At 64.1% G+C, this 56954-nt stretch carries 52 protein-coding genes (1 of these 52 running past the window's edge); 24 read left to right on the top strand and 28 right to left on the bottom strand.

Features of this window, described 5'->3' with window-relative positions:
• The 3 genes in view from AC1DKY_RS17480 to AC1DKY_RS17470 are tightly spaced (each overlapping or abutting the next) and all read left to right on the top strand, a layout consistent with a single transcriptional unit that may run on beyond the window.
• On the top strand, positions 1-510 hold the end of the coding sequence (locus AC1DKY_RS17480) for a hypothetical protein (protein WP_441604912.1). 615 nt of this gene lie to the left of the window's left edge; 510 of the gene's 1125 nt are visible here — the last part of the coding sequence; its start codon lies beyond the left edge, outside the window; the stop codon is at positions 508-510.
• Entirely contained in the window at positions 507-1214 is a 708-nt protein-coding gene (locus AC1DKY_RS17475; RefSeq protein ID WP_441604911.1) for a PIG-L deacetylase family protein, read from the top strand. Before AC1DKY_RS17480 ends, AC1DKY_RS17475 begins: the two co-directional genes overlap by 4 nt.
• Entirely contained in the window at positions 1171-1773 is a 603-nt protein-coding gene (locus AC1DKY_RS17470) for a class I SAM-dependent methyltransferase (RefSeq protein WP_441604910.1), read from the top strand. The genes AC1DKY_RS17475 and AC1DKY_RS17470 overlap by 44 nt, the downstream gene beginning before the upstream one ends.
• Before the next feature lie 31 nt (positions 1774-1804).
• Here AC1DKY_RS17470 and AC1DKY_RS17465 read toward each other — a convergent pair whose 3' ends face one another.
• The gene (locus tag AC1DKY_RS17465) at positions 1805-3739 is read right to left on the bottom strand and encodes a hybrid sensor histidine kinase/response regulator (protein ID WP_441604909.1); all 1935 of its coding nucleotides are present in this window, start codon (positions 3737-3739) and stop codon (positions 1805-1807) included.
• A 139-nt stretch (positions 3740-3878) separates the two neighbouring features.
• On the bottom strand, positions 3879-4589 hold the full coding sequence (locus AC1DKY_RS17460; protein WP_441604908.1) for an rRNA pseudouridine synthase: 711 nt from the start codon (positions 4587-4589) through the stop codon (positions 3879-3881).
• A gap of 133 nt (positions 4590-4722) precedes the next feature.
• Here AC1DKY_RS17460 and AC1DKY_RS17455 point away from each other — a divergent pair, with 133 nt between their 5' ends.
• The 6 genes from AC1DKY_RS17455 to AC1DKY_RS17430 all read left to right on the top strand — a co-directional run bounded on the left by AC1DKY_RS17455 (position 4723) and on the right by AC1DKY_RS17430 (position 10994).
• Positions 4723-5958 carry a DUF418 domain-containing protein gene (locus AC1DKY_RS17455; RefSeq protein ID WP_441604907.1) on the top strand — a complete coding sequence of 412 codons (1236 nt, stop codon included), beginning with the start codon at positions 4723-4725 and terminating at the stop codon, positions 5956-5958.
• Positions 5959-6036: 78 nt separating this feature from the next.
• Positions 6037-6255 carry a hypothetical protein gene (locus AC1DKY_RS17450; protein WP_441604906.1) on the top strand — a complete coding sequence of 73 codons (219 nt, stop codon included), beginning with the start codon at positions 6037-6039 and terminating at the stop codon, positions 6253-6255.
• Between the two features lie 336 nt (positions 6256-6591).
• Entirely contained in the window at positions 6592-8439 is a 1848-nt protein-coding gene (locus tag AC1DKY_RS17445; protein WP_441604905.1) for a S41 family peptidase, read from the top strand.
• 403 nt (positions 8440-8842) lie between these two features.
• Positions 8843-9145, top strand: a complete 303-nt coding sequence (locus AC1DKY_RS17440; protein WP_441604904.1) for a hypothetical protein — start codon at positions 8843-8845, stop codon at positions 9143-9145.
• Between the two features lie 869 nt (positions 9146-10014).
• Entirely contained in the window at positions 10015-10209 is a 195-nt protein-coding gene (locus AC1DKY_RS17435) for a hypothetical protein (RefSeq protein ID WP_477180023.1), read from the top strand.
• Positions 10210-10262: 53 nt separating this feature from the next.
• The gene (locus tag AC1DKY_RS17430) at positions 10263-10994 is read left to right on the top strand and encodes a hypothetical protein (protein WP_477180022.1); all 732 of its coding nucleotides are present in this window, start codon (positions 10263-10265) and stop codon (positions 10992-10994) included.
• Between the two features lie 45 nt (positions 10995-11039).
• On the opposite strand, the gene AC1DKY_RS17425 is transcribed toward AC1DKY_RS17430, so the two are convergent.
• Positions 11040-11723 (bottom strand): toll/interleukin-1 receptor domain-containing protein, encoded by a 684-nt coding sequence (locus tag AC1DKY_RS17425; protein ID WP_441604902.1) that lies wholly within the window; start codon positions 11721-11723, stop codon positions 11040-11042.
• A gap of 2 nt (positions 11724-11725) precedes the next feature.
• Positions 11726-12589, bottom strand: a complete 864-nt coding sequence (locus tag AC1DKY_RS17420) for a Tll0287-like domain-containing protein (RefSeq protein WP_441604901.1) — start codon at positions 12587-12589, stop codon at positions 11726-11728.
• Between the two features lie 289 nt (positions 12590-12878).
• Between AC1DKY_RS17420 and AC1DKY_RS17415 the strand changes: the two genes are divergently transcribed.
• Positions 12879-13232 (top strand): antibiotic biosynthesis monooxygenase family protein, encoded by a 354-nt coding sequence (locus AC1DKY_RS17415; protein WP_441604900.1) that lies wholly within the window; start codon positions 12879-12881, stop codon positions 13230-13232.
• 309 nt (positions 13233-13541) lie between these two features.
• On the top strand, positions 13542-13868 hold the full coding sequence (locus tag AC1DKY_RS17410; RefSeq protein ID WP_441604899.1) for an RcnB family protein: 327 nt from the start codon (positions 13542-13544) through the stop codon (positions 13866-13868).
• A 40-nt stretch (positions 13869-13908) separates the two neighbouring features.
• Here the strand turns inward: AC1DKY_RS17410 and AC1DKY_RS17405 are convergent, their stop codons facing one another.
• From AC1DKY_RS17405 to AC1DKY_RS17365, 9 genes are all read right to left on the bottom strand, one after another.
• On the bottom strand, positions 13909-14667 hold the full coding sequence (locus AC1DKY_RS17405; protein WP_441604898.1) for an AraC family transcriptional regulator: 759 nt from the start codon (positions 14665-14667) through the stop codon (positions 13909-13911).
• On the bottom strand, positions 14664-15041 hold the full coding sequence (locus AC1DKY_RS17400) for a VOC family protein (protein WP_441604897.1): 378 nt from the start codon (positions 15039-15041) through the stop codon (positions 14664-14666). The genes AC1DKY_RS17405 and AC1DKY_RS17400 overlap by 4 nt, the downstream gene beginning before the upstream one ends.
• Positions 15042-15165: 124 nt before the next feature.
• On the bottom strand, positions 15166-15912 hold the full coding sequence (locus AC1DKY_RS17395) for an HvfC/BufC family peptide modification chaperone (protein WP_441604896.1): 747 nt from the start codon (positions 15910-15912) through the stop codon (positions 15166-15168).
• The gene (gene bufB, locus AC1DKY_RS17390) at positions 15909-16754 is read right to left on the bottom strand and encodes an MNIO family bufferin maturase (RefSeq protein ID WP_441604895.1); all 846 of its coding nucleotides are present in this window, start codon (positions 16752-16754) and stop codon (positions 15909-15911) included. The genes AC1DKY_RS17395 and bufB overlap by 4 nt, the downstream gene beginning before the upstream one ends.
• A gap of 58 nt (positions 16755-16812) precedes the next feature.
• A complete protein-coding gene (gene bufA2, locus AC1DKY_RS17385) occupies positions 16813-17094 on the bottom strand; it encodes a BufA2 family periplasmic bufferin-type metallophore (protein ID WP_441604894.1) in 282 nt (93 codons plus the stop codon).
• Between the two features lie 49 nt (positions 17095-17143).
• Complete coding sequence (locus AC1DKY_RS17380) at positions 17144-17926, bottom strand: alpha/beta fold hydrolase (protein ID WP_441604893.1); 783 nt, start codon at positions 17924-17926, stop codon at positions 17144-17146.
• A 54-nt stretch (positions 17927-17980) separates the two neighbouring features.
• A complete protein-coding gene (locus AC1DKY_RS17375) occupies positions 17981-18445 on the bottom strand; it encodes a DoxX family protein (protein ID WP_441604891.1) in 465 nt (154 codons plus the stop codon).
• Positions 18442-18717 (bottom strand): BufA1 family periplasmic bufferin-type metallophore, encoded by a 276-nt coding sequence (locus tag AC1DKY_RS17370; RefSeq protein ID WP_441604889.1) that lies wholly within the window; start codon positions 18715-18717, stop codon positions 18442-18444. The genes AC1DKY_RS17375 and AC1DKY_RS17370 overlap by 4 nt, the downstream gene beginning before the upstream one ends.
• Positions 18718-18752: 35 nt before the next feature.
• Positions 18753-19166 carry an organic hydroperoxide resistance protein gene (locus tag AC1DKY_RS17365; RefSeq protein WP_441604888.1) on the bottom strand — a complete coding sequence of 138 codons (414 nt, stop codon included), beginning with the start codon at positions 19164-19166 and terminating at the stop codon, positions 18753-18755.
• Between the two features lie 307 nt (positions 19167-19473).
• Here AC1DKY_RS17365 and AC1DKY_RS17360 point away from each other — a divergent pair, with 307 nt between their 5' ends.
• The 4 genes from AC1DKY_RS17360 to AC1DKY_RS17345 all read left to right on the top strand — a co-directional run bounded on the left by AC1DKY_RS17360 (position 19474) and on the right by AC1DKY_RS17345 (position 25093).
• Positions 19474-20016, top strand: a complete 543-nt coding sequence (locus AC1DKY_RS17360) for a redoxin domain-containing protein (protein ID WP_441604887.1) — start codon at positions 19474-19476, stop codon at positions 20014-20016.
• Between the two features lie 35 nt (positions 20017-20051).
• The gene (locus tag AC1DKY_RS17355; RefSeq protein WP_441611522.1) at positions 20052-20792 is read left to right on the top strand and encodes a response regulator; all 741 of its coding nucleotides are present in this window, start codon (positions 20052-20054) and stop codon (positions 20790-20792) included.
• Positions 20789-22108: a sensor histidine kinase gene (locus AC1DKY_RS17350; RefSeq protein WP_441604885.1), complete on the top strand. Its 1320-nt coding sequence runs from the start codon at positions 20789-20791 to the stop codon at positions 22106-22108. Before AC1DKY_RS17355 ends, AC1DKY_RS17350 begins: the two co-directional genes overlap by 4 nt.
• 240 nt (positions 22109-22348) lie before the next feature.
• Positions 22349-25093, top strand: a complete 2745-nt coding sequence (locus tag AC1DKY_RS17345) for an ATP-binding protein (RefSeq protein WP_441604884.1) — start codon at positions 22349-22351, stop codon at positions 25091-25093.
• 85 nt (positions 25094-25178) lie between these two features.
• Here the strand turns inward: AC1DKY_RS17345 and AC1DKY_RS17340 are convergent, their stop codons facing one another.
• The 7 genes from AC1DKY_RS17340 to AC1DKY_RS17310 form a co-directional block, all read right to left on the bottom strand.
• Positions 25179-25640: a hypothetical protein gene (locus tag AC1DKY_RS17340; RefSeq protein WP_441604883.1), complete on the bottom strand. Its 462-nt coding sequence runs from the start codon at positions 25638-25640 to the stop codon at positions 25179-25181.
• Positions 25641-25823: 183 nt separating this feature from the next.
• On the bottom strand, positions 25824-27215 hold the full coding sequence (locus AC1DKY_RS17335; RefSeq protein WP_441604882.1) for an ATP-binding protein: 1392 nt from the start codon (positions 27213-27215) through the stop codon (positions 25824-25826).
• On the bottom strand, positions 27212-27877 hold the full coding sequence (locus AC1DKY_RS17330) for a response regulator (protein WP_441604881.1): 666 nt from the start codon (positions 27875-27877) through the stop codon (positions 27212-27214). Before AC1DKY_RS17330 ends, AC1DKY_RS17335 begins: the two co-directional genes overlap by 4 nt.
• Positions 27878-28026: 149 nt before the next feature.
• Positions 28027-28752, bottom strand: coding sequence for a phosphatase PAP2 family protein (locus tag AC1DKY_RS17325; protein WP_441604880.1), 726 nt, complete (start codon positions 28750-28752; stop codon positions 28027-28029).
• A 14-nt stretch (positions 28753-28766) separates the two neighbouring features.
• Positions 28767-31031 carry a TonB-dependent receptor gene (locus tag AC1DKY_RS17320; protein WP_477180021.1) on the bottom strand — a complete coding sequence of 755 codons (2265 nt, stop codon included), beginning with the start codon at positions 31029-31031 and terminating at the stop codon, positions 28767-28769.
• 185 nt (positions 31032-31216) lie between these two features.
• Positions 31217-35812 carry an autotransporter-associated beta strand repeat-containing protein gene (locus tag AC1DKY_RS17315; protein ID WP_441604878.1) on the bottom strand — a complete coding sequence of 1532 codons (4596 nt, stop codon included), beginning with the start codon at positions 35810-35812 and terminating at the stop codon, positions 31217-31219.
• Positions 35813-36134: 322 nt separating this feature from the next.
• On the bottom strand, positions 36135-36554 hold the full coding sequence (locus tag AC1DKY_RS17310; RefSeq protein ID WP_441604877.1) for a cupin domain-containing protein: 420 nt from the start codon (positions 36552-36554) through the stop codon (positions 36135-36137).
• 134 nt (positions 36555-36688) lie between these two features.
• Between AC1DKY_RS17310 and AC1DKY_RS17305 the strand changes: the two genes are divergently transcribed.
• Complete coding sequence (locus AC1DKY_RS17305; protein ID WP_441604876.1) at positions 36689-37771, top strand: oxidoreductase; 1083 nt, start codon at positions 36689-36691, stop codon at positions 37769-37771.
• Positions 37772-38033: 262 nt separating this feature from the next.
• Here the strand turns inward: AC1DKY_RS17305 and AC1DKY_RS17300 are convergent, their stop codons facing one another.
• Positions 38034-39029 carry an aldo/keto reductase gene (locus tag AC1DKY_RS17300; protein WP_441604875.1) on the bottom strand — a complete coding sequence of 332 codons (996 nt, stop codon included), beginning with the start codon at positions 39027-39029 and terminating at the stop codon, positions 38034-38036.
• Positions 39030-39141: 112 nt separating this feature from the next.
• Between AC1DKY_RS17300 and AC1DKY_RS17295 the strand changes: the two genes are divergently transcribed.
• The gene (locus AC1DKY_RS17295) at positions 39142-40041 is read left to right on the top strand and encodes a LysR family transcriptional regulator (protein WP_441604874.1); all 900 of its coding nucleotides are present in this window, start codon (positions 39142-39144) and stop codon (positions 40039-40041) included.
• 3 nt (positions 40042-40044) lie between these two features.
• Here the strand turns inward: AC1DKY_RS17295 and AC1DKY_RS17290 are convergent, their stop codons facing one another.
• Together AC1DKY_RS17290 and AC1DKY_RS17285 are read right to left on the bottom strand one after the other, a co-directional pair.
• Complete coding sequence (locus tag AC1DKY_RS17290) at positions 40045-40806, bottom strand: bestrophin-like domain (protein ID WP_441604873.1); 762 nt, start codon at positions 40804-40806, stop codon at positions 40045-40047.
• A gap of 35 nt (positions 40807-40841) precedes the next feature.
• Positions 40842-42884, bottom strand: a complete 2043-nt coding sequence (locus AC1DKY_RS17285; protein WP_441604872.1) for an amidohydrolase family protein — start codon at positions 42882-42884, stop codon at positions 40842-40844.
• A gap of 190 nt (positions 42885-43074) precedes the next feature.
• Between AC1DKY_RS17285 and AC1DKY_RS17280 the strand changes: the two genes are divergently transcribed.
• Together AC1DKY_RS17280 and AC1DKY_RS17275 are read left to right on the top strand one after the other, a co-directional pair.
• Positions 43075-44202 (top strand): FAD-dependent oxidoreductase, encoded by a 1128-nt coding sequence (locus AC1DKY_RS17280; RefSeq protein ID WP_441604871.1) that lies wholly within the window; start codon positions 43075-43077, stop codon positions 44200-44202.
• A gap of 147 nt (positions 44203-44349) precedes the next feature.
• Positions 44350-44718, top strand: a complete 369-nt coding sequence (locus AC1DKY_RS17275) for a hypothetical protein (protein ID WP_441604870.1) — start codon at positions 44350-44352, stop codon at positions 44716-44718.
• A gap of 27 nt (positions 44719-44745) precedes the next feature.
• On the opposite strand, the gene AC1DKY_RS17270 is transcribed toward AC1DKY_RS17275, so the two are convergent.
• Positions 44746-45156: an acyl-CoA thioesterase gene (locus AC1DKY_RS17270; RefSeq protein ID WP_441604869.1), complete on the bottom strand. Its 411-nt coding sequence runs from the start codon at positions 45154-45156 to the stop codon at positions 44746-44748.
• 59 nt (positions 45157-45215) lie between these two features.
• Here AC1DKY_RS17270 and AC1DKY_RS17265 point away from each other — a divergent pair, with 59 nt between their 5' ends.
• The 3 genes from AC1DKY_RS17265 (at position 45216) to AC1DKY_RS17255 (ending at position 48970) form a co-directional block, all read left to right on the top strand.
• On the top strand, positions 45216-45569 hold the full coding sequence (locus tag AC1DKY_RS17265) for an SMR family transporter (protein WP_441604868.1): 354 nt from the start codon (positions 45216-45218) through the stop codon (positions 45567-45569).
• On the top strand, positions 45559-45891 hold the full coding sequence (mdtI, locus tag AC1DKY_RS17260) for a multidrug/spermidine efflux SMR transporter subunit MdtI (RefSeq protein WP_441604867.1): 333 nt from the start codon (positions 45559-45561) through the stop codon (positions 45889-45891). The genes AC1DKY_RS17265 and mdtI overlap by 11 nt, the downstream gene beginning before the upstream one ends.
• Positions 45892-46633: 742 nt before the next feature.
• A complete protein-coding gene (locus AC1DKY_RS17255; protein ID WP_441604866.1) occupies positions 46634-48970 on the top strand; it encodes a S9 family peptidase in 2337 nt (778 codons plus the stop codon).
• 848 nt (positions 48971-49818) lie between these two features.
• Here AC1DKY_RS17255 and AC1DKY_RS17250 read toward each other — a convergent pair.
• From AC1DKY_RS17250 to AC1DKY_RS17235, 4 genes are all read right to left on the bottom strand, one after another.
• Positions 49819-51030 carry an ABC transporter permease gene (locus AC1DKY_RS17250; protein WP_441604865.1) on the bottom strand — a complete coding sequence of 404 codons (1212 nt, stop codon included), beginning with the start codon at positions 51028-51030 and terminating at the stop codon, positions 49819-49821.
• Positions 51031-51038: 8 nt separating this feature from the next.
• On the bottom strand, positions 51039-52340 hold the full coding sequence (locus tag AC1DKY_RS17245) for an ABC transporter permease (RefSeq protein ID WP_441604864.1): 1302 nt from the start codon (positions 52338-52340) through the stop codon (positions 51039-51041).
• Between the two features lie 131 nt (positions 52341-52471).
• A complete protein-coding gene (locus AC1DKY_RS17240; protein ID WP_441604863.1) occupies positions 52472-54430 on the bottom strand; it encodes a M56 family metallopeptidase in 1959 nt (652 codons plus the stop codon).
• Between the two features lies 1 nt (position 54431).
• Positions 54432-54818 (bottom strand): BlaI/MecI/CopY family transcriptional regulator, encoded by a 387-nt coding sequence (locus tag AC1DKY_RS17235; protein WP_441604862.1) that lies wholly within the window; start codon positions 54816-54818, stop codon positions 54432-54434.
• Between the two features lie 354 nt (positions 54819-55172).
• On the opposite strand from AC1DKY_RS17235, the gene AC1DKY_RS17230 reads away from it, so the two are divergent.
• Together AC1DKY_RS17230 and AC1DKY_RS17225 are read left to right on the top strand one after the other, a co-directional pair.
• On the top strand, positions 55173-55370 hold the full coding sequence (locus tag AC1DKY_RS17230; RefSeq protein ID WP_441604861.1) for a hypothetical protein: 198 nt from the start codon (positions 55173-55175) through the stop codon (positions 55368-55370).
• 5 nt (positions 55371-55375) lie between these two features.
• A complete protein-coding gene (locus tag AC1DKY_RS17225; RefSeq protein ID WP_441604860.1) occupies positions 55376-56242 on the top strand; it encodes an SPFH domain-containing protein in 867 nt (288 codons plus the stop codon).
• Positions 56243-56954: the final 712 nt, after the last annotated feature.

The following is a 56954-nucleotide window of genomic DNA, read 5'->3' as shown; positions in this document are numbered from 1 at the left end:
CCGATTCGCTACCACGCGGCCAGCGTGGCGCCCGATGCCATCATCGGCGCCGACAATGACTACCACCGTGAGCCGATGTTCAGCGCGGGCGCCTGGCGTTTTCTTGCCGCCCAGTTCGGCGCGGGAGAGCGCCTCGGTCGACTCGCGGCGCTCGCGCTCACGCGCGCCGGTCGCGATGGCGATCCGCATCAGCGTGCACGCATGGCCGACGTGGCGATAGCCGTGGAATCGGCGGCGCTTTGGGTGGAGCGCGCACGCTGGGCGGCCGATAGCGATGCGTCTTGTGCGGAGATCATCCATATCGTGCGCATGGCCCGCCTTGCCGTCGAACGCCAGCTGCTCGAGGTTATCCAGTGGGTGCACCGGTCGGTGGGCCTTGCGGCGTTCCGGCGGGATAACCCGATCGAGCGCATCACGCGCGACCTGGAAACCTACCTGCGGCAGCCGGTACCGGATCTGGTCAGGGATCGCATCGGCGAGCACATGCTCAGCTTCGCGGTGCGCCCATGACGTATGCCCAGGCGATGCAGCGTTTGCCGCTGGTGGCGCCAGAAACCCTGCTGGCGCAGCGCGGGCTGATGGTGGTAGCGCCGCATCCGGACGATGAAACGCTGGGTTGCGGTGGCCTGCTCGCGTGGGCGGCGCGCTGCGATCTGTTGCGCCATGTGGTGTTCCTTACCGACGGTGAGTGCTCGCATCCCGATAGCGAGCGCGATATGGGAGCGATCCGCCGTGGCGAGGCGATCATTGCGGCGGCGCATCTGGGCCTGAAGCCATCGCATCTGAGTTTCATGGGCCTGCCCGATACCGGCCTGTTGACCCTGGGCGGCGAGCAGCGCTTGTGGGCGACGCATTGGCTACGCCATCTCGCCGCCGAACGCAGCCCGTGCCTGATCGTGGTCACCGCCGATACCGATCCCCACGGCGATCACCGCGCGGCCTGCACCCTGATCCTGGAAGCCACGCGCGGACTGCACGGCGTGGAGGTGATGACGTATCCGATCTGGAGCTGGCTGCTGCACGACGAGCCGGCGTCGGTCAGCGGCATCCGTGTCGATATCAAAGCACATCGTGCCATCAAGGCATCGGCGATCGAGGCTTACGCCAGTCAGCAAGGCCGCCTCTCGCTCGACGTCGATGGTTTCAAGATACCCGAGGAGTTATTGCGCCATGTCCACGCCGACACCGAAGTTTTCCTCCGCCCCCAGCTATGACCATGAGTTTTTCGAGCACTTGTATACCGGCCAGGTCGATCCCTGGTCGGTACTCACCAGTGCCTACGAGCGCGACAAATACGAGGCAACGCTGCAGGCGCTGAGCAAGCCGCGCTATCGGCATGCACTGGAGCTGGGTTGTTCGATTGGTGGGCTTACACGCTTGCTTGCCACCCGCTGCGATGCCGTGACCGCAGTCGATACCAGCGCCACGGCGCTGCTGCGCGCCAGGCAGTTGTGTGACGCGCCGAACGTGACTTTCGTGCAAGCCCATCTTCCCGATGGCGACTGGGGAGGCTCGTACGACCTGGTGGTGTTGTCCGAAGTCCTCTACTACTTCTCGATACCCGCCCTGGTGCGGCTGGCCGACCGACTGTCCAAAGTGGTCATGCCCGGTACGGAATTCGTGGTGGCGCATTGGACGGGCGAGACCGACTATCCACTCACCGGCGATCGCGCCACCGAGCTGTTTCAAAGCCTGATGCGCGCCGACCTGCGCAGCCGCACGCGCCATCCCAAGTATCGGCTGGAGAGCTGGATGGCGAGCGGGACCTCGTGACTGCGCACCTCACCACGTGCGAGAGCGCACGCTAGACGTGCGCGTTCTTGGCGGCAGGCCGCGCGACAGCGGCCTCGACCACACGCACCAGATCGGCGCGACCGAATGGCTTGGGCAGACGCAGCACGTTCCTGGCCGATCCTTCGGGCAGCTCCGCATAGCCGGACGCCAGGATGATGGGCAGGCCGGGCCAGCGCGACTGGACTTCTTCGATCAACTGCAGCCCGTTCATCACCGGCATCGCGTAGTCGGTGATCATCACGTCGAAAAAGGTTTTCTGCGACAGCTGTTCCAGCGCCTCGCGCGCGGAATGCGCTTCGACGGTGACGTGGCCCAGGTCATTCAACACCGCGGTGATGGTCATGGCGATCAGCGGATCGTCGTCCACCACCAGGATGCTTTGCGCGGTGGCGTTGGCCTCGGGCTCAGGCTCGGGCGCGCGTGCCGGCGCGGCGACTGAGGTCCCGGCCATGGGCAGCCACAGTTCGGCGGTGGTGCCGCGTCCTTCCTGGCTGCGCAGCAGCAGGCGTCCGCCGGATTGCTCGGCCAGGCCGTGCACCATGGACAAACCCAGGCCCGTGCCCTTGCCGATGCCCTTGGTGGTGAAGAACGGCTCGGCTGCGCGCTCGAGCGTGGCGGGATCCATGCCGTGGCCATCGTCGGTCACGGAGAGGCTCACATAGTTGCCCGGCGGCAGGGCGGTGCGATGGCCGCTTTGCTCGATCGTCTCGTTCCTTGAAGTGATGATGATGTGCCCACCCTCGGGCATCGCATCGCGCGCATTCATCACCAGATTGAGCAGGGCCAGTTCCAACTGGTTGCCGTCCACCAGGGTCTGATGCAGCGTGAGCGGAAAGACCGTGTCGATGGTGATGGTGGGGCCGGCTGAGCGCTGCAGCAGGCTGCTGATCTCCTGCACGAGTGCGCGCAGATCGATCGCGGTGGGCTTGAGCTCCTGCTTGCGCGCGAACGCCAGCATGCGTTTGGTCAAGGCGGCACCGCGACGCGCACCGGCCAGGGCATTGCCCAGCAGATTGAGCGCCTGCGGATCATGCGTCAGCCGCGGCTCCATCAACTCCAGGCTGCCGATCACCGCCATCAGCAGGTTGTTGAAATCGTGCGCCACGCCACCGGTGAGCTGGCCGATCGCCTCCAGCTTCTGCGACTGGAACAGCGCCTCGCGTGCGTCGGCGAGCGCGGCGTCGGCATCGCGGCGTGCGGTGATGTCGCGGGTGACCTTGGCAAAACCCACGTGACGTCCGTTGTCATCGGTGATGCGGTCGATGATTACGTGCGCCCAGAACGAGGTGCCGTCCTTGCGCACGCGCCAGCCTTCGGCCTCGAAGCGACCCGTGCTCGCGGCGACACCGAGCGCGCGCTGCGGCTCGCCCGCGGCGCGATCCTCCAGCGTGTAAAACGTCGACAGATGCTTGCCGAGTATTTCCTCGCGCGTATAGCCCTTGATGCGCTGCGCGCCGGTGTTCCAGCTGGTGATGAAGCCGTCCTGGTTGAGCATGTAGATGGCGCAATCGCCGACGCCTTGCAGCAACAGGCGAAATTGCTCTTCGCTGTGGCGCAGGCGGTCTTCCGCCTGCTTGCGTTCGGTGAGGTCGCGCGTGACCGAGGCGTAGCCGATCGGCGTGCCGTCCGAGGTTTTCACCAGGTCGAGCACCATATTGGCCCAGTACTGCGTGCCATCCTTGCGGCAGCGCCAGCCCTCCGCTTCCACGCGACCTTCTTCGTAGGCGGTGACCAGCGCCAGTTCGGGTTCGCCGGCGGCGCGCGCCTCGTCGGTATAGAACATGCTCAGATGTGCACCCAGCACCTCGGACGCGGTGTAACCGGCACTACGCTCCGAACCGATGTTCCAGCTGGCAATGGTTCCATCCAGATTGATCAAACAGATGGCGTAGTCGACAACGGAGTCGACCAGCAGCTCGTACTTGTTTTGTCCCGTGGTGTTCAAGCGCCCCTCTTGGTACCGCGTAGGACTGGGTGGTCATTGTTTGTCGAGGAAACGTGTAGAACGCGTCAAATTCACGGGCTTGTTTGGTTGCTGCGTCCAGGACGCACGTCACGTGACCTGGCGCTGCCTCTTCAAGCCGTCAAAACCGATCGGTGCTCGCCAGATACCGCCATTGACCCGGCTGCAGGCGGGACATCGGGATGCGGCCGATGCGCAGGCGCCTGATCGCCAGCACCTTCAGGCCCACCGCGTTGCACATGCGCTCGACTTTCTCGATCGCAATCCGCTTCAAGGCGAAGCGCAGGTGGTTTTCGTTCTGCCAGCTCACCTTGATCGGCGGCAGCGCGTAGTTGTCGAAGCTGAGCCCATGGTTGAGCAGGGCGAGGCCATTGGGCGCCAGCTTGCCGGTCACTTCCACCACCAGTTCCTGCTCGATGCGGTCGAAGTCTTCTTCCAGGCGACGCTTGACCCGCCAGTCCTGCGTGAATACCAGCAGGCCACTGGCCGCGTCGGGCAGGGCCAGTGGCGACTCCAGTCGGGCGAAGTGACGCTTCAGCAAGCGCACGCCCGAGGCGTCGTCTTCGGCGCGGCTTTCCACGCGGACCAGCGCGCGAGCCTCATCGACCGTGACGCCGGCGGGTTTGTGCAACACCAGGGTGGCCGGTTCGGCGGGCTCGAGCTTGGCGTGCGGATCGATCTCGATGTGCTGTTCCAGCACCTTGAACTGCGGCTCCTCCACGGTCACGCCGTCCACGCGCACCCAGCCGCCTTCGATATACATTTCCGCCTCGCGTCGCGAGCACTGGGTCAGGGCGGCGACACGTTTGGCGAGGCGTTCGGGTTCGGTCATCAGCGTTGCCAGGGAGGGATGTGCGCCATTATAGGCGCTGCGGTGCCGGGTGGAGCCCGTCTTCGCAGCCGGCTGGGGCGTCGCCCTGTGGTGGCATCGTGTCTTCAGGGACGATCAGAGCAGGGGGCAAGCCATGTCGGATCACGAATCGATGAAGGAGGCGCGGCCTGTGGGTCCCGAGCGACGCATCGTCGCCATTGATGTGTTGCGGGGCGCGGCGCTGTTCGGCGTGCTCTGCGTCAATCTCATTAATGAGTTTCGGGTGTCCATTTTCCAGCAGTTTCTTCCCGCATCCACTGACGGTTCCTGGCTGGATCATGCCGTCCAGGCGACGGTGAGCATCGGCATGGAGTTGAAGGCCTTCGCGCTGTTCTCCCTGCTGTTCGGTGTGGGCCTGGCCATTCAATTCGAACGACTGGCAGCGACCTCGCGCCGTCTCCCGCTGCTGAGCCGGCGACTGCTGGTGCTGCTTGGGCTTGGCCTTATCCATCTGTGCTTTATCTGGAACGGCGACATTCTCACCGAGTACGCGCTGGTGGGCTTGCTGGCCTTGCCCTTCCTCTATGCGTCAAACCGCCTTCTTGCCGTGGCAGCCGCGGTCGCCCTCGCGATCTATGCGGCCTTGCCGTTCTGGCTGCCGGATACGTTCTTCTGGCCGAGCGGCGTCTCGCTCCAGCAGTATGTGCAAACGGCTACGGCGGTGTATGCAGGCGGCACATGGGCGGACGTCATCCGCTTCAATCTCGCTGAAATACCGCATTTGATACCGCTGCATGTGCTCGTCGCACCGCGCACGTTCGCGTTGTTCCTGCTGGGTGTGATGGCATGGCGAAGCGGTCTGCTGCGACATCCCGAGCATTATCGTCGCCTGCTTGTCGGCATGGCCGTGGTGGGCGTGGTCTTGGGATTCGCTATGAATTTGCTGGATCCATCCTCGGCTTGGCGCAGCTGGGCGCCGGTCATCTCGGTGCTAAGCACGCTCGGCCCGTTGGTGCTGGCGATAGGCTACGGGGCTGCGATCACGGTGCTTTATATGTTCACCCGGGCCGGCCGTGTGCTTGGTGTGCTGGGTCCACTCGGTCGCATGGCCTTCAGCAACTACCTGGCCCAGTCGTTGATCTTCGGCTGGATCTTCTTCGGCTATGGATTGGGTCGCTTCGGCCAGATGAGTCCATCGCACGCCATGGGCCTTGGCGTAACCGTCTATGTGTTCCAGATCATGGCCAGCCGGTGGTGGCTCGGGCGATACCGTTTTGGCCCGATGGAGTGGCTGTGGCGAACGCTCATGTACGGCGCTCGGCAGCCCTGGCGGCGCTCGACCGACACGTATGGCGAAGAGAGCGCTGGCGCCGCGTCCGAGCTGAAGTAGACTGCCGACCAGTCCATGAGTCACCGACCGCTCCGCTCTCGCTGAAACCACCATCGCACGCACACGAAGGAGTTTGGCATGGCCAGGCAATTGCTCCTGAAAGCGCTCGCCCTGATGTTCACCGGCGCGTGTCTGTACTGCGGCCTCACGGCCACGGATTTCCACGCGCTGACAGTCGGTGCTGCCGACGAGTCCACGAGCTGGCCCAAGGTGATACTCGCGGTTGCCTTCGGCATAGCGGCCGTCACTGCGCTCTACTTGTCCGCTCCGGCGAAAGAAAAAGCGTCGGAGCGTTGAAGAGGGCGGTCGGGTGAAAAAGTGGCCCGCCGGGAAGCAGCTCCCATGGCGAGGCGGGAAAGGATCCAGGGGGCACGGAAAGCCAACCCCGGCGTTATGTGCGCCAGCTGGCACTTCTAGGCTGATCGATCTAATTGTGCACCCATGGATGCCGTGACAGGATTTCCCATTCGATCTCAAGGTTGCCATCGCCCTCGCAAGCTACGGCGTCGTCCTCAAGCAAGGGCAGGTGGTACCGGTGGGCGAAGGTGCGACGTGAGCTGCCGGCTTCCGACCCGGAGCGGACGGTCGTAGTCATCGCGTGGAAGCAGATCTATCCAGGGAGCAGGGGGATCAATGCAGCCTGAAGGTTTGAAAGTCATCATCATTGCCGTCATCGCCATGGCACTCTTCGGTGCGAGCTTTGTTGGTTACATCGCCCATCTGAAGAAGGTCGCTCCCGCAAAAAGCGATCCCGCCTGGCAGGTGACCGGTGTCGACGCGGACAAGCGCTTTGCGAGATTGGGCGGGCACAAGGCATGGACAATCAGGTGCATTCAGGCTCTTTCTTTCGTGTTTTGTATAGCCACTTTTACGGCTGTGGCAGAAGATCTATCCCCGTCCCTGGGCAATCTTCCCGCACGCTACACCGAAGCGTTCAAACTCTACAAAGCTAAGCAATACGCCGAGGCCGCTGCCATCCTGGAGCCATTTCTCAAGGCCGGTTCGGAGGGCATGGATGAGCGCTGGAATCTTGCCATGTACGACCTGGCATGCTTCGAGGCTCTGGCGGGTCGCAAGGAGCTGGCGATAGATGCCTTGATGGCCTGGGAGGCCAAGGGTGGTAGTGGGTCCGCGGAGCATTTGGCCACCGATACGGATCTCTCGTCACTCCATGGAGACCCTCGCTTCGTGCAACTGGTCGAAGCGGCCCGCAACCAGGAGCATCTGTGGGCGCGCGAGCCTGGACAGGGGCTGCCAGCGGTACCGGATCTGAACGATGACGCAAAGGTGGCGGGGCTGTCCGTGGTGTGGTCGGAGACGCGCTTCAACTTTGCCTTCTTCGATCGGCAACCGGGCCTGGACTGGAACCAGGCCTATCTGGACTTCCTGCCCAAGGTGCGTGCCACCTCAACCACCGAGGAGTATTACCGCACGCTGATGCGGTTCGCCGCCATGCTCAAGGACGGCCACACCAACGTGTATCCCCCTGAGGCCCTTCAGGACGCCTTCTACGGCAAGCCTGGGTTGCACACCCAGCTGGTAGAGAGCGCGGTCGTGGTGACGAACGTGGATGACCCGGCATTGCTCACGCAGCGGTGGCGGGTAGGTGACGTGTTGCTGACGATCGACGGGGAAGACATCCGACGCTATGCGGAGCGACAGATTGCGCCTTACCAGAGCTCGTCCACGCTACAGGACTTGCAGGTTCGTACGTTCGACTACGCCTTGCTCAGCGGGCACGCAGGCAGCCAGATCCATGTGAGCGTGAAGACGGCCGCGGGCAAACTAGAGGCGCGGAGCCTGACGCGACTTGCGCTAGCGGACTGGGCGGCGTTCAAGCGAGAACGCGCTTCGTTTCAGCAAAGGCCGGACGGTATCGCCGTGCTCACCATCAACGAGTTCGAGGACACGGAAGGCACCAAGACGTTGCTGGCGAACCTGCCCAGTATCAAGGTGGCCAAGGGGCTGGTGATCGATGTCCGCGCCAATGGCGGCGGCAGCACGCCCGTGGACCTGCTGCAGGTGCTGGCCAAGGAACCGATCCGCGGCCCCCTAATCCGCACCCGCAGTTATCGCGCCGCCGACCGCGCGCGTGGCGCGCTGCCCGGCTGGACGGACCTTCCTGCGTTCCAGGCACCCGTCGACCCGGTCCACCACATCGATGTGCCGGTTGCGGTGCTGACCAGCGCACATACCTTTTCCGCAGCGGAGGATTTCGTGGCGATGTTCAAATCCATGCACCGGGGCATAACGGTGGGTGAGACCACGGCGGGAAGCACCGGGCAGCCATTGTTCTTCCAACTACCCGGTGGCGGCAGCGCGCGCGTTTGCACGCGCAATGATCGTGCGCCTGATGGGACCGTGTTCGAGGGGGAGGGCCTGCGCCCGGACATCGAAGTTTCGCCTACCGTGGAAAGTATCAAGCGAGGCAGGGACATCGCTTTGGAACGCGCGGTAAAGGCGCTGTTGGTCGCCAAGTGACGAGGCGCCCTGGCGTCTGAAACGATACGTGACCAACCGGGGGGCGCTTTCGATCCAAAGCGGACCTCGAAGCGTCAGTGGGTCTCGGAGGCCTCGGAAGGAGCGGCTACAAGTCGACAGCGGCTTTCGAGCAGTACCTGATTGATCGCGAAACAGCAGCCAATGCCGGGACCCCGATCTTGATTCTTGAGATCCAGGGGATCCCTAAGGACTTGGGTATCCGTGACGTAGTTCTGAATTTGAAAGATGGCTCCACCTGCCCTACAGGACTTCAATAATGCACGCGGGCTTCTCGCTCAAAATCGGTTTCTTGACGTTTCTTACGTGTCTTAGTTCGACGAGTTGGGCCTTATGTACGAGGGGTCATCCAACGGTCGATCAGGAGGCTGCAAGGAGCAGCGAAGTGATCATTGGCAAGGTCTTGGGCAGTAAAGATGTTATGTCGGAAGACGCACCCGACATAGTTGGCAAGACGGTTTACCGGGTGAATATAGTCAACACTTTTAAGGGCGAGAAACTGTCAGAGGTCGAAATAACCTCCGACAACACGTCTTCCAGATTCAACATGGAGAAAGGGAAGCAGTATTTACTCTTCGTGCAGACTTTTGACGGCGAGAGCCTAGTTGACTCGTGTGGAAACTCCGGAGAGCTAGGTGAGCGCGCAAGCACTGTGAAGTACCTGATGCATCTCAATTCACCGGAATAGTTCTGTGCCTTATGCACACGAATACGGGGTGCTTGATCGAATCAAACGATGGCGCGCATCAAACAGCTCTAGCGTAAGGATGAAGCTGTCTGCAAATCCCTGATGAATCATCGAAACGTCGAGTTCGCGGACCACAATCCGATGCGCGCACTTACGTGTCTCTCGTCCGCCTTCCAAGCCAAGCATATCTATCAACTTCGCCGCATCGATATAGAGGTTCCCTACGGGACAGGTCTGCGCGGAAGCTCGGTGAGGATCAGGTTTGACCACGATAGAGCCGTGGGCGGACAACTATTGAGCATTACCGCAGAAGGATATTAAGAGCGTGGGCGAGATTGTTACTGCTAATGTCTGATTCCGGACCGTAGCGGACGTGGTCGCTGTAGCAGCATTGGACCGACGTGAGGTGGGGTATGGCTATATCGTCAGCAGGTTCGCGCAACATCATCGTTGACGAGTTCAACTACAAATGGCTCGTCCGCCGTAAAGGGACCTATAGCCAGTCAAATGCCTGGACAGGGCTAAGCTTTGCAGCTGAGCTAACTGATGGTGGTGGGAGCACGTTGCATGTGACGCTGTCAGCCCCTAGGTCTGATAACTACCTTGGCGTTCCCTCAGGCGTGGTTACCCCAGGACTTGTTGCAAAGGCGATTCGAGGGGCGATGGCCGCTGGCTGGGAACCGACCAAGCGCGGGCCGAGCTTTGAGATGCAATTTGACTGCTCGGATGGGGATGACACATCCCTCGTGCCACTGGGCTAATGTCCGCTTCCGACCCGAAACGGACATTTCCACAGAGCCAAGAATGCGAGCGAGACGTGGTCTAGGTCGGGAAGAAAGTTCATGCCCATTTGAGCGTTAAGGAATGCCATGCGTACGGTGACGGTGGATCAGTTGGAGTTTGAAGACCCTCAGACCGAAGAGCACTTGGAGATAGCGATCGCATCCAGCGCTCAATTTCCGTTTCCTGACGTCGAGAGCTTCGTTTTGTCTCGAGTGGACCCCGAGGCCATGCCGAAGCCGGGCGGTTGTCACCATGGGAGGATGGATCATGACGTTGCATGATCGCTTAGGGATATTCGTCGGCTTCTTTGATCGGATGGCTGGCGAGCCCGTTGGTGCTGGCGGCCGACGCAAAGCCCGAACCGCTGATCGATGGCCAGGCCGCCAGCAACATCGCGGTGATGCTGGCGGGCCGCGTGACGGGTAGCCATGACTTTGCCGTGCCGGGCATTAATTTTGACCCGGCGGCTCGCGAGTGGGTGATCCAGATCGACGCGTCGCTCGATTCCCAGACCACGAAGCACTTCGTGGCGCGAGTCAACGAGTCCACCGCTCTTGCATGCCTTGAAGCGCCGCCCGCGACGGATTGCGTTGCCAAGGAAGATCTCCATTCACTGGTGGCCAGCATCCGTCAGAAGACGGATGCATTGGCGCTGGCCAGGAAACATCCCGCGCCTGACTTGAAGCAGTTGGCGGAAGTCATCCTGCGATATCAGGTGAATGCGGATCGTCCCAGGAACACTGCTGCGCCGAAGACGCGTTATTTCGTGAGCATTCCCTCCCCGGACACCGGAGGGCAAGTGGACCTGCCACCAGAAAACCTCGCCGACCTCCGGAAGGACCATATCGAAGCCTTTCCGGGAAGCACCTGGACACAGGGGGCGGCGAACGGTTCCATGGCCATACGCTTTGCCGTCGGCCTTCCGGTTCGTCGTCAGGATGGCAATTACGACGTGGCCTATAGCTACTACTGCGGTCCCCTTTGCGCCGGCTGGTATACGGCGGTGATGGCGCATGACGCGAGCGGATGGCACGTACTGTCTTCGGTGATGAGTGCTGTTTCGTGAGGGCGAATCGGCATGGAGGGCACCCATGCACGATCGACGCGCCTTCTAGTGTCCCTTGCCAATTCGCCAGCACGCTTCAAGAAAGCGCCGACGTTCGACCTCGCCATCGATCTCTGGTGCGAGGCGTCGGGCGAGCGTCTCCAGATCGCAGCCGCCCAGCGTGGCCCGACGTACCAGATGTCCGGCCACGGGGCCGATGTGCCTGGCCAGTTCCATTTCAAGCAGGCGCAGATGCGCCGCGTCGACGCTGGCGGTTGGATGCGTGGTGCCCGTATGCGCAGTGTTCCGACCTGGCTGCTGTTCGGTGATGGAGTCGATGGTGTCGACTCTGCCGAGCGCGTTGTCGAGGTAATCGCATAGACGATCGATATGCGGCTCTAGCGGTGGCGGGAAGGCATCCATCCAGTGCTGGGTGCTGAGGAAGTACTCCAGGCTCTTGGATGGCAGTACGTTCTCCAGCCGAAACGGAAGGATCGGCAATTGCTTGTGCACGGCCCGCTCGACCTCGCGCCGCACCTGACCCGAATCGTTGCTGCTGGCGGAGAAGATCAGCAACATCAGTCGTGCACTGGTGATCGCATCGATGATTTCGGCGGCCCAGTCTGCTGCTGGGGAGATGTCGCGCGGTGCGATCCATACGCGCATGCCGCGCGCCTCCAGGCGCTGCACCAGCGCGAACGCCACTTGTCGATCCGGCTGCGAATAGCTGACGAACACGTCGTGTGCCATGGTCAGCGGCCCAGCAGTTTCATTGCCTTGTCCAGGCTCTTGCGCATGCGGTTGAAGGCCGCCGACAACGCGGCCACTTCAGAACCGCCGCCGCTCGGAAAATCGGGAGCTGAGTCATCGCCCAGGCTCACCTGGTCGGCTATTCGCGCGATGCGCCGCACCGGGCGGATCACCAGCACGTAGAGCGACGCATTGACGACCATGAGCACGATGACCAGCATCGCGGCGATGGCACTGAGCACGTCGCGACGAACGCGCCCGGCGCTGGCTTCGGCGCTGGCGAATGGCACCGAGACGATCTGCGCGCCGACCACTTCGTTCGCTTGCCAGCCAAAGCCGTTGTCGCTGCCGTAGCGCGCGAGCATGGTTGCGGGCGCTGCCGAGGGCAGGCTGTGGCAACCCAGGCAGCCGGCATCGACACGGATCGGGCGCGCCAGGTAAAGCGTCCGCCCCATCGGGGTATCGCGTGTCCCGCTCATCTCCCGGGCGCTGCTGTCGTTGCGGAAGCGCTGCACGATGTCGGCCTCCCAGTCCGTCGCGCGATCGCGTGGATTGGTCGGATTGAGCGTGGCTTCCTTATAGGCGTAGTCGGGGTGTGTTTTGTGCAGCGTGAGGAAGTTCTGCGTCGCCGCATAGAACGGCACGCTCTGCGGGCGAAACGCGCTGGCCATCTTGTCGTCCAGCAGTGGGACGATCTCGGTTTCGGTGTAGTAGCGGATCGCCGCCGCGCTGTCCATCATCAGGCCGGCCTGCGCCAGCACTTCGCGCGTCGCGTTTTGCTGCAGGGTGGAGGTCACCACCAGGGAGATCGCGATCATGCCGAGCGCGAAGGCGACGAGCAGTATCAGGTTGATCCGCAGCAGCACGCTCGGCTCCCTTGCCGGAACGCAGATCTGCCGACCTGGTCCCGACGGAGTTCATGACGGTTGGAACGTCCGTTGCGTCCTGCAGTCACGTTACTCCTGCCACCGGGAAATCATGACACAAAGCGCCGGAGGCGGGGCTCGGCCGCTTGACGTTGGGTTTGGAGCTCATTGGGGGTTTGTCAGCGCGGCAAGGGGCGCGGTAACGTCAGGTGCGCAGGCCCGGCCCGTCCATCGGAACGTTTGCCTCGGCTCGTTGACCATCCCAACCCCGGTTGCCGAAAGGAACGCCATGAGCAGTGCCGCACCTCCGTTTTGCGCCATCTACCGCTGGCGCTTGCATCCCGGCTCCGAAGCGACCTTCGTCGAAGCCTGGTCGAGGATCACCCAGTTGCTGCGTAGCGAACGTGGCTCGCTGGGTTCGCGCCTGCACCGGGGACCGGATCGACTTTGGTACAGCTATACGCAATGGCCATCGGCGGAAGCCAAGGCCGAAGGGTTGGCGCGCGCGTCGGTCGATCCGCAAGCGTGGCAGCGACTGCGGGATTGCATTGCTGAAAGCCTGCCGGAACTCGTGCTTGAGCCGGTGGCGGATTTCCTGGCGCCGCTTGCGCACGACGCCGATGAAGCGACGCCGTCTGCGTGATGACGTCGCGAGCGGGCCGGCCACCTGCGCGGTCGTGCATCCGTTGTGCTGCCTGGGCGTGGTCATCACGCGGAGAAGTGCGCATTGACTGATGATCCAAACGGACCCTGTGCGTCCTCGTGGGTTCGCGAGCATCCCAACTGCAGGATGCATCAGGCCGGTCTCGCCGATGAATGGCAGCGGTAGGCGCTACACCAATGTCACACGTTCGTGACTTGATGAAAGTAAGTGTGTTGCGCGGCGACTCTGCCGTTGGCGCAAGACACTTCGATTCGCAAGAAAATGTGACATTGAATAAGGACGCAACTCATGAAAACGACACTAGCCGCAGCGATGGCCGCCGCGCTTCTCCTCTCCAACGCAGTGATGGCCCAGGAGCACGAGCATCCCCCCGGCGATGAGCATCATCAGGAAAATGCCGTGATGCATGACCGTGGTGCGAAAGAAGGCTGGTACAAGAAGGGCGGCGCCGTTCCGCGCGAGTATCGCGACGACCGCTACGTGGTTTCGGACTGGCGCTCGGAGCATCTGCGCGAGCCGCCACGCGGCTACCACTGGGTTCGTAGCGACAATGGCGAATTCCTGTTGGTAGCAGTTACCTCCGGCGTGATCGCCGACATCTTGATGAGCCACTAGTCGATCCAGCTTCAGTCGCCTCAGGGCTGTCCATGGCGCATCACCGACGTTGCCGCAATCGATAACGCCCCGGTGATGCGCCAAACTGCCTGCGGAACGCGCTGCTGAATGCAGCGAGGCTGAGATAGCCGCAATCGAGCGCGGTTTGCGCCACGCTGGCGCCGGTGGAGAGCATCGTGACGGCGTGGATCATGCGAGCCTTTTGTCGCCAGGCTTCGATGGTCAGTCCGGTCTCCTGTGGAAACAGTCGTTGCAGGGTGCGCAAGCTGGCGCCTGCCTCGTTGGACAGCGCTGGCAGGTCGCGCTCATCGCCAGGCGCACAAAGAAGTATCTCTGCCAACTTCGCTGCGCGTCTGCTCTGCGGCAGGGGCAACATCAGGTCTTCGCTACGCGCCTGGCACAGCAGGTCAACCAGCAGGCCCGCCAGGCGATCGTGTTGCGGCTGCTCCGGCGTGAGCATGCCGATCCCAACGACATGCAGGATCAACTCGCGCAGCAGCGGCACGACTTCAAGCACGGCGGGCTGGCCTGGCAAGGGCGTCGCGCGCGAGGGACGGATGTAGAGCGTGCGCAGGCTGACTTCACCCTGCATCCTGATGCTGTGCCTGATGCCGGCTGGCAGCCAGATGGCCCGCGTGCCGGGGATAAACCACGCCGCCGTATCGGTGATGACCTGCATGACGCCAGAGGCTGCGAACACCAGCTGGCCCCAGCGATGCTGGTGCTCGGCCAGCAACGTGCCCGCGTGAAAGCTCAGCGCGAGCGTGCGGACGTCCTGGTTCTCGCCCTCGTCATTCAATCGAACACGCCCGGCTCGTATTGCATCGCGCCGACAAAGTTGCCTTCCGTGTCTTCGAAATAGATCAGCTCGCCGACGCCGTCGATGCGGTAGGGCTGCATCAGGATCTTGCCGCCGCTGGCTTCGATGGCGGCGATGGTGGCCTTCAGATCCGCCACGCCGAAACTCGCTTCGTAGCCCGCCATGCGTACGCCGGGAACGATGTCGCGCCGTTCCTGCAGTGCGCCGAGCAGTCCTTGTCCGGCGTTTTTGATCTGGTAGAAGCCGGGCGGCCCCCAGGGCGTGAACGACCAGCCAAACACGCGCTCGTAGAAACCCCTGGCGCGTCCCACATCGTCGGCGTTGATCGCGAAGTGACGAAATACGGCGGGCATCGGGCAGCTCCTTGGAGGAAGAACCACGATCAGCTTATCCGCGCCGGCAATGGCGCGCGCCCTAAGATATGCCAGAAACCGACTGTCGTGCGCCACTATGGCTCGCGCTGCCGCCGTCCGCTTTTCAGCTGACGCCGGTGACGATGCCCGCCGCGATCCAGCTGGCCAGCAGTTCGCCGGCCCGGGCGATGCCTGCGTCTTCGCCGAGGCGCGCCACCAGGGCATCGCAGAGCGCGCTGAAACGTGGATCGTCGCGCAGCAAGAGCAGGGCGTCGTGTTCCACCGCGTCGATCTGCTTCAGCTGGCAGGTATAACCCTGCCGCCACGTCACAACTCCGCCAGGCACCGCGAGCATTTCGCTTTCCGGTACTTCGGCGGCCTGTTGCAACGTAGACCACAGGTCCGGCGCATTCGTCGTCACCGATCGCTGGCGCAGGCTCGGCGCGAGTTGGAGGCGTGCCGTATCCCAATCGACGTCGGCCAGCTGATCGCTGCACAGCGGCGTTGCATCCGGCGCCACGAAGGACTCGGACAAGGACCATTCGATCCACGCGAGCTCGTGCACGTCGGGATTGTCCGGCAGCATGCCGCGCAGCGTGTCGTCGAAATCAGCGCCATACGCATCGAGCGTCCAGCCATGCGGCGGTCGGCTGTCGATATGGCGGATGGCCGCTTCAAGAAACAGCGTCGAACCCAGCCAGGCGTGCAGCAGCGGATAGCTCGCTTCCAGCACGCTCACCAGCTGGGCGCGGTAATTGTTCTGGTAGACCGTCATGCCCATCCCCGCGCGGGGATCGACGCGCCGCGCGGCGTCGGGCGAAGCCCGGGTCAGCCAGTCGCGAAAATCGCGCTGCAGCTCTGCGAGCGTCATGCGGCCTCCCGCAGGTCCCGGGCGCGCTCGCTGATGCAACGTGCGATCGCCAGTTCGTCCAGCAGTTCGGCCAGGGGCGGAATGGCATCGTCGCGCTCGATCATGCTGGCGACTGGTCCGAGCAGCGACATGGCCTCGGCATAGAGCGACCACACGTCGTCGCATACGGGTTGGTCGTGCGTGTCGATCAGCAGATCAGTGACTTCGGTGTGGCCTGCCAGATGGATCTGGCGCACGCGCTCGGCAGGCAGGCCGCGCAGGAAGGCGTACGGATCAAGGCCGTGGTTGCGCGAGCTCACATAGACATTGTTCACGTCCAGCAGCAGCCCGCAGCCGGTGCGACGCGACATCGCCGCAAGGAACTCCCACTCGGTCATGTCGCTCTCGGCAAAGGCCACGTAACTGGAGGGGTTCTCGAACAGCATCGAGCACCCCAGTGCCTCCTGAGCCATGTCGATATGTCGGCAGACCAGATCGAGCGCTTCGTTGGTATACGGAAGCGGCAGCAGGTCGTGGGAGTTGAAGCCCGCCACGCGTGACCAGCTCAGGTGATCGGACACGAACAGTGGCTGGATCTCGTCGACGAGCGCACGCAGTCGGCGCAGGTAATCATGGTCGAGACCGTCGGCCGAACCAATCGACATCGACACACCATGCAAGGCCACCGGATGACGCTCGCGCACCTGGCGCAGGATGTGACGCGGCTGGCCGCCATCCACCATGAAGTTCTCGGAGATCACCTCGACGAAATCGACCGGCACCTTGGTCTCGAGAAAGTCGCGGTAATGCTCCTTGCGCAGGCCGAGGCCGAAACCAGCAAAGCTTGGAGGTGGCATGAACATGGCAGGGTCCTTAAGAGGAGAAAGCGGGGCTTGCACCATGCAGAGCCCCGCAAGCGACTTACTTCGGTTCGGTAAGCGTGCCGCCTTCGGCGACGCAGGCGCTCTTGGTCTTCACAACGACGCCCTGGCCCTTGCAGGTGTTGAGGCCCTTGCAATCGTTCTTGGCGGTGGCGCACAGGCTGGTGCCCTTGCAGGTGTTGACGCCGTAGCAACGCACGGGCTCTTCTTTGGCGCCGGACTGATCGGCCGCACGCACGGGCGAGGCGATCGAGGCGACGGCGAGGGCGACGAGCGCGGCGGCGGAGGCGAAGCTGGTGCGCTTGATGGAGGCGGTAGTCATGCTCAGATTCCTTGATGGATGAAGTTCGATGGGACGGGACGGGATGTGCTCAATGCACACTGGTGGCGGCTTCCTCGATCACCTTCGCCACCGCTTCGGGCTGCGAGATGTAGACGAGGTGGCTGGCCTTGATTTCGGTGACCTTGGAGCCGGCACGCTGGTACATCCAGCGCTGCAGGTCGGGGCTGAGTGCATGGTCTTCGGTGGTGAGCACGGCCCAGCTGGGCTTGCTGTGCCACGCGGCCGCAGACACCGTGGCGTTGAACGCGGCTGAGGTGGCCTGTGCCTGCGACACGGCGAAGAAGTTGGTGCGGTTTGGGGTGAGGTCGGCGGCGAAATCGGCAGCGAATTTCGACGGCTCCACATACAGGTGGCCATCCCGAGTGGCGACGATGTCGTTGCTCGGCGACGGCATCGAGCCGACCAACTGGCTCAGGCTCTCGCCTTCGCTCGGCTGCACGCCGGCCACATAGACCAGGGCCTTCACCTTGTCGCGATTGCCGGCCATGGTGATGACGGCGCCGCCATAGCTGTGGCCGACCAGAACAACGGGACCGTCCTGTTGGCGGATCAGCTCGCGGGTCAGGTCGATATCGTCGGCCAGCGTTTCGATGCGCGGCTGCTCGACGGTGACGTGGTAGCCCTTGTGGATCAGGATGTCGTGCACGACGCGCCAGCCGGAGCCGTCGACGAAGGCGCCGGGCACGATCACGATGTTCTTGACGCCAACGGGGACGGAGGTCGGCGTGGGTGCGGCTTTGGGCGCCTCGTCGGCGAGGGCAGGGCCCATCGATGCCATCAAGGCGATGGTGAGGCTCAGCAGGGTACGCATGGGTGTGTCCTTTCGGTAATCAGGGATGAAAAGTCGTGGTTGAGGTCGTCGTGTTCAGTGCGGCGTGCGGCGCTGGCGCAAGAGCTGGTCGAGCGACCACGTGCCACCACCGCACACGGCCAGCGGCAGCAGCAGCGCCGCCCAGCTCAGATGCGTCGGCCATGCGTCCGGGTATACGAAAATCTCGATCACCGTGGTCATGCCCAGCAGCGCCAGTGCGGAGATCCGCGTGGACAAACCCAGCACCAGCAGCAGCGGGAACAGATGTTCCGCACCCGTCGCCAGGCGGGCGGCCCAGTCGGATGGAATCAGCGGCAGGCGGTATTCCGATGCGAACAAGTCGTACGTCGAGGGCTTGATCGAGAGGAAACCTTCGACCTTCGTGCGTCCCGACTGGAAGAACACCGCCGCAATGCCCAGACGCGCCACCAGCAAGAGCAGTGCGTCGGGCAGCAGAGACGAGTGGCGTCGGGCGGTCAGCGTCCTCGGCGACTGCGCGACGATCTGCGTACTGATCACGACTTGGCCTCGAGCGTGCCATGCCCTTTGGGCGTCTTGATGGTGGTGCAGGTGCCTTTGTCGACCAGTACCCAGGCATTGCCCTGAAAGTCCGCCTTGGAGGTGCCGGCGCAGCTGGTGCCGGGACCGGCTGCGCAATCGTTCTTGCCGGCAAGGGCGACGCCGTAGCACTTTTCCATCGGCTTCTTGGCGTCTTCGGCGTGGCCGCTCGCGGCGAATGCGGCGAGGCTGAGGGCGAAGGTGGCGGCGAGCGTGGCACGTGTGCGATTCATCGGAGGATTTCCTTGGGTTCGATGGCTGGGATGGCTCAGACGAGCGTGATCACGACGTCGATGTTTCCGCGCGTCGCCTTGGAGTACGGGCAGGTCTGGTGGGCGGCGTCGATCAGCTGCTGCGTGACGTCGCGGTCGACGCCCGGCAGGGACACGTTGAGACGCGCCTGCAGCGCATAACCGTCGCTGCCCTGCACCAGGTCCACTTCAGTGGACACGCGGGTGTCTGCCGGCAGGGCGATCTTGTTGGCGCGAGCGGCAAGACCCATGGCGCCGATGAAGCAGGCCGACCAGCCTGCGCCAAACAGCTGCTCCGGATTCGTGCCGGCCTTGCCGGAACCCGGGGGCGACAACTTGATGTCGAGCTGGCCGTCGCTGCTGTGCGACTGGCCATCGCGGCCGCCGGTGGTGGTGGTCTTGCCGGTGTAGAGAACGGTGCGGTCTGACATGGGAGGTTTTCCTTGGCTTGGTTTGGTTGGCTTGGCTGTCGATCAGCCGGTGTGGCCATGAAACCGTCGCCGCGTATCCGCGATGTGTCGCGCTCCTGGTCGAACAGCATCGAAATGTGTAACGGCGCCCCGCCGATACATTCGGATACAAACCGGCGCCCGCCAGGCCCCATGCGGGCTGGCAGGGCAGATACAAAGCGATACAAAAAGCCGGTGCGCACGACATCCCCGATACAAACCGGGCTGTTCTCATACACATCACCCTGGCGCGTGCGCCGTCCCTGATGTCCTGAGGAGAACCCCATCCATGAAACTTCTGCGTTATGCCCTTGCTGCCGCGGCTTTCGGCGCAGCCCTGGTCGCCGCCTGGCCCGGTGCGTCGAGCATCGCCAATGCACAGACCCCCACCACCCAGGCGGTGGCCCCCGATTTTGCCGGCGCCAATCAATGGTTCAACTCGCCGCCGCTGACCATGCAGTCGCTGCGCGGCAAGGTGGTGCTGGTGGAGTTCTGGACGCGTGAATGCATCAACTGCGTGCATGTGCTGCCGCATACCAAGGCGCTCTACGACCGTTACGCGGTTGACGGCCTGGTGGTGGTCGGCGTGCATACCCCCGAGTACGACGAGGAGCGCGATGCCCACGCACTCAAGGACGCCATCGGCGCGCTCGACATCAAATATCCGGTGGCGATGGACAACGACTACCGGATCTGGAACGCCTGGGGCAATCGCTACTGGCCGGCGATCTATCTGATCGACCGCGAGGGCCACGTGGTCTATCGCCACGTGGGCGAAGGCGACTACGATCGTACCGAGGAACGTATCCGCCAGCTGCTCGGCAAGGCGTAAGGCAGGCGATACGGCATCAGATCATGGGAGACAGCATGGAACACATCGACCAGGTCCTGGTCGTCGATGACGACCACGGCATCCGCACCGGCATCGTGGATTACCTGCGCAAGAACGGCTTGCGCGCCACCGGCGCCGCCGACGGCCGCGAGATGTTCGCGCAGCTGGATACCTCGGCGTTCGACCTGGTCGTGCTCGACATCATGATGCCCGGCGACGATGGCCTGGTGCTGTGCCGCACCCTGCGCGGCGGCAAGCACAAGCATGTGCCGGTGGTGCTGCTCACGGCGCGTGACGACGAGACCGATCGCATCATCGGTCTGGAAATGGGTGCGGACGATTACGTCACCAAGCCATTCTCGCCGCGTGAGCTACTGGCGCGCATCAAGGCGGTGATACGCCGCACGCGCATGCTGCCACCCAACCTGCGCGTGACCGAGAGCAGCGACAGCATTGCGTTCGGACGTTGGCGCCTGGATACCACGGCGCGCCATCTGCTTGATGAGGACGGCACGGTGGTGTCGCTGAGCGGCGCGGAATTTCGCCTGCTGCGCGTGTTTCTCGATCATCCGCAACGCGTGTTGTCGCGCGACCAGCTGCTCAACCTCACCCAGGGCAGGGACGCGGAGCTGTTCGATCGTTCGATCGATCTGCTGGTGAGCCGCCTGCGCCAACGTCTGCAGGACGGCGCCCGCGACCAGACCTATATCAAGACCGTGCGCAGCGAGGGCTATGTGTTCTCGATGCCGGTGATCCTCAACGGTCAGGAACCATGAACGCCGCAACCGTTATCGAGCCGCGTCGCTGGCTGCCGCGCAGCATGGCGTCGCGGCTCTACCTGATCATCTTCGCGGGCTTGATGCTGGCGCAGGGCCTGTCGTTCGCGCTGCTCTATATGGAGCGGATGCAGAGCGCGACCGCGGTGATGTTCAACACGTTGGAACACGACGTGGGCACCTCGGTGGCGGTGATCGACCGGCTGCCGGCGGCGGAGCGCCCGCGCTGGCTCAACCGCCTGGAGCGCGACAACTACTTCTACATCCTCGGTCCAGGCGAGCCCGGCAATCATCTCTCCAACCAGCGCTCCGCGTACGTGACCAGCATGATCGCCAAGGAGGTCGGGCCCGACTTCCGCGTATACGGCAATACCATTTCGACGGCGCCTGAACGGTATCAGGTCCACTTCACCCTGCACGACGGCTCGCCGCTGACGCTGCAAATCACGCCTTACATGAAGCCGGTCGCCAGCTGGCTGCCGTTCGTTTTCATCCTGCAGGTGATCCTGCTGTTGATCTGCACGTGGCTGGCGGTACGGTTTGCCACGCGTCCGCTGAGCACGCTTGCGGCCGCCGCCGATGCCATGACGCCCACCGCTGACGGCCCGCGCATGTCGCAGGAAGGACCGGTCGAAGTGGCGCGTGCGGCCAAGGCGTTCAACACCATGCAGGACCGCATTGCGCGCCATCTGCAAGAGCGCCTGCACATCCTCGCTGCCATCTCGCACGACCTGCAGACGCCGATCACCCGCATGCGTTTGCGCGTGGAAGCGTTGGACGAGTCGCCAGAACAGCAGCGCATTGTCGAGGATCTGAAGGAGCTCGAGCATCTGGTGCGCGAAGGCGTGGCCTATGCGCGCAGTGCGCACGGCGGCTCGGAAACACCGGTACGAATGGACCTGGGCGCCTTCGTCGAGAGTCTGGTGTTCGACTATCAGGATGTGGGGCGGCCGGTATCGATGACCGGTCAGGTGGCTGCCACCGCCACCGTTCGCCCGCAGGCCTTGCGTCGCGTGCTGGCCAACCTGATCGATAACGCGATCAAGTACGGCGGTGCGGCGGAGGTCGCGGTGCAGGACGACGGATCGGGTGGATTCAGCGTCATCATTGCCGATCACGGCCCCGGCATTCCCGAGCACGAATTGGAGCAGGTGCTGCAGCCGTTCTATCGCCTGGAATCGTCACGCAATCGTGACACCGGCGGCGCGGGGCTGGGGTTGGCCATTGCCGCACAGCTCATCGCTTCGATCGGCGGTCAGCTGCGGTTGTGCAACCGGGAAGGGGGTGGCCTCAAGGCCATCATCAGCCTGCCGTGAGCGGCAGGTGTTGCGTAGAGCAATGGGCTTTTTTGTCAGCGCCTACACGCTCCACGCGATATGAGACTGGGCAAACCCTGAGCTCGGTGGCGGCCATGGGGCTTCACTAAGTTCCAAGCCCGCCGCGGCACGCCAGTTCTTCTACTACAGGCCCGAGTGAAGTGTCCTATGCTCGAACCCGTTGTCGGCAGCACGCAGATGGAATTTGCTCCCTCAAGCCCAGGCAGCTTGGGGGCCGCCATGCGGGATCTTGACTGGTCGCAATCGCCGCTGGGTTTGTCCAACACCTGGTCCCCGAGCCTGCGCACCACGGTCGGCATGCTGCTGGCAGCGCAGGCGCAGATCGTGTTGTTCTGGGGGCCGCAGTTCGTCGCGCTCTACAACGATGCGTATGCGCCCACTATCGGCGACAAGCACCCGCGCGCATTGGGTCGCCCAGGTGCGGAAAACTGGGCGGAGCTTTGGGACGATCTCGAGCCTTTGCTGACAGGCGTGCGCACGACCGGCCGTACCTTCACGGCGAACGATCGCCCGTTCTATATCGAACGCCACGGTTACGGTGAAACGGTGTACTTCGATGTCTCCTATTCCGCGGTGCCCGAAGCGGACGGCTCGGTCGGCGGCGTGTTGTGCATCGTCTCGGAGACCACCGGCCGGGTAGTGAGCGCGCGGCGGCAGGCATCCTTGCTGCAGCTGGAAGACTCCTTGCGCCAGATCGCCGATGCGGACGGCGCCAAAGCCGTGGCAGTTGAATTGCTGCAACGCGAATTGCCGGTGGAAGCCGTCAGTTACGCAGACTTGGGTGGCGATGACATGGCGGCCGATCCTTGTCGGCTCGACATTCCCGTATCGCGCAACCACATCGCCGTGGGCGCCTTTCACGTCACCTATCCGGCTTCGCGCCACTGGAATGATGACGATGCGCAGTTTGCGCGCTCGGTTGCAGAGCGCACCTGGTCGGCCTCCGAACGCGCACGCGCCGAGACCTTGTTGCGCGAGTCCGAAGCCCGCCAGCGACAGGATGCCGACCGCGTGCAGTTGGCGCTGTCGGCTGGCGCGATCATCGGCACCTGGATGTGGGATCTGCCGCATGATCGCCTCACCGTCGACGAAAAGTTCGCGGTCAGTTTTGGACTTGATCCTGCACTGGGGCGCGTCGGGCTGAGCCTTGCGCAGGTCCTCGCCACCGTCCATCCCGACGACCGGCCGCGCCTGGAACGGGCGATTGCCGAGGCGATCGAGCACGGCGGTCCGTATGCGCACCAATATCGCGTGCGCCGTGCCGACGGCAACTACTACTGGGTCGAAGCCAATGGTCGCGTCGACCAGGGTGGCGACGGCAAGGCCGCTTCGTTTCCTGGCGTGCTCATCGATCTGGAAGAGCGCCGTCGCGCGGAACAGAAACTCGCGCTGAGCGAAGCGAAGTACCAGACACTGTTCAACGAGATCGACGAAGGCTTCTGCGTCATCGAGTTCCTGGACGGACCACATGGACCGTTGAGCGACTACGTGCACATTGAGGCCAACCCCGCATACAGCGTGAACACGGGCATTCCCAACATCGTCGGCAAAAAGGTGCGCGACATGGTGCCCGATGAGGCCGGGGCATGGGTGGAGATCTATCGCCGTGTGCTGCTCACTGGCGAAGCCGTGCGCTTCGAGCGCGAGCTGGAGGCGACCGGCCGCTACCTCGAACTCGCCGCCTTCCGCATCGAGCCGCCCGAGCGCCGCCAGGTGGCCGTGCTGTTCAAGGACGTCAGCGCCCGCAAGCGTGCCGAAGACGAACTGCTGCTGCTCAATCGCGAACTCGCCGAGCGCGTGGCGCAGGCGGTGGCCCAACGCGAAGCGGCGCTGGCGCATGTGCACGAGATGCAGAAACTGGAAACCATCGGCCAGCTCACCGGCGGCGTGGCGCACGACTTCAACAATCTGCTCACGCCCATCGTGGGTGCGTTGGACATGGTGGCGCACATCCATGAGGACGACGAACGCACCCGCCGCCTCACCGGCGCGGGGCTGCAGGCCGCCGAGCGCGCGCGCACCCTGGTGCAGCGCCTGCTGGCGTTTGCGCGTCGACAACATCTGCAGGCGCGACCGGTCAATCTGCGCCAGCTGGTGAACGGCATGGAGGATCTGCTGGTCCGTTCGCTGGGGCCGCAGGTGCTGTTGAAGATCGAATGCGTGGCCGGGCTGCCGTTGGCCATCATGGATCCCAACCAGTTCGAGCTGGCGCTGTTGAATCTTGCTGTGAATGCGCGCGATGCCATGGTCGATGGTGGCGCGCTCACCGTCAGCGTCGACCTGGACCACGTCGTGCAGCACGCGAAGCTCGCCGAGGGGCGCTATATCCGCGTCTCAGTGTCCGATACGGGCGCAGGCATGGATGAGGACACGCTCAAGCGCGCCGTCGAGCCGTTCTTCACCACCAAGGCGAAGGGGCAGGGCACCGGCCTTGGCCTGTCGATGGTGCATGGCCTGGCCGCCCAATCGGGTGGCGACTTCGCGCTCGCCAGCACGCCGGGACGCGGAACCACAGCCACCTTGTGGCTGCCCGCATCCACCCAGGGCGTGGACGAGCAGGCGGCGCCACCCGCGGTGACATCGCTGCTGCGCCGCGGACAGGGTGCGCACGTCCTGCTCGTCGATGACGAGGAACTGGTGCGTTCCGGCACGGCCGACATGCTGAGCGATGCAGGCTACGTGGTGCGGCAGGCGTCGTCCGGCCATGAGGCACTGGCGCTGTTGCGTGCAGGCCTCGATGTGGCCGTGCTGGTGACCGATTATGCGATGCCCGGCATGTCCGGCACGCAGCTGGCGAGCGAAGCCGTGCAACTGCGACCGGCGCTGCCAGTGTTGATGATTACCGGCTTCGCGTCGCTCAACGACGACACCGTCGCCGAGCTGCCGCGCCTGTCCAAGCCGTTTCGGCAGCACGATATCGCCGACGTGCTGGCGGATCTGCTTGAGAAGAGTCACGCGCGCTGATCGGCCGTATCGTTCGCCCTGGCCAAAGCAAGAGAGCCCGGCGGGTGCCGGGCTCTCTTCGAACGTCGCTGCGTGAGCTCAGGGCTCAATACCCGTCCTGGTAGCCCTGCTGATAGCCCTGCTGGTAGCCGTCGCTGGGCTGCTCATAGATGACCTGCCCTTCCTGCGGCTGCTCATACACCACGGTGGCAGGCTGGCGGTAAACCACGGGCGCCTGCTGGTAATACGTCGGCGCGGGTTGATAGTACGTCGGGGCAGGCGCCACCGCCTGCGTCACGATGCCGGCTACCGTCGCGGCGACAATGGCGCCCGCGATCCAGTTGCCGGCATTGCCGTGACCGCCGTGGTATCCGCGATCGTGATGCCAGTCGCCGCGATCGCGGCCCCAGCCGCCTCGATCATGGTTCCAGTTGCCTCGATCGTGGCCCCCGCGATAGCCGTTGTCGTGCCCCCAGCCATCGCGCGCGGATGCAGCCATCGGCACCATCGCGGTGGACGCCACCGCCAGGCCAAGCACTACGCGTTGAGCAAGTGCGAACTTCTTCATGGCACACCTCCGTTGAACTGGAGTCGATGCTCGGGCTGCGGGGCTTAATGACTACTGAAATATCCTGCGATTCCGATGGCGCCCACGATTCGGTTGCCTGCCGTTGTGCTTATCGCTAGAAATTCGTCAAGCCACGCTTAGTGGTCGCTTAGTCGGGCTCTTACAGCGCGTTTGGCGCGCTGCTCAAGGACACAGCAAAGGAATGGAAACCCGCACGCGCAACCCGCGGCCAAACGGCGAGTCGAGCAATTCGATGGTGGCGCGGTGCAGGCTGGCGGCCCGGGCCACGATGGAAAGGCCCAGGCCATAGCCTTCGCCGCGGCTGCCGGCTTCGCGATGGAAGCGGGCGAACACGGCATGGCGTCGCTCGAGCGGGATGCCGGGCCCGTTGTCGATGACTTCCAGCGTGGCTTCCTGCTGGTTCTGCACTACCGCAAGCTGGATGCGACCGCCGGCGGGTACATAGCGCAGCGAGTTCTCCAGCAGATTACGCAGCAAGGCCACCAGGGCGGGCGCATAGCCTTGCACGACCACGCGGCTGTCATGCAGCACGAAACCCAATTCAACGCCACGGCGCTGCAGGCCGGGCGTGAGTTCCTGGACCACCCCACCGGCAAGGTCGACCAGGTCCACTGCCTCGAACGGGCTGGATGCCGCACCCGCCTCCAGCTTGGCCAGCGCAAGCAGCTGTTCGATGCGGCGGCCTAGCGTGACGACGCTGCCGTGGGCGCCGGCGAGACTGTCCTGGATCTCGTCGGGATCGACGGTCTCCATGGCGCTTTCCAGGTTGAGCTGGATCGAGGCCAGCGGTGTGCGCAGCTCATGCGCCACGTCGGCGCTGAAGCGGCGCTCGCGTTCCAGCGCGTCTTCCTGGCGGTCGAGCTGCTCGTTGAGGGCGTTGAGCACCGGACGAAGTTCGCGCGGTGCGTCAGGCAACACGATGCGTGCGCGGCTGCCGGGCTCGCGCTCGGACAAGGCCGTGGTGAGGCTGGCCAGTGGACGCAGTCCGCGACCCACCGCCCAACCGACCAGCAGCGCCAGCACGGGCAGCCCGAACAGGAAGGGCAGGCCGTGATCGAGCCACAGCGTGTGCACGATGTCTTCGCGACTGTCGTAACGGTCGGCGACGCGGATCACATAAGCGCTGTTCGGATCGACGTAGTTGAACACGCGCCACACGTGGTGCTGCTTTTTCAGGTCGTGGTAGGCCGAGCGATCATCCGGGGTGGCCGGCAAGGTCATCAGGTTGATCGTGCCCAGCACCAGCCTGCCTTGCCGGTCGAACACCTGGAATCCCACTTCCGACTCGTGCGTGGCTACTTCGCCCTGCGCAGCCAGCACGCTTTTCTTCTGCACGGGAACCAGCAGGCCCTCATGGCCAGCAAAGGTCTGGACGCCGGCTTGCTGGATCAGCGTGGCGATGGTGTGCGCCGCCTCGGCCAGGCGGGCATCGGACAGCACGGCCATTTCGGAGCTGGTGCGGCGAAAGCTGTAGAACGCCAGCGGCAACAGGAACAGCAGCAACAGCGCGATGATCATCCAGCGCAGGCGACCGCGCAGGCTGGTGGGCTTCACCGCGGGTCCCGCGGAATCATGTAGCCAAATGCGCGCACGTTCTGGATCGTGTCGAAGCTCAGCTTGCGGCGCAGCGAATGCACGAGCACATCGAGCGCGCCGTCGGTCACCTGGCGCTCGCTGCCGTAGAGCGAACTCTCCAGCGTGTCGCGGCGGACGACGCGGCCGCTGCGTTCCATCAAGGTCTGCAGCAGCGACATTTCGCGGCGGGTCAGATCCACCCTGTCGCCGCGGAAGGTGACTTCCAGGGTGGCCAGATCCAGGCACAGCGCGCCGGCTTCGATGCGATTGGCGGCCAGGCCTTGCATGCGGCGCGTGAGCGAACGGATGCGCGCGCCCAGTTCATCGAGATGGAATGGCTTGGTGAGGTAGTCGTCCGCACCGGCATCGAGGCCATGCACGCGCGCCTGCACGGCATCGCGCGCGGTGAGGATGAGCACAGGCGTGCGTATGTCGTTGCGGCGTGCCTCGGTGAGGATGTCCAGGCCGTCCTTGCCGGGCAGGCCCAGATCGAGCAGCACCAGGTCGGCCGTCTGGTCCTGCATCGCCCCGATGGCCTGCGCGCCATCGGTGATCCAGGTCACCGCGTACGACAGGCGTTCAAGTGCGCGCTGAATCGCCGCGCCCAATTCCAGATCGTCTTCCACCAGGATGATGTGCATCGCATGCCTCGGCTACGAGAACGGCGGGCCATGGGGCCCGCCGGGTCAGCGTTCGATTGTCTTTCCGTTTTGTTACCGTCCCGGGAAAAGCTGCCCATCCCTGGGCAATCGCACCTGCCCGCGAGCCATGCGGAGCCCGCGGACAGGTACTAGGGGGCCTTGGAAGCGGTGGGCACCAGGCCAGCCGCACGCAATTCCTCGCGGGCGGCCGCGAGATCGTGCTGCAAGGCAGGCGAAGCGAGCATGTCGGTGGCGAGTGCCTGGCCGAATTCGCGGCCCGCGTAGATGTCCTGCAGCGTGTGCACGCCCTTCACCACGCGGCGCCAGCCGATGTCGCGGGCGTGCTGCATCAACGCATCGGCATCCTGCGGAAACAGTTGCGCGAGCAGGATGGCGTCCACCGTGGCGCGGCTGGCATGACCGCTGGGATAGCCGAAGCTCTTCTTCGCCAACGCTTCGGGATGCATCGCGCAGTCCGACGCCGGCGGACAGGGGCGCACGCGCTTCCAGTGGTTCTTGGAGAGGTCGACGGCTTCCTTGGTCTCGTGTTCGGCTTCCTTGAACAGCGCGGCCACGTGAGGGAGCTTGTCTGCACGAAAATCCGCGCCGATCACCGGGGCAAAGTCGAATGCGTTGAATTTCTCTTCCTGCTTCGCCTGGGCGAAATCAGAGGAAGAGCGCGCGGCGAAGGCGCGATCGGTGGCATCGCGATCGGCCTGGTCTTCCGCGCTGCCCGGCGCGCTCGGCGGGGGCAGAGCGGACATCACCGCGTCGACTTGGGCGGTGCTCAGGTAGACGTCGGCATGCGTGTCCTTGGCAGCGGACAGGGACGGTGCGATCAACAGCAGGGCAAGGAGGGTGTGCTTGAACTTCATCGTGAACTCCCCCGTCACAGCGCCAGCGACACGGAGGCGAACCAGCTGCGCCCCGGCAGCACGTAGTACGACCCCACGTTGCCGCTCACCGAGTTGATCACCAGTTTGTGCGCATCAAACAAGTTGTCCACCTGCAGGCGCACCTTGTAACTCTTGATCCACGAACCGGTGAGGTTCTGGCCGTAGCCCACGCTCATCGCCGCCTGCCAGTAGCCACCGGTGCCGATGGTCGAGGTCACCGAGGAGGCCACGTCCGGATTGAAGCTGGAGTTGTACGCCTTCTGGCTGCCGGAATACTTGTCGTACAGCGAGGCGAAGAAGCCGTCGTTCTCATACATCACGCCCAGCGCGGCCGTGCGGTCCGGCACATTGGGGATATCGAGCTTGGAGCCCTTGAACGTCGCGTCCTGCAGCGAACCGTTGGCAAACACGCTGGTGCCCGAACCTACGTAATAGGTGAGCTCGCCTTCGATACCCTTGATGTACGCGCCCTTGGCCAGGTAGTAGACCGCATCGGTGGTACCGGGCACGGTGGTGGAGAACTGGTAGTTCTTGAAGTTGATGAAGTACACATCGGCGTCGGCATTGAAGCGCTCAGTCTTGTAGACCGTGCCGAACTGGTAGTTCATCGTCTGCTCGGGCTTGGTGTTGTCGAGCGCCGGATTGGGCACGTAGAACTCGTTGAGGTTGGGCGTGAGCATGCCCTGCGCTGCGGTGGCGTAGATGCTCCAGTCATCGCGCAACAGATAGTTGGCGGTGAGGTAACCCAGCGTCTTGTCCCAGCTCTGGCTGTAGTACAGCGGCGTCTTGCTGGTCTGGTTGATCGGCGCCTCGATGTCGCGGCTCACGTTGAAGTACTTCACGCCCGGCGTGATGCTCAGGCCGTCGTACGCGTACCACTCGTACTCGGCGTAAAGCTGGCCGGTGTGCAGCTGGTCCTTCATGGTGTACTTGTACGGCCCGCTGTACACGCCCTTGCTGTTGAACGTGCCAAACGTCGACGCGCCCGGCTTCACATCGATGGCGCCGTCGCGGCCGTAGTCGATGGCGATGCTGCTGCGCTCGTTGTTGGTGTACTCGTACCAGCCGCCGGTGCGGAACTGGCCGTGGTCGTCGGCGTGCACCAGCTGGAACACATCGCCCCAGGCGCGGTAGTTGTTGATCTTCACGTAGCCGCCCATGTTGGTCGGCGATGCCTTGGTGCCCACGTAGGGGCTCTCGTGGCTGGTGTTGTCGTAGGCGTAGGTATAGACCTTGTTGTCCACCGACCAGGTGTCCGACAGCAGGCTGTGGATGCCCAGGTATTCCAGGTCGGTCTGCTTGGTCTGGAAGTTGTAGCAGGCGCAATTGGTGCTGGTGGGATCGTTGTTGAGGCCGAAATTGCGGCCCAACTGGTCGATCTGCTGCAACGTCAGCGAGCTGAGGTTCGGGTTGTTGAAGCGGATGTAGTTGTAGTTGCTGAGGAAGGTGATCTCAGTGTTGCTGCCGATCGGCTGCACATATTTGATATAGCCCGTCTTGCGCGAGGTGTCGCCGTCGGTCTTGGCGGTATCAGTGCTGCTGTACTGCGCGCTGGCGATCAGCTTGCCGCCACCGAGATCGTCGAGCTTGCCCGTGTTGAGCTCCAGACGGGTCAGCGAGGTGTCGTAGCTGCCGAAGCTTTGCGTGGGAATGAACGAGAACGAATCGGTCGGGTCCTTCGAGCTCAGCGCCACGGTGCCGCCGAACGTCGCCTCGCCAATCGTGCTGGCGCTGCCGGGGCCGCGATCAATGAGAACCTGGCCGATCATCTTGGCCGGGAAGTAGCTGCTGGTGTGATGGCTGAAGTCGTTGGTGTCGCCAAACGGAATGCCGTCGTAGGTGACGTTGAAGGAGTTGTCATTGAAGCCACGCAGCGTCATCTGCTTGGATTCGCCCAAGCCGGGGCCGGCCGTGCTCACATTGGTCACGCCCGGCGCGATCGCCGCGATCGTGGCGTAGTCGGCCGTGGGCGCCACATGGTTGCTGATCCAGTCCAGCCCAATCACCGACTGCGGCTGGGTGATGTTGAGGTCGGCCTGGGTCGGCGCCTGGGTGATGGCCGAGGTCGCAGAAGAGCCCTGCACTTCCACTTCTTCCAGTTCCTTCGGTGCCCTCAAGGCATTGGCGCTGGGCTTGGACGGCGAAGCGTCCGCCGGTGTGCTGGCTGCCGTCGTATCGGTATCGGCGGCACGCGCGGGCAGGCTGAGCGACAGGCTGGCAAGCAGGGCGAGCGCGACTGCGCTGGAAAGAGGACGCAAGACAAGCTGCGACGCGTGATAGCGCCGACGGAAAGAGGAAGACATGGCGGCCCGAGTAGTGGCTGGATTCAGTGCACTAGCGTGGGTTCGCCATTTGACAGTTCCGTTTCACAGGGGTGATGCGCAGTGGCGGTTTGCTTAGCGCCGACTTAGGCCTGGCCTGAACGGCTTCACTGCGGAGGCGCCTACCAGTTAATGCGCATGCCCAGGTTTCCGTTGACAGCCTTCACGCCGTCGTTGAAACCCTTGTCATAGCTGATCGTGGCATACAGCGACGCGCTCTTGCTCAACTGCGCGCTCAGGCCGGTGCCCAACTCCCACCAGCTGCCGCCCAGATCCGAATGGAACGGGATATTGCCGGTCTGCGAGGAGAACAGGGTGACCGCATCGGACTTGAACTCATGCCAGAGGTTGGCGAAGAACCACCCCGACAGCAGGCGGGGCTTGCTCGTCTGGTCCCACTCCCAGGTACGCGACGCCCGCCCGCCCAGGCGTGCGGCGAGTGAATCGGCGTCGCGGAACTGCACGTGCGCCGAGCTATCGTTCGCACTATTGAGATGCAGCGACTGGTAGATCACCTGGCTCTGCGGTTCGAGTGACCAGCCGCTGGCAAAGGTGAACGGGTAGCCGCCCTCCAGCGACAGCGTCGTGCCAAATCCGTGGGTGGCAAGACTCTGCTGTTCGTTCGATGACTTGGCGTCGTACCAGGTGCCTTGAACGACGCCATCGAGGTACCAGTCCTTCGCGCCAAAGCGCGTCCAGTAGCCGCCAATGGAATAGGAATCAAAGCGGTCGTTGCCCGCCGAGGTGTCGTCGTAGTTGGTCACGCCACCATGGCCGTGGCCGACCGACGAGAGTACGCCGGCAAAGTCGCGTGCGCCGTCGTCGTGTTCATCGCGATAAAGATCCAGACCAGCTTGCACCGCGACCATGTTGTCGTCGAACGAAGGACCATCGCGATAGATGCCGCCGCTCTTCGCATCCCATTGCCCGTCCTGACCGATCACGCGTGCCCACACGCCGCTGGCGCCGAAACCATCGCCCGACAGATCGCGCAGCTGTTCCTCTTCGCCCACGCGCTCGTGCAACGTGCCTATCAGCGCCCTGCCGTAGTTGAGCGCCATCGAAGGGAGGGCGGTGTACAGCGATACCTCAGGCCGGTAATACGCCACATAGGGTCGCGTCGCCGTCGGCGTACCAGGCGCGGGCATCGTAATGCCCAGCGCATCGAGCACCTCGGCGGGAGGACTGGGATCTTCCGAGCGCAGATACCAGGATTCGGGCGACGACGCATCGCGTGCACCCTTGAACAAGGCATATTGATAAGGGCCAGCCTCCAGCGACGTGCCGAGCGCGAAAGCATCGGGCGTGGTGACCGCCAGCCCGGAGGCGGCCACCACCAGAATGCCGTTACCCGGCGTGGTGGCGCCCAGGCCGCCGACGTTGGTGATATTGAGCACCGTATGCCCGCTGGTGGTGCCTTTGCTGACGACCAGCAAATCCGAGTTGGATGTGTCGTCGCTCAGCACGGTATTCATCGCGATACGCGAATTGCCCTGACCCACCAGGTTGCCGACGAACAAGCTGTTGCCCACGCCTGCGCCCGCCAGCTGGATCAGGTTGTTGTTGGTCAACGTGCCGTTGATCGAAAAGTCGCCCTTGCTGCCGCCCTGGAACAACGGCAGCGCATCGGCCACGGCAATCGTGCCGTCGTTGGTCACCGGACCACCCGAACCGTCGAAATTGCCGATCATGCCGTAGCCGCCCAGCGTGGCGCCGCCGGCCACATGCACCGCGCCGCCGCCCGCAATCGCTGCGGTGCTGTTGGGCACGTTGCCCACCACCAGCGTGCCTGCATTCACCGACGTCGTGCCGCTGTAAGTATTGAGTGCGGTAAGCACGGTGGTGCCAGTGCCGTTCTGCTGCAAACTGCCAATCGGGTCGGGCGTGGTATTCGTCCAGTCGCTGATGACGCCGTTGAAGGTGACCGTGTCCGAGCGGTTGAAGACCAGCGTGCCGCCATCCTGCACATCGCCCACGATGCTGCCACTCGTTCCGCCGTTGCCCAGTTGCAAGGCTCCGTTGGCGATCACCGTGCCGCCGGTATAGGTGTTGTCGCCGGTGAAGATCGTGGTGCCGCTGCCGAGCTGCTTCACGCTGCCGGTGCCGGAAATGACGCCAGGGATGGTGGCCGTGTCTGAGCGATCGATGATCAGTCGCCCGTTGTTCGTGACATCACCGACGATGCTTCCGCTGGTGCCACCATTGCCTAGCTGAAGCATGCCTGCTTGTATCGTGGTGCCGCCGGTATAGCTGCTGTTGCCGGTGAGCACCGTAGTGCCCGTGCCTTGCTGAATCACCGCGCCGCTGCCGGAGATCGCACCGGCGAACGTTGACACATCGTTCCGATTGAAGACGAGCGCGCCGTTGTTGGTCACGTCGCCGACGATGCTGCCACTGGCGCCGCCATTGCCCAGCTGCAAGGTGCCGGCACTGATGGTAGTGCCGCCGGTATAGCTGTTGTTGGCGGTGAGCACCGTAGTGCCGGTGCCCTGCTGCGTCACCAAGCCGCTACCGGAAATAAGGCCGGAAAACGTCGTGTTGTCGCTGCGATTGAACACCAACGCGCCGTTGTCGATGACGTCGCCGACCAGGCTGCCGCTGCTGCCGCCATCGCCTAGTTGCAGCGTTCCTGCGCTGATCGTGGTGCCACCGGCGTAAGTGTTGCCAGCGGTGAGCACGGTGGTGCCAGTGCCTTGCTGCGTTACCGATCCGGCACCGGAAATCGCGCCTGCGAAGGTCGAGATATCGCTGCGGTTGAACACCAAGGCACCGTTGTCCACCACGTCGCCGACGATGCTGCCGCTGGTGCCGCCATCGCCCAGTTGCAGTGCACCCGCATTGATCGTGGTGCCGCCGCCATAGGTGCTGTTGCCAGTGAGCACGGTGGTTCCGGCGCCTTGCTGCGTCACCGAACCTGCGCCGGATATCACGCCCGCGTATGTCGACACGTCGCCGCGGTTGAATACGAGGGCGCCATTGTCCACCACGTCGCCAACGATGCTGCCACTGCTGCCGCCATCGCCCAGTTGCAGTGTTCCCGCATTGATCGTGGTGCCGCCGGTGTAGGTATGGTTGGCCGTGAGCACGGTAGTGCCGGTGCCTTGTTGCGTGACCGATCCAGCGCCGGAAATCGTGCCCGCGTAGGTCGAGACATCGCTGCGGTTGAACACCAGCGAGCCGTTGTCAGTCACGTCACCGACGATGCTGCCTGTGCTGCCGCCATCGCCCAACTGCAACGCGCCACTGCTGATGGTGGTACCGCCGGTGTAGCTGTTGGCGCCGGTGAGCGTCATGCTGCCGGCGCCGGTTTTTACCAGCCCGCCGCCCCCGGCGATCACGCCGCCAAAGGACGTGGATGTTCCCAGACCGCCCGTGGTGAGTGTCCCCACACCCAGGTTCACGGCGCCCGCGCCCGCGAGGCTGCCGATGGTCTGATTGGCGTTACCCAGATCCAGCGTGGCGCCACTGTTGACGTTGAACGCGCTGGCAGGCGAGAGCAGGTTGGCGCCGCCGGCTTGCAATATTCCACTGGCGACGGTGGTTGGCCCCGTGTATGTGCCGGCACCCGACAGCACCAGCGTGCCGTTGCCCGCCTGCGTCACCGCACCGCTGCCCTGGATAGGCGCGGTGATATTGAGATTGCTCGCGCTGGCGAACACGAGCGTGCCGTTGTCATTGATCTGCCCACCGATGGTCAACGCAGGTGCGGTGAAAGTCGCTGTCGTACCCGGGTCAAGCGATAGATTGGTCAGCGCATAACTGGCACCGGATAGCGTGACATTCGCGCTGTTGCGCAGCGCCACCAGTTGCCAGTTGGGAATGGCGTTGGCAAACGCGGTGGAGCTAAAGCCATCGAACACCAGCGTGTTATTGCTGCCGCCCACGCCTGCGTTGATCGAGCCCGTGGTGGTGGAACCCGCTTCCAGCATCACCGTGTTGTTGGACTGTCCCGCGCCGAACAGGATGGCACCGCGGCTGCCGCTGAGCGTGCCCGCATTGATCACCGTGATGCCGTTCGCATTGGGACCGTTGCCGTAGAAACCATAAGCGTTGTCGCTGGTCACGCTGGCGCCGGCTTCGTTGGTGAAGGTGCCGGGGCCCGCCATTTCCACGCCATTGCCGGCGATTGCCACGGTGTTGCCGCTGGCAATCGTTGCGTACGCGCCGTGGGCCGCCACGATGCCGTAGTTGAGGATGGTGCTGGCCACCACGCTGTCTGAGCGAATGCCGGCGGACGATGACCGTGGGCTGGTGCCGGAAATCGAGCCGAAGGTATCGATCCTGCCGCGATTGATCAGGACATTGCCGGCCGTACGATTGGCAGTGCGCGCAAAGATGCCGACCGAATTGCTGCCCGTGGTCCTGATCGTGCCGTCGTTCTCCAGTGTGTTGCCGAAGCCGACGGTGGTGCTCGATGCATTGTTGGGATCACCCGCCCATATGCCATAGGCATTGATGAAGGTCGTGCTGATGCTGCCGCCATTGGTGACCGAGCTGTTGTTGTTCACCTGCACGGCGGCGCCGGTGGTGGCGATGCCTGCACCGGTATTGACGATCACTTTGGCGCCATTGCCCGGAATGACGAGTGTGCCGCTGCCCACCGTGATCGCATTGATGCTGCTGGTATAGGGATTGGGCGCGTTGGTATTGCAGATGACGGTGACGCCATCGGGCTGCAGTGCGCAGTTCGCGAAGGCGGATGATGACAGCGCGGTCATCAAGCAGGCGAAGAGCAGCTTAGGGGGCGGGTATGTAGCGTGATGTCGATGGGCGCCGCTGTTGCAGGGCTTCGCCGGATGACACGGCCGTCGTTGCAAGCCTTCGCGCATAACCCCGTCCCTATCGATACAAGGGCAGACGGGGTGGTTGAGTAACATCGTGGCGGTGACTTGTTCGTGAAGTGCCACGCGCACGAACGCCTCGTTCCGCAGCGAATTTCAGCGGAATTTCTGTCAGTGGTGACCTAAGTGCTGTGCGGCGCGATGACGCGCGGCAGCGGTTGTCACACTCAGCGCGTATTCTTGAGAACGCAGTAATGCGTCACTTCACCGGCTCGGCCAGCGGCTTGCCCTTGTCGATGATCCACGTCGATAGCGCTGTGCCGCCGTCGCTGCCCGGTGCCGCCGCAAGACTGTGCACGGCGCCGCGCGGATTGAAGAAGTGATCGCCCGCCTTCAGCACCTGATCGGGTTTGCCGCGCGTCTTGAGCACGAGATTGCCTTTCAGCACATAACCCGATTCATCGCCGTTGTGCATATGCCAGCCCACCGCGCCGCCGGGAGGAATATCGGCCGTGCCAAGCACGATCTCGGTGCCCGGCACACCGCTTTGCTCGTGCTGGTCGAGGATGGTGCGCTTGGCCTGCGGCGCATTGGCGGCCGGCGCATCCTGCGCGACGACGTGGCTGCTCACACCAGCGGCCGCGAGCAGGGCGGCGATCAGCACGGGACGGAGTGACATGGCGGCATCCTCGGCACAAGCGGAATCGCTGCGGATGGTGCGCGCGAAAACGTTAGCGCGGCGCGAAGCCGTTTCCGACGGATCGTCGACGGCGGTGGCCTATCATGGGTCTCCCCCGTACCGCCCGAGTCACGATGAACGACCCCTCCACTCCCTTGCACGTGGCGCTGATCGGCTATGGATTTGCCGGCAAGACCTTCCATGCGCCCCTGATCCGCAGCGTGCCCGGCCTGGCGCTGCGCACGGTGGTATCGCGCGATGCCAACAAGGTGCGCGCGGACTTGCCTGAGGTGGACGTCATCGCCGACATCGCAAAAGTTCTTGCGGATCCCCAGGTGGACATCGTGGTGATCGCCTCGCCCAACGACACCCATGCGCCGCTGGCGCGCGCCGCGCTGGAAGCGGGCAAGCACGTGGTGGTGGACAAGCCCTTCGCGCTCGATCTGGCGCAGGCCCGCAACCTGGCCGCCATCGCCCAGCAGCAGGGGCGCGTGCTGTCGGTGTTCCAGAATCGTCGCTGGGATAGCGACTTCCTCGGCGTGCGGCAGCTGATCGCGCAGGGCACGCTGGGCGAGGTGACGCATTTCGAATCGCATATCGACCGCTTTCGTCCGCAGGTGCGTGCACGCTGGCGCGAGCAGGCGGGCGCGGGCAGCGGCCTGTGGTACGACCTGGGGCCGCATCTGGTGGATCAGGCCTTGTCGCTGTTCGGTTTGCCCGAGCGCGTATGGGCCAGTCTGGCCACCCAGCGCGATGGCGGTGAAGTCACCGACTGGGCGCATGTGGTGCTCGAGTACGGCGAGCGTCGCGTGATCCTGCACGCGGGCATGCTGGTGGCGGGCGGCAGTGCGCGCTTCACCGTGCACGGCACGCAGGGCAGCCTGGTCAAGCCGAAGATCGACGTGCAGGAAGCGCAACTGATCGCCGGCATGCGTCCCGGCAACGCTGAATGGGGCATCGATCCGGATGATCTGCTGCTGTACGACGGTGACGGCCAGGTCACGCATCTGACCACGCCCCGGGGCGACCAGAGTCGCTATTACGCGGCCTTCCGCGACGCAGTGCTCGGGCGAGGCCCCGCTCCCGTCACGGCGCGCCAGGCGATCACGGTGATGGCGGTGATCGAGGCTGCGATGCAATCGGCGGCGGAACATCGGGCGGTAGCCCTGGAGCTGGATGCCGATGAACGGGAGGCATGGCACGCCGCATCCAACTGAGCGTTGCCTATGGGCGTGAACAAGCCGATCCGCCCGGTGAGCGAAGCACGCAGTGGCCGTGAGTGGCCCATAAAAAAAGGCCCCCTTTCGGGGGCCTCACGGATCGGCTCTAGGGGGGCGACCGATCCGGGCTGCCGGGGTTCGTGGAAACCGCGACCTGGTTAGATTGCCCGAGGCTTCGAGATTTCGATGTAAGCGAAGTCTTACCCGTTTGGTCAGAAACTGGATGGCCGTTTGTCAGGCCAGCCAGGAGCCTGCGAAATCAGCGATTCACCGTCTGCATCATCGGCCCGGCGTAGCGCGCACCCGCGGCGACGTCCGGCGGGAACACGGCATCGATCGCCCGCAGTTCAGCCGCATCGAGCGTCACATCCATCGCACCCAGGTTTTCATCCAGCCGGTCGCGATAGCGGGTGCCGGGAATGGCGAACACATTCTCACCCTGTGCCAGCACCCAGGCCAGCGCCAGCTGAGCCGGCGTGCAGCCCTTCTCGGCGGCAATCGCGTTCACCTTGTCCACCAGTTCCAGGTTGCGGAAGAAATTTTCGCCCTGGAAACGCGGGCTCTGGCGGCGGTAGTCGTCAGCTTCGAAATCCTCCGGGCTGCGGAAAGCGCCGGTGAGAAAACCGCGACCCAGCGGCGAATACGCCACGATGCTGGTGCCGGTCTTGCGCGAGGATTCGAGCATGCCGTTCTCCTGCGGATCGCGCGTCCACAGCGAAAATTCCACCTGCAGCGCCGCGATCGGATGCACCTTGGCCGCCCGCTCCAGCGTGGCGCCGGAGGCTTCGGACAAACCCAGATGGCGCACCTTGCCGGCCTTCACCAGCTCGGCCATGGCGCCCACGGTTTCCTCGATCGGCACGTCGATGTCCACGCGGTGCTGGTAGTAGAGGTCGATGTATTCCACGCCCAGTCGCTTGAGGCTGGCTTCGCAGGAGGCACGTACATACTCGGGGCGGCCATTGATGCCGCGCTTGGCCGGGTCGTTGGGATCGCGCACGATGCCGAACTTGGTGGCGAGGAAGGCCTGCTCGCGGCGATCCTTGAGCGCTTTGCCCACCAGCACCTCATTGGTGTGCGGGCCGTAGACATCGGCGGTGTCGAGGAAGTTGAAGCCACGTTCCAGTGCGTGGTGGATGGTGGCGATCGATTCGGCGTCGTTGCGCTGGCTGCCGTAGAAATCGCTCATGCCCATGCAGCCGAGGCCGAGGGCGGAGACGGAGGGACCATTCTTGCCGAGCTGTCGCATATGCATGGGGCGTTCCTTGGGAGGGTGGGGAGGCTGGCCATGCATTGTTAGTCATGACAGTCTGGCGATAAATGCTCAATAATCGCCATGTCTGTTGTCGAAATGGTCAACAATCGCCATGGATCGTCTGCAAGCCATGCGGGTCTTCACCCGTATCGTCGAAATGGGCAGCTTTACCCGCGCGGCCGATGACCTCAGCCTGCCGCGCGCCACCCTGACCCACACCATCAAGCGGCTGGAAGAACACGTGGGCGCCCACCTGCTCCAGCGCACCACCCGGCAGGTGCGGCCCACCCGCGATGGCGAGGTTTATTACAACCATTGCGTACGCCTGCTTGCGGACCTCGATGCGGTGGAGGCGGATTTTCGCGAGGCGGCCGCGGTGCCCAAGGGTCGATTGCGCATCGACCTGGCCTCCTCGCTGGCGCGCCTGGTGTTGATTCCGGCGCTGCCGGAATTTCTTGCGCGCTATCCGAAGATCGAGCTGGATATCGGCACCAGCGACCGCTTTATCGATCTGGTGCGCGAAGGCGTGGACTGCGTGCTGCGTGCCGGCGATCTGCCCGATTCGACCATGGTCGGCCGGCGCGTGGCCAATCTCTCGCAGGCCACCGTGGCAAGCGTCGCCTACGTGCAGCGTCATGGCATGCCGCAGACGCTGGCGGATCTGCAAAACGGACACGTGGCGGTGGACTGGGCATCCCCCACCACGCGCCGCACCTCGCCACTGGAATTCATGGTGGGCAAGCGCATGCGCGAAGTGACGCTGCCCGCGCCGATTGTGGTGAGCGGTACCGAGGCTTACCTCGCCTGCTGCGAGGCAGGGCTCGGCATCGCGCAGTTTCCGCGCTATCGGGTGGACGAGGCACTGGCCAGCGGCACGCTGATCGAGCTGCTGCCGGCGATGCCGCCGCCATCGTTCCCGATCAGCGTGCTGTACCAGTCGCAGCGGCAGTTGCCGTTGCGCTTGCGCGTGTTCATCGACTGGATCGTCGAGGTGATGGGCGAGGTGCGTTGAGCGCTACCGATCCATCTGGCTGATCGCTTCGCGCATCGGCGCCACCGACACCCTGACTACGCCGGTCAGCGGCGTATCCATTTCCAGGATCACGTAGATCGCCCCGGAAGCCGACAGGGCACATATCAGAAAAAAGAACAGCACCGTGTGGTTATGCGGGGCGAACAGCCCGAACGTGCCAAAGATCACGCACAGCCATGCGGCCAGCACCAGCAACAGCGTCATCGGGATGGTGCCGTTCTTCTGCATCAGCGCCAGCCAGCGTGCAGCGAATACCTCGTCGGAAATATCGAGCGCGCGGTCCTTCAATTGCTGCTCGGCCGGCGTGGTGGGGGTCAGTGCGCCAACGCGGCGCTGGAATTCGCTGACGTGGCTGAGGATCTGCGGACTGTCGAGCTGCGCGATCCGCGCGCGGTCACCCGAGGCCAGCAAGTCCACCCCGTTGGTATAGCTGCGCTTGAGCGTCTCGCGCAGCGGTTGGGCCTCGGGTCCGTACTGCGCCAGCGCGCGATCGAGGCGCAGGATATTCACCGCGTTGCGCTGCAGATCGCCGTTGACCGCGTCATACGAGGTCTTGGCCGACGAGATCAGCAAGCCCAGCACCAGCGCGGCGATGGTGGCGATCAGGCCGGCGGCCAGCTTGATGGACGAGGCCGAATCCTCATCCAGGTGATGATTGGGCAAGCGCGTGCGCGCATACATGCCCAGCAGCGCGCAGCCAAACACACCGGCAAAAATCAGCAGGAAGATCAGCAGGTGCGTCATGGCGCTTGCTCCTCAGACGTGGTCGCCGGTAGGCCTTATTCCTCCCAGGCGGGTCGCTTGCTGATGCCGCCTTCAGTGCGCAGCGCGCTGGCGTCCATCAGCTTGCCGTCCATCATCACCACCTCGGTATGGCGCAGGTCGCCGATATTCTCCGCCGGGTTGCCGTCGACCAGGACCAGGTCTGCGTTCTTGCCCTTTTGGATGCTGCCGGTGTGCGCGTCGGCGCCCACCAGATGAGCTGTAACCGCGGTGGCGCTGGCGAGTGCTTCGGCATTGGTGAAGCCGGCCTGCACGTAGAGCTCCAGCTCGCGCACCAGCTCCAGCCCGGTGCCATCGGTACCGGCGACTATCGGCACGCCCGCCTTGTGCATCGCGCCCACCAGCGCCTGAAGTTTGGCGAAGCTGGCACGGTAGTCGGCCCGCGTGAGGTCCTTGGGCACCGTGAAACCACCCTGGCGGAAGCCGCGTTCTACGGCAGGCGGCAGCGTGCCGACGTAGGGTGCGTACGAAGGCGAGAGATCGCCGTTCTCTGGCACGTACAGGCTTTCGGCGATCACCAGGGTGGGATCGGAGGCGATGTGGCGCTGGGCCATGGTGGCGATCAGCGACTTCATCGGCTCCTTGTCCAGATCCACGTTGCGCGCATAGCGCCCCGGGCCTTCGAAACGTCCCATGCCATTGGACGCCTTGACCACCTCGTCGGGCATCGCCTGCATCATCACGAAGTAGATGTGGGTGATCTCGTCGTAGCCATCGTCGATGGCTTCCTTCGGACGCATGCCGGCAGGCAGGTGGCCATGCACGTGCAGGCCTTGCTTGTGCGCCTCGGCGGCGGTCGCCTTCACCCAGGCCGGGTTGAACGTGCCATAGATCTTGATCGCGCTGAAGCCATCGGCCTTGGCGCGGTCGGCCAGCTTGATCGCCTCCTCCTGCGAAGTCGCCACGGTGGCGACCTGCGCTGTGTTCGGGCCCTTGCCGTCGATCAGCATCGACGGATACACGTGCGGCCCCAGCAATTCACCCTTGGCGCGACGCTGGGCGCGCGAGAGCGTCTGCTCGTTGATGTTGCCCGGATCGCGCACCGAGGTGATGCCCAGCGACAGCAGCATCGGGCCGCTGGCGTCATCGGGCACATGCTGGTGTGAATCCCACAGGCCGGGCACCAGGGTCTTGCCCTTGCCGTCGATCACCTGCGCGTTCTTGGGCACGGTGATCGAGGCGGCATCGCCCACGGCGGTAATCACGCCCTTGTCCACCAGCACCGTTTGGCCGTCCACAAAACGCGTGCCGTCCACGAAGGCGCGCACGTTGGTGAATGCCACCGGGCCGGGCGGCGTCTTGAGCAGCTTGGGCACGATGGCCTTGGCGTGCTGGGCGAGCGCAGCAGTCTGGGCCTTCTCCAGCACTGGAAGCGCGGATTCATAGCCTTCCGGCAGCCACGTCAGGCCATTGACGAAGCCGAAGAAGTGCCCGGACTTATCCACCCACACCGGCACCGGCGTGTTGCTGAGGCCGGTCACCGCATAAGCGGTCACTTGCTGTTTGTTGGCGCCATCGCCCACGGTAGCGACGGTGAGTTTTTCCGCGTGCGCCTTGCCGCCGGGCAGGAGCGTGAGCGTCTTGTCTGGCGCGGCCAGCAATTTTTCGACCAGGTCGGCATTGAGGTCGAAGGGACCGCCAAAGGCGACGTATTCGGCCGGCGCGCTGTACGGCGCGGAACCCGCGTCCACCGGACTCTTCCAACTGGCCGTGCCCGACTGCACGGCAAACGTCTCGCCGGCATCGCCGTTGGGCGTGTGGCCGCGGATCACCACGCGCTCAATCATGCCGTCACGGCCCAGCGTCGTGCTGCTGTCCACTTCGGTCACCATGCCGCGCAGCAACAGGCTTTCGCGGCCCATATGCGTGCCGTCGGCAGTCACCCAGCGCGCCGAGCTGCCGTGCTTGCCGGCAGTGGACACGATGGAAAAGCGCTGCGCATTGGCTGGCGGCGTGGCCAGCGAGTCGGTGGGAGCGGGAGTGTCGGCGAAGCAGGGCAGCGCCACAAAAAGTACGAACGCGACGAACGGGGCACGCATAGGAAAGCCTCCGGTGGGTTCGCGGCGCAGTATGGCTGGCCGGCGCGTCAAGCCATAGTGCTGGGCGGGGTGCCAAATGGGCTAGGGCTGTCCTGATCGCTTCCGCATGCGCGCACGCAGGGCTCTCTTGACGCTGGGACCACGCACGTTGGCGGCAGACTCCCGGTGTCAGGGGCTCGGAGAGGCGAGCATGGCATCGACCCATCCCGACGTGCTTATCGTCGGCGCCGGTCCCACGGGGCTGGCCGCAGCATTGTTGCTCGCCCATCGGCGTGTATCCGTGCGCATCATCGATACGGCCCACGCGGCAGCCACGACATCCAAGGCATTGGCGGTGAACAGCCGGACGCTGGAGATGCTCCAGAGCACCGGTGTCGCCGACCAGATCGTCGCCGAAGGATGGCCCGTGCGCGGCGCCACCCTGCACGAGGACGGCCACGATGTGCTCGCGTTCGACCTGCCGCCCGCACAGGACGCGCGATCGGTCATGACCGTGCTGCCGCAGGCGCGTACCGAGGCGCTGCTGGCCAAGGCCCTGGCGGCGCAAGGCGTGACGGTGGAGCGCGGCGTCACCTTCCACGCGTTGTCGCAAGACCTCACCGAAGTCACGGCCACCCTGCAGCACGCCGATGGCGGCGCCGAGCAGGTCACCAGCCGTCTGCTGTTCGGCGCCGATGGCGCGCGCAGCGCCACGCGTGCCGCGCTGAAGCTCGATTTTCCCGGCAGCGGCCTGGCCGAACCCTGGTTGCTGTGGGACGTGGCGATGCAGACCTCGTTCGATCCCAATCGCGCGCACATCCTGTTCGAGCGCGACGGCTTCATCTTCCTGCTGCGGCTCGCCAACGACGTGTGGCGGGTGATCGGCAACACGCATGATCCGCTGGCGAGCATGCGCCGCTACGGCACGCTGGGCCAGGTGTCGTGGGAATCGCAATTCCACGTCAGCCATCGCGTGGCATCGCAGGCTGGCGTGGGGCGCGTGGCGCTGGGTGGCGACGCCGCGCACATCCATTCGCCGATCGGCGCGCGCGGCATGAACCTGGGGATCGAGGACGCCTATGTCTATGCCGATTGCGCCGCCGACGCACTGGCCGGCGACATGGGCCGGATGAACGACTATGCCTCGCTACGCCACGCCGTGCACAAGTCCGTCGTGCGCCGCATCGGCGCGCTGACGCGCGTGGTACATGGACGGCCGCCGTGGCTGCGCTGGATCCGCGACGGCGTGGTGCCCGTGGCGGGACATCTTTCGTTTGCGCGGCAACTGATGATGCGCACCGCCGGCGGCCTCGATCACCCGCTGAAGACGCGTCGCTAGGCAGGGCGGGCCAGCCTCAAGTTCGCCCCCGCACGGCCGATAACCGGGCATACGCGACATCCGACCACGACGATGGCGCGGTGTCCTGTTGTCGCCGTGCCAAACGCCGCGACGCTGTCGTATCGCCCGATGGGATGTAGCAAACGCATGAACGCACACAAGCCGCACGTGAAGGGTAATCGCGTGGATTGGGCCGATCCTCGCCTGCAGGCGTTATTGCGTCGATCAGAAAACTGGAAGCTCGACAACCGCGGCACCTATACCCCCAAGGATGTGCAGATCCACCTGGGCTGGGGCGCTTCCAGCGGCCGCCCCGCCGTGCTGGTGTGGGAACGCGACCAGGTGATGATGCTCGAAACCCGCTATGCCATTGCGCTGGGCGAGCAGGTGCGGGTGGATGAGCCGCAGGGCGAAAAACTGCGCAGCGTGTGGGGCATCGTGGTCGAGGGCCGCGAAGGTTTCCGCGCGGAAGACCGCGACAACGGCGTCCACCTGCACTGGCTGCATCTGCGCTGAGTGCAGGCCGCCGCGGGCGGCCAGCGTTTAGACGACCGGCAACGGCGGCACCGTCGCCGGCGTGCCGTTCGAGTCGAGCGCAACCATCACGAAACGGCCGGTGGTGCAGACGCGGCGATCGCCGGTGAGCGGGTCTTCGCCCGTCAGTTCCACTTCCACCGTCATCGAGCTGTGGCCCACGTGCACGATACGTGCAACCAGTTCGGCCAGCTGGCCCGTGCGCACGGGCACCTTGAAATTCACTTCTTCGGAGCGCGCGGTGACCACCGTGCGACGGGCGTGGCGCGAGGCGACGATGAAGGCCGCCTTGTCCATCCATGCCAAGGCCTGTCCGCCGAACAGCGTGCCCAGGTGGTTGGTGTGATCGGGAAACACCATCTCGAGCAGGCGTGCCTCAGGCAGCGTGGGAGTGGCGGACAGGGCGTTGATTGGGTTCATGGCGTGATCGGGGAGGGCGAGGGTAGGATGGGGTCGCGGTGCCCGACAAGGAGAACCACATGCGTCACTGGCTTTTCATGGCCGCGGCTATTGTCACCGAAGTCGCCGGCACGTTGGCGATGAAGCTCGGCGCCCATCACGGCTACCTGACCATCGGCCTGTCGACGATGTACGTGATGCTGGTGCTGTCCTATACCTGCCTGGCGATGGCGGTGAAGGTCATTCCGCTCGCAGTGGCCTATGGCGCATGGGAAAGCCTGGGCCTGGTACTCATCACCTTGTGCAGCGCCTGGCTGTTTGCCGAAGACCTCAAGCCGATCAAGCTGGCGGCGATCGCCCTGATCATCGCCGGCATCGTGCTGCTGGAGCGCGGCACCGACGAAGCGCCTGAAGGGAGCCGTCATGCTTCCTGAGTTCGAACCTGTCCATTTGCTTTACCTCGCCATCGCGATCGTGCTGGAGATCGCGGCCAACGTGCTGATGAAGCAGTCGCATGGGTTTGCCTACAAGCGGCCGGCTGTGGCCGCGATTGCGTGCGCGTTGGCGGCGTTTACGGCGTTGAGTTTTGCCATACGCGGGATTCAGTTGTCGGTGGCGTATGGCGTGTGGGGCGGGGTGGGGTTGATGGCGACGGCGGTATTGGGGATCGCGGTGTTTGGGGAGAGGTTGCGGGGGGAGGGGTGGGTGGGGTTGGGGTTGATCACGGTGGGGGTTTGTTTGTTGAAGTTTGCGTGAGGGGTGTTGTGGAGTGGTGCGCGTGCATAAGCCGTGCACTTTCCTGCTCGTCATCCCGGCGCAGGCCGGGACCCAGTAGCGGTGCGCTCCGATCGTCGCGTTACCGCCAGCGTGCCGCCTACGCGGCGGGCGTTTCGAACGGCTGCCGCCGCTCGAGTCACTTTTCTCTTGCTGGCCCAAGAGATCCCACGGGACTAGCTTCGCGTCGAAAGTAACCCAAAGAGAATGGCCTGATAACGCCCGCAGCATCGTGTTGGGATAAGCCCGAGCGCTCGAGGCGACTGGTTGTGGGACAACCTCCGAGGGTACAAAGCGGGTACCTCAAAGCGCTGCGCAACGCGCCCGAATCGCTGAGGACTTAAAGCGGGGCCTCGCTGCGCATCGGCTCCCTTTTCCTTGCCGCGCCTTCTTGTCTGTGGGAGCGCACCCTGTGCGCGACAGCCACGCTGAGGTGTACCGCTCCGTAGGATGGTCGCGCACAGGGTGCGCTCCCACAAATAGCCGAGAGTCCCCTTGTAGGAGCGCACCTTGTGCGCGACCGCAGCGCTTGGGTACACCACTCCTCAGGCTTGTCGCGCAGAGGCGGCATTCCCACCCTCGTGTTCGTGCGCGCTCCGCTCCCCTTGGAACAACTCAACCCAAACCAATGGCAGTCCAACGCCACCTGAGTAACACTACGGGCAATACCCAGGCCGCTCTTCCATGCGCGCCTGTATGTCGCGATTGATCGGGGGACTAAAACATGAGCTTGAACACACGTGGTGCGCGCCTGATGGGCGCGGCGGCGCTGATTGCGCTTTCGACTGGCGCCGTCGCACAGGGGCGTACGCTCACCCATGACGACTACGCGCGCGCCGAGCGCTATGTGGGTTACAACGCCACGCCCCTGGTGGACCACGCCGTGCAAACGGTGACCTGGATCGACGATACCCACTACTGGTACCGCGACCATGATGCCTCCGGCGATCGCTACCTGCGTGTCGATGCTGGCACCGGCAAGGTCGAGCCCGCGTTCGACCACGCGGCCCTCGCCGTCGCCCTTGGCAAGGTGCTTGGCAAGTCCGTCAGCGCGAACAAGCTGGGCATCACCACATTTGTCACCGCGCCGGATGGCCGCCTGGACGTCAACCTGCGCGGCAAACACTACCTGTGCGACATGAAGGGCAACATCGTCTGCGTTCTCGGCCGTGACGAAAGCATCGACGGCACGGGCAACGAACCGGGCGTGTTGTCGCCCGACAAGCACAGCGAAGCCTTCGTGCGCGACTGGAACCTATGGGTGCGCGATGTCCTCACCCACAAGGAAACCCAGCTCACCATCGACGGTGTGGAAAACTACGGTTACGCCACCGACAACGCGGGCTGGAAGCACAGCAGCAAGGCCATCCTCGTGTGGTCGCCGGACTCCAGGCGCATTGCCACCTTCCAGCAGGATCAGCGCAAGACCGGCGACATGGTGGTCGTGGGCACCAACGTGGGCCACCCGAAGGTCGAAAAGTGGAAGTATCCACTGGTCGGCGACAAGGACGTGACGATGATCGAACGCGTGATCGTCGACGTCGACACACGCAAGGTGCTGCGCCTGAAGATGGAGCCGGACCAGCATCGCTCCACCTTGTGCGATGACGTGAGCTGCGGCCGCAATGGCGGCTGGGACGATGTGCAATGGGCGGCCGATGCAAGCTCGCTGGCCTTCGTATCCTCCTCGCGCGATCACAAGCAGGCGTGGTTTCGCGTGGCCGATGTGCACACCGGCGACATACGCACCGTGTTCAACGAAAGCGTGCCTACTTACTACGAAAGCGGCATCGGCAAGGTCAATTGGCAGTACCTGCCGGCCAGCCATGAAGTGGTGTGGTTCAGCGAGCGCAACAACTGGGGCAACCTGTATCTGTACGACCTCGACAGCGGCAAGCTCAAGCACGCCATCACCACCGGCGAAGGCAATGTCACCGAGGTGCTCAAGCTCGATGCTGCCTCGCGCACGCTGTGGTTCCGCGGCGTGGGTCGCGAGCAGGGCGTGGATCCGTATTACCAGCAGTTCTACAAAGTCAGCCTGGACGGCGGCGCGCCGGTACTGCTGGCGCCGGAGCCGGCTGACCACACCATCACCCTGTCGCCGGATGGACGTCTATTCGCAGACGCCTACTCCACACCCACCACGCCGTCGGTCACCGTGCTGCGTAGCGCACAGGATGGCCATGTGGTGTCCACCATCGCCAAGGCCGATATCTCACGCCTGCTGGCCCGCGGGTGGAAGGCGCCCGAACCGTTCACCGTGAAAGCGCGCGACGGCAAGACCGACCTGTACGGCCTGATGTTCAAGCCCACCCAGTTCGACCCGTCGAAGAAATATCCGGTGGTCGACTACATCTACCCCGGCCCGCAGACCGGCTCGGTGGGCTCACGCAGCTTCAATCCCGCACGCGCGGATCACCAGGCGCTGGCCGAGCTGGGCTTCATCGTGGTTGCCATCGACGGCATGGGCACGCCCTGGCGCTCCAAGGCCTTCCACGATGCGTACTTCGGCAATATCGGCGACAACACCATGCCCGACCAGGTGGCCGGTTTGAAGGAACTCGGCAAACGTCATGCGTGGATCGACATGGATCGCGTGGGCATCTGGGGCCACTCCGGCGGCGGCAACGCCACGGTGACGGCGATGTTCCGCTACGCCGACCTGTTCAAGGTCGGCATCGCCGAGAGCGGCAACCACGACAACCGCAACTACGAAGACGATTGGGCCGAGAAGTGGCAGGGGCTGCTGGTCACCGACAAGGACGGCAAGAGCAACTACGACGACCAGGCCAACCAGAGCCACGCCGCCGGCCTCAAGGGCCACCTGCTGTTGGTCCACGGCACCATGGACGACAACGTACCGCCGTACGAAACGCTGCTGGTTGTCGATGCGCTGATCAAGGCGAACAAGGATTTCGATTTGTTGATGCTTCCCAACGAGCATCACACCTATGGCGCCGCGGCCAACTACATGATGCGCAAGCGTTGGGATTATTTTGTGCGGAATCTGGCGGGAGATGTGGCGCCGAAAGAGTTTGAGATGAAGCCGCCGAAGGATTGAGGGGGCGGCTGCGCTCATTCGATCGTCATCCCTGCACGGGCAGGGGGCGCGTTTCAACAGCCGAATGGCTGGTCATCCAGTGACCTTTCGTTCGGTCGCCGCCTTATCGCGATCTGGCTCGCCTGCCGCGGCCCGGCGTTTTCGGGCGCTTGTTTTTCTGATGTAGGAGCGCGCTCGCGCGCGACCAGCCTGCGAAGAGGTACACCCAGTCGCTGCGGTCGCGCACAAGTGCGCTCCTACAAGGGGGCGCAGGTCCGTGGATGGCGGATCAATCTTGCCGGTCGGCTCTTCTGTGGGAGCGCACCCTGTGCGCGACAAACCTACGGAGCGATACACCCCGGCGTGGCTGTCGCGCACAGGGTGCGCTCCCACAGACAAGCGCCAGGCGCGGCACCAGTGCGTCATGCATGGGATAAAGCCAATGCGCAGCGAGGCCCCGCTTTAAGTCCTCAGCGATTCGGGCGCGTTGCGCAGCGCTTTGAACTACCCGCTGTGTACCCTCGGAGGTTGTCCCACAACGACGCGCCTCAAGCGTTCGGGCTTATCCCAACACGATGCTGCGGGCGTTATCAGGCCATTCTCTTTGGGTTACTTTTCTCTTGGGCCAGCAAGAGAAAAGTGACTCGGTCGGCGGCAGCCGATCGAAACGCCCGCCGCGTAGGCGGCACCCTGGCCGTAACGCGACAACCAAACACCGAGGCTCTGGATGACCAGCCCATACGGCAGTTGAAAACCACCTCCGGACTGCGTCGGGATGACGGGCAGAGGCGCAGCCAGCGCCGCGACGACTAGCAAAAACCGCCTGCGCCGCAACGACGATCCAGAATCCGCCAGGCAAACATCCCCACCTACCCCCTGGTCGCCACCACCGGCGGCACCAAACTCGCCCGCATCGCTGGCCCTAGCACCGCCAACTGTCCCAGCAAACACAACGACACCGCCCCAACCGGCACGTACAACCATGGCAACCGCTGCAACGCGTAATGCTGCATCAAGAGCATATTGAGCGCGTAGGCAAGCACCACACCTAGAACGACACCCACACCAACGATCACCCCATTCTCCGTCTGGAAATACCGCAGGATGTCCCGTCGCGTAGCACCCACCGCACGGCGGATGCCGATGGAGCGCCGGCGTTGTTGCACCCAGAAGCTGGCGAGACCCGCGATGCCGGCAGCCGTCACCAGCAGCAAGCCAAGCGCCGCGGAGAGCAGCAAGGTGATCATGGTGCGATCACGGCGAAAGTAATCGTCACGCAGCTGCGTGAAAGTCTGCGGATGTCTCAGCACGCGGTTGTTGTCGAGGCGGGCGAGTACCTGTTGTGCCTGCTTGAGCACGCGCTCCCTGTCCTGCGGCGCAGTGCGCATCACATAGGTGATGTCGGCCGTGTCCGGCAACATGGGAAACAGCGTGGCGTAACCGCTCGCATCGGACTCGCCCAGGGAGGGACGCAGCAACTGATCCACGACACCGACGATGCGCACCGGTCCATCTCCCGGATAGATCACCTTGCCCAGCGGGTCCTGACCCGGAAACAGCTTGGCGGCGAGGGCGCGCGTGATGATGGTGGAGGGCACGCGGTTGATGCCCGCCCAGTCATGCGCCGCATCGAGCGCAATGTATTCCTCCGGCAGAAACCACCGTCCCGCCACCAGACGCATGCCGAGCACGCGTGCTTCTTCCTGTGTGCCGTTGAATGCCGTGGCGGTGGCCGGCGCGGGCCCGTTCGGCACCAGCGAAATGCCGTTGCTCCAGTTGTTGCCGTTGAAGGGCAGGGCATCGACCGCAGCCACCATGGTGACGCCGGGGATCGCGCGCAGCACCGCCATGTCCGCGTTGTGTTTGGCGAGGTGGTTGGCCGATTCGTCGACGCTGATGCTTTCGATCATGGCGAGCTCGTTCTCCACCACGCCACTGGGCAACTGCATCTGCGCCAGGCGATGGCCGATGATGGACGCGACGTTGCAGACGATGGCGCAGGTCAGCGCCACCTGCATCACCAGCAGGCAGACGGTGAGCTTGTGGCGCGACAGGCTGGCGATCAGGGGCGAATGTGACATGACAGGCCTCATTGCGTCTTCAGTTGCAGGGCGGGAGGTATGCGGCAGGCACGCCACGCGGGGAGCAGGCCTGCGATCACGCTGGCCACCAGGGCGAGCAGGAAGGTGCCAAGCAGCATGCCCGCGTCCATCTGCGCGAGTTGCGCGTAACCGTCGGGCCGTTGGCGCACGCTCCACAAGCCCAGGCAGGCGATGCCCAATCCGAGCAGGCCGCCGGCCAGGCCGATCACGCACGACTCCACGCCCAGTTGCAGAAAGATGTCCCAACGCCGCGCACCCAGCGCACGACGCACGCTGATCTCGCCGCCGCGACGCAGAAAAGTGGCAAGCAACAGACCGACCACGTTGAGCATGCACACGGCGAGGAAGCCAAGCGACAGCGATAGCTGCAGGCGCAGGTCGTCGGGGATGGCGTGCTGGCGCGTCAGCCAGTCCATCAGGCCGTAGAGCTGCGCGTCGACGGGGCGTGGCATGCGGCCGTGCGACTGCTGGTCGCGCCAGTAGCTGCCAATGAATTGCCGGTACGCCTGCGCCTTGGCGGTGCTGTCCAGCTGCACCAGCAACTGCAGCCACACGCAGTGGTTGCTGGTGCGGGCGTCGCCACCGCTGTCCCAACAGGACAAGCGGCCGTTGAAGTCGAGCCCCAGATCCTGCGCGGTCTGCAATGGCAGGAAGAACTGGTCGGTCTTGCCGAATCCGCGGCCGTCCACTTGTGCGTAGAACTGCGGCTGCGGGTGCCAGTCGTCGAGCACGCCGACCACGCGAAAGTCGGTGTTCTTCAAGCGAACGCTATGGCCGATCGCCGACGCGTTGCCGAACAGCTTGCGCGCCAGGTCGCGGTTGAGCACGACGATGCGCGCATGGTTCTCGTCATCGTCGCTGCGCCAGGCGGTGCCTGCGGCAAAGGGCACGTTGAACATGCTGAAGAAATCAGCCGTCACGTAGCGTCCCGTTTCGTAGAACGGCAGCTCGCCGCTCTGTGGCGGGCGCACCGGAACCGCGCCGCCCGCCATGACGGCCTGCCGATCTGCCCGCCGTGCGTGCAGCAGATTCATGGCGTCCGGCCAGCTGAAATTGCCGTCCGGCTCAGTGGACTCGCTGTGATCGCGGGCGAGCGGCCGGATGTCGATCACCGGTGCATAGATCTGCCCGCTGCGACCCGGCAGCGGATCACCGGAGAGCACATGGAAAATCGTGATCATGGTCATGCTGGCGCCGATGCCCAGGCCGATGACCAGCACCATCAGCGCGGCCAGTGCCTTGCTGCGGCGCAGACTGCTGATGGCGGTTGTCGCGTAGTAGCCAATCATGTCGCCTCCTTCCCTGCATGAATCGGCTGCGCGTGGGCAACGGTTACCCGTCGCCCCGGCAAACCGGGGCGTGTGTTGATCGATGGGGCTGTGATTCGTGGCGGCGCGCCGGGCACGCCACCACGTTGTGGCTAGCGGTTGCTTACCGGCTGTGCGACGCCCTTGGCCAGCGCTTCGTCCAGCAGACGGCTCATCTGCTGGGTCGCCTGTTCGGTGGCCTGTTCCTCGCGATGGGCGAGTGCTTCCTGCTGTTTGGCCAAGGCTTCCTGTTGCCTTTCGAGGTCTTGCTGTTCGCGTTCGAGACCGGCGCGCTCGCGATCGATCTCCGCGCGCTGAGACTCGAACGACGCGCGCTCGGCGTCGCCGCCATCGGACGACGGACGCTGCGCCTGTCGTGCCGCGATCTCTGCTTCACGCGTGGCCATGCGTGCCAACCGTTCGCCCAGCGCGCCCTGGCGCGCACCGATGCCGCTCTCCTGACCGCTCACGCGACCTTGTTCGCCACTGAGCCGGCCCTGTTCCTTGGACAGCTCGGTCACCGCCGCATAAGCCGCCTTGGCGCGGGTGAGATAGGTTTCATCGCGAATCACATAGGACTTGTTGCCGCGACGGAACATCAACAGCGGCTCTGACTGCCCGCGCATGCTGCGAGCCGTCGTAACATCCAGATCGCTGCCGTTGATGATCACCGAATCCTTGTCGAGCAAGGCGAAGCCGTATTGCGCATCGGTATGCGTGTCGATATCGATGTGATGCGCAGAGAAACCTTCGGAACGCGGCGCCGGCGGTGCGGGTGGGGCCGGCGGCGGGGGCGGCGGAGGCGGCGGTGTCGGAGCCTTGGGCGCGGGTGGTGCCGGCGGTACCGGAGGGACGGCCGGCGGTGTGATGCTGCCGCGCGGCGACGGCTTGGTCTTCGGCGTAGCAGGCGTCGTTGGCGTGGCCGGCGTAGGCGGCGTCAGCGGTGTGGCTGGTGTCGGGGGTGTCGCGGGAACCGACTGGACGCTCGAGGTACTCGCCGGCGCGGACGCCGTCTCGCCCTTGGCCTGGGTCACCCGATACGGCAGCACGCCGATGGCAGCGACCACGGCAACCAGCAACCAGCTGCGCACACGCGAGGTGGTGTCCTGATCGCTAAGCTGCAGCATGGTCAAGCGCCTCTTCAAGTTGTGGAAAGTCGGCGACGCGCCGGCAAGACCCGCATGCAGCGGATGCGCCACACCCAGGCGCAGCAGCAGACGGCCGTAATCCTGCGGTGCGGCATCGTGCTGATGCACCACTTGCGCGTCGCACGCGGCCTCGCGGTTCAAGGCGTACTCGCGCATTGCCCACGACACCATCGGATGAAAGAAGAACAGTCGCTGGGCGATCGCGGGTATCCATCCCATCCACAGATCACCGCGACGCAGATGGGTGAGTTCGTGGGCGAGCGCCAGGGCGCTTTCTTCGGAGGAGAGGTTCTGGTTCGCGGGCAGCAACACCACTGGCCGCCACACACCGCTCACCTGGGGGGAGCGGATCGCATCGGAGACACGCAGTGACGGACAGCGACGCAGCCCCATCGCATGTGCCTGCTCGGCGCACAGCGTCTGCAAGGCGGCATCGGCTAGCGGTCGCGATGCACGAACCACGATGCGTGCCTGGCGCCAGTGACGCAACGTGATGAGCAGCTGCACGACCACACCGGCAAGCCATAGCGCCAGGACTGCCGGTAACCAGCGCGTCCAGCCAGCTGCTGTCGACGTAGTGGAGCGCACGATCACGGTTTGGTCGTCGCTTTCCGGTTCTGCCGAGAAAGACGCAGAGCTCTGGCCAATGCTGGCGATGCGGTGTTCGCTCGGCGATACCGTGGTGATCACCGTGGTTTCGGCAGAAGTGGGCGACAACAGCGGCAGCGCCACCGGCGTGGGCAGCAACAAGCCCAGCAGGAGCTGCACGCCAAGCAGCCACCACAACAGCGAGCGCGTGGCCGCGGAAAGCCGCGGAAGCTGCCGGTTGAGCAGCCACACGGCGCCTACCAGCAGTGCTGCCTGCAGCGACGTCCAGGCCAGTCGGCCAACCACTTCCTGTGCGAGAGAGGCAATGGCGCTCATGTCAGGTCTCCTTGCGGCGCGTCTGCAGTTGATGCACCAGGGCTTCGAGTTCGGCGAGTTCGTTGTCGCTGACGTCCGTGCGTTCGGACATCCATGCCACGAACGGCGATACCGAACCGCTGAGCGTCTTCTCCACGAACTGTCCCACCGCGCTGCGCATGACTTCGCCAGGCCCGGTGGATGGGCTATAGCGATACATGCCCTGTACCTGCTTGCGGCGCAGGTAGGACTTGCCGCGCAGGCGTTCCATCATGGTCAGCACGGTCGATCGCGCGAGGCCGCGCGGTTCGCCGAATCCGGTCGCCACTTCGCCGACCGATGCGTTGTTGTTGTCGGCGAGATATTGCAGGAGCGCCAGCTCCTGATCGCCGATGGTTGGCTTGCCCATGTCCAAGGTTCCTGGTGACTACAGCTGTAGTCAACGTACGCCGTGACTACAGCTGTAGTCAATAGGCCGGTGGTGCTGGATTTGCGTCAGCGCTGACTTGTTGCAACGCACCAAAATCGGAGTAGAGTGCGCCCCGTCCTCATCCTGCAGCGCGCCTGGAGTGCGCTTATATGAAGGCTCGCACGCTACTTATCGCTGACCCATCCCGCCATACACGGCGAGTCATCGCACCCACGGGTTAGCAACGCACTTTGTCCTTCGCACACCGTCTCGACGCGCTGACGTGTCGATGCGGCGCTTGCGAACGGACATCCATACGGCACTCGCCAAACCATCATCACCACGGGGAAAACCATGAAGACGCTTGTCGACTGGCTGGCGCATCGGCTGTGGCCGTTCGTCGTCTGCCTGCTGTTGTACGTCGCTGTCATCGGGCCGGAGCTGATCTCGGCCGCAAGCACGCTGGCCGTGCTGATCGGCCTGGCGTTGCTGGCCTTGCTACTGGCGTGGGGCTATCTGCTGCTGCGCCGCGGTTTCACTCACAAGGAATGATCACCATGAAACGCGTATTGACGCTGTCGTTGTCGCTTTCGGCCCTGCTGCTGGCCGCCTGCTCGAAAGTGCCGGCGGGCAATGTGGGCGTGAAGTTCCAGATGTATGGCGATGACAAAGGCGCATTGCAGGAATTGCCGCCCGGACGCTACTGGGTGGGCTGGGGCTACGAGCTGTACACCTTCCCGACCTTCACCCAGACCTACACCTTCACGCGCTCCACCATGGAAGGCCGTGCAGTGGACGAATCGATCAGCTTCCAGACCGCCCAAGGCCTCACGGTGAACGCGGACGTGGGCATCACGTACCACATCGATCCGTCCAAGGTGACCTTGATCTTCCAGAAGTACCGCAAGGGCATTGACGAAATCACGGACGTCTATCTGCGCAACATGATCCGCGACGCGCTGGTCAAGGAGGCCTCGAACCTGGACATCGAATCGGTCTACGGCAAGGGCAAGGCCAGCCTGATCGAGTCGGTGCAGAAGGATGTGAGCGACGAAGTTTCCGCCGTCGGCATCAATGTGGAGAAGATCTACTGGATCGGTGAGCTACGCCTGCCCGAAAACGTCGTGCAGTCGATCAACGCCAAGATCCAGGCCACGCAGATGGCCGAGCAGCGCCAGAACGAGGTGGCGCAGGCCAGGGCCGAAGCGGAGAAGGTGGAGGCTGAAGCACAGGGACGTGCGCAGGCGCAGATCACGATTGCCACGGCGGAGGCCAAGGCGATTGAGTTGAAGGGTAATGCGCTGCGCGAAAATCCCAACATCGTGCAGATGTCGGCGATTGAGAAGTGGGATGGGCATTTGCCCACTTATACGGGGAGTAGTGCGTTGCCGTTTGTGAGTTTGGGGAGTGTGCAGACTAAGTGAGGTGGTTGGTTGGAGTTAGTTGGAAGGCACCTGGCTTTTCTCCCTCTCCCCGCCGGGGAGAGGGTTAGGGTGAGGGGAGGGTGCTCGCGGGGGCATTTCTGATCCTCATCCCAGTGCTGGCTGGCATTTGATCGTCATTCCGGCGCCGGCCGGAGGCGCTTCTAAACAGCGAAGCTGGTCATCCAGAGCCTCGGTGTTCGGTTGTCGCGATACCGCGATCTGGCTCGCCTGCCGCGGGCTTCCGTGCCGCTGCCGCGGCCCGGGTTACTTTCTCTTGCTTGCCCAAGAGAAAGTAACCAAAGAGAAGGGCCCCCCGGATGACGCGCCTTCCGGGCCGTTGGCCCTCCAGGTGCGCGTGCGGGTTACGGGGTTTTTCGACAGGACATCCCTGTCCTGTCGAAAAACTGGCCGCATCCATGCGGCCACCCTGCGGGCTTTCCTCCACCCGCCCGCCGCGTCATACGGGGACCCCGAGAGCGGAGAGCCACATCAAGAGCCACGCGACGTCCGACGCTGTTGGGCGGCTCTTTTTGTAGGAGCGCACTTGTGCGCGACCAGCCTACGGAGCGGTACATCCCAGCTCTGCGGTCGCGCACAAGTGCGCTCCTACAAGGGTTATGCAGGTTCGTGGGTTGCGGATCAATCTTGCCGATCGGCTCTTCTGTGGGAGCGCACCCTGTGCGCGACAAACCTACGGAGCGGTACACCCAGG

This window comes from Dyella sp. 01N448, from assembly GCF_056399225.1.
This window is presented reverse-complemented; position numbering and strand designations above follow the sequence as displayed.

Excerpts from the sequence above, each read along its gene's own strand:
- AC1DKY_RS17475 (WP_441604911.1), top strand. The coding sequence starts at position 507 with ATGACGTATGCCCAGGCGATGCAGCGTTTGCCGCTGGTGGCGCCAGAA.
- AC1DKY_RS17470 (WP_441604910.1), top strand. The coding sequence starts at position 1,171 with ATGTCCACGCCGACACCGAAGTTTTCCTCCGCCCCCAGCTATGACCAT.
- AC1DKY_RS17460 (WP_441604908.1), bottom strand. The coding sequence starts at position 4,589 with ATGACCGAACCCGAACGCCTCGCCAAACGTGTCGCCGCCCTGACCCAG.
- AC1DKY_RS17455 (WP_441604907.1), top strand. The coding sequence starts at position 4,723 with ATGTCGGATCACGAATCGATGAAGGAGGCGCGGCCTGTGGGTCCCGAG.
- AC1DKY_RS17450 (WP_441604906.1), top strand. The coding sequence starts at position 6,037 with ATGGCCAGGCAATTGCTCCTGAAAGCGCTCGCCCTGATGTTCACCGGC.
- AC1DKY_RS17445 (WP_441604905.1), top strand. The coding sequence starts at position 6,592 with ATGCAGCCTGAAGGTTTGAAAGTCATCATCATTGCCGTCATCGCCATG.
- AC1DKY_RS17435 (WP_477180023.1), top strand. The coding sequence starts at position 10,015 with ATGCGTACGGTGACGGTGGATCAGTTGGAGTTTGAAGACCCTCAGACC.
- AC1DKY_RS17425 (WP_441604902.1), bottom strand. The coding sequence starts at position 11,723 with ATGGCACACGACGTGTTCGTCAGCTATTCGCAGCCGGATCGACAAGTG.
- AC1DKY_RS17415 (WP_441604900.1), top strand. The coding sequence starts at position 12,879 with ATGAGCAGTGCCGCACCTCCGTTTTGCGCCATCTACCGCTGGCGCTTG.
- AC1DKY_RS17410 (WP_441604899.1), top strand. The coding sequence starts at position 13,542 with ATGAAAACGACACTAGCCGCAGCGATGGCCGCCGCGCTTCTCCTCTCC.
- AC1DKY_RS17400 (WP_441604897.1), bottom strand. The coding sequence starts at position 15,041 with ATGCCCGCCGTATTTCGTCACTTCGCGATCAACGCCGACGATGTGGGA.
- AC1DKY_RS17395 (WP_441604896.1), bottom strand. The coding sequence starts at position 15,912 with ATGACGCTCGCAGAGCTGCAGCGCGATTTTCGCGACTGGCTGACCCGG.
- bufB (WP_441604895.1), bottom strand. The coding sequence starts at position 16,754 with ATGTTCATGCCACCTCCAAGCTTTGCTGGTTTCGGCCTCGGCCTGCGC.
- bufA2 (WP_441604894.1), bottom strand. The coding sequence starts at position 17,094 with ATGACTACCGCCTCCATCAAGCGCACCAGCTTCGCCTCCGCCGCCGCG.
- AC1DKY_RS17380 (WP_441604893.1), bottom strand. The coding sequence starts at position 17,926 with ATGCGTACCCTGCTGAGCCTCACCATCGCCTTGATGGCATCGATGGGC.
- AC1DKY_RS17370 (WP_441604889.1), bottom strand. The coding sequence starts at position 18,717 with ATGAATCGCACACGTGCCACGCTCGCCGCCACCTTCGCCCTCAGCCTC.
- AC1DKY_RS17365 (WP_441604888.1), bottom strand. The coding sequence starts at position 19,166 with ATGTCAGACCGCACCGTTCTCTACACCGGCAAGACCACCACCACCGGC.
- AC1DKY_RS17360 (WP_441604887.1), top strand. The coding sequence starts at position 19,474 with ATGAAACTTCTGCGTTATGCCCTTGCTGCCGCGGCTTTCGGCGCAGCC.
- AC1DKY_RS17355 (WP_441611522.1), top strand. The coding sequence starts at position 20,052 with ATGGAACACATCGACCAGGTCCTGGTCGTCGATGACGACCACGGCATC.
- AC1DKY_RS17350 (WP_441604885.1), top strand. The coding sequence starts at position 20,789 with ATGAACGCCGCAACCGTTATCGAGCCGCGTCGCTGGCTGCCGCGCAGC.
- AC1DKY_RS17345 (WP_441604884.1), top strand. The coding sequence starts at position 22,349 with ATGCGGGATCTTGACTGGTCGCAATCGCCGCTGGGTTTGTCCAACACC.
- AC1DKY_RS17340 (WP_441604883.1), bottom strand. The coding sequence starts at position 25,640 with ATGAAGAAGTTCGCACTTGCTCAACGCGTAGTGCTTGGCCTGGCGGTG.
- AC1DKY_RS17330 (WP_441604881.1), bottom strand. The coding sequence starts at position 27,877 with ATGCACATCATCCTGGTGGAAGACGATCTGGAATTGGGCGCGGCGATT.
- AC1DKY_RS17325 (WP_441604880.1), bottom strand. The coding sequence starts at position 28,752 with ATGAAGTTCAAGCACACCCTCCTTGCCCTGCTGTTGATCGCACCGTCC.
- AC1DKY_RS17315 (WP_441604878.1), bottom strand. The coding sequence starts at position 35,812 with ATGACCGCGCTGTCATCATCCGCCTTCGCGAACTGCGCACTGCAGCCC.
- AC1DKY_RS17310 (WP_441604877.1), bottom strand. The coding sequence starts at position 36,554 with ATGTCACTCCGTCCCGTGCTGATCGCCGCCCTGCTCGCGGCCGCTGGT.
- AC1DKY_RS17305 (WP_441604876.1), top strand. The coding sequence starts at position 36,689 with ATGAACGACCCCTCCACTCCCTTGCACGTGGCGCTGATCGGCTATGGA.
- AC1DKY_RS17300 (WP_441604875.1), bottom strand. The coding sequence starts at position 39,029 with ATGCATATGCGACAGCTCGGCAAGAATGGTCCCTCCGTCTCCGCCCTC.
- AC1DKY_RS17295 (WP_441604874.1), top strand. The coding sequence starts at position 39,142 with ATGGATCGTCTGCAAGCCATGCGGGTCTTCACCCGTATCGTCGAAATG.
- AC1DKY_RS17290 (WP_441604873.1), bottom strand. The coding sequence starts at position 40,806 with ATGACGCACCTGCTGATCTTCCTGCTGATTTTTGCCGGTGTGTTTGGC.
- AC1DKY_RS17285 (WP_441604872.1), bottom strand. The coding sequence starts at position 42,884 with ATGCGTGCCCCGTTCGTCGCGTTCGTACTTTTTGTGGCGCTGCCCTGC.
- AC1DKY_RS17280 (WP_441604871.1), top strand. The coding sequence starts at position 43,075 with ATGGCATCGACCCATCCCGACGTGCTTATCGTCGGCGCCGGTCCCACG.
- AC1DKY_RS17275 (WP_441604870.1), top strand. The coding sequence starts at position 44,350 with ATGAACGCACACAAGCCGCACGTGAAGGGTAATCGCGTGGATTGGGCC.
- AC1DKY_RS17270 (WP_441604869.1), bottom strand. The coding sequence starts at position 45,156 with ATGAACCCAATCAACGCCCTGTCCGCCACTCCCACGCTGCCTGAGGCA.
- AC1DKY_RS17265 (WP_441604868.1), top strand. The coding sequence starts at position 45,216 with ATGCGTCACTGGCTTTTCATGGCCGCGGCTATTGTCACCGAAGTCGCC.
- mdtI (WP_441604867.1), top strand. The coding sequence starts at position 45,559 with ATGCTTCCTGAGTTCGAACCTGTCCATTTGCTTTACCTCGCCATCGCG.
- AC1DKY_RS17255 (WP_441604866.1), top strand. The coding sequence starts at position 46,634 with ATGAGCTTGAACACACGTGGTGCGCGCCTGATGGGCGCGGCGGCGCTG.
- AC1DKY_RS17250 (WP_441604865.1), bottom strand. The coding sequence starts at position 51,030 with ATGTCACATTCGCCCCTGATCGCCAGCCTGTCGCGCCACAAGCTCACC.
- AC1DKY_RS17245 (WP_441604864.1), bottom strand. The coding sequence starts at position 52,340 with ATGATTGGCTACTACGCGACAACCGCCATCAGCAGTCTGCGCCGCAGC.
- AC1DKY_RS17240 (WP_441604863.1), bottom strand. The coding sequence starts at position 54,430 with ATGAGCGCCATTGCCTCTCTCGCACAGGAAGTGGTTGGCCGACTGGCC.
- AC1DKY_RS17235 (WP_441604862.1), bottom strand. The coding sequence starts at position 54,818 with ATGGGCAAGCCAACCATCGGCGATCAGGAGCTGGCGCTCCTGCAATAT.
- AC1DKY_RS17230 (WP_441604861.1), top strand. The coding sequence starts at position 55,173 with ATGAAGACGCTTGTCGACTGGCTGGCGCATCGGCTGTGGCCGTTCGTC.
- AC1DKY_RS17225 (WP_441604860.1), top strand. The coding sequence starts at position 55,376 with ATGAAACGCGTATTGACGCTGTCGTTGTCGCTTTCGGCCCTGCTGCTG.